This is a genomic window from Stenotrophomonas sp. Ste86, from assembly GCF_024519465.1.
GTDB lineage: Bacteria > Pseudomonadota > Gammaproteobacteria > Xanthomonadales > Xanthomonadaceae > Stenotrophomonas.
Genome location: NZ_JALJRW010000003.1, coordinates 57,158 through 111,424, shown reverse-complemented (window position 1 = coordinate 111,424; position 54,267 = coordinate 57,158). Strand labels below are relative to the sequence as shown.

At 63.6% G+C, this 54,267-nt stretch carries 66 protein-coding genes and 1 tRNA gene (1 of these 67 running past the window's edge); 47 read left to right on the top strand and 20 right to left on the bottom strand.

What is annotated here, in order from left to right; genetic code table 11:
- The 6 genes from tolB to NR101_RS04365 form a co-directional block, all read left to right on the top strand.
- Positions 1-508: the final stretch of a Tol-Pal system beta propeller repeat protein TolB gene (tolB, locus tag NR101_RS04390; RefSeq protein ID WP_256775470.1), read on the top strand. Its footprint begins 812 nt before the window's first position; 508 of the gene's 1,320 nt are visible here — the last part of the coding sequence; the start codon falls outside the window, past its left edge; its stop codon occupies positions 506-508.
- A 65-nt stretch (positions 509-573) separates the two neighbouring features.
- Complete coding sequence (gene pal / locus NR101_RS04385) at positions 574-1,092, top strand: peptidoglycan-associated lipoprotein Pal (RefSeq protein WP_256775469.1); 519 nt, start codon at positions 574-576, stop codon at positions 1,090-1,092.
- A 3-nt stretch (positions 1,093-1,095) separates the two neighbouring features.
- Positions 1,096-1,905, top strand: coding sequence for a tol-pal system protein YbgF (ybgF, locus tag NR101_RS04380; protein WP_256775468.1), 810 nt, complete (start codon positions 1,096-1,098; stop codon positions 1,903-1,905).
- Positions 1,906-2,037: 132 nt separating this feature from the next.
- On the top strand, positions 2,038-2,736 hold the full coding sequence (gene queE / locus NR101_RS04375; RefSeq protein WP_256775467.1) for a 7-carboxy-7-deazaguanine synthase QueE: 699 nt from the start codon (positions 2,038-2,040) through the stop codon (positions 2,734-2,736).
- A gap of 100 nt (positions 2,737-2,836) precedes the next feature.
- Positions 2,837-3,502: a 7-cyano-7-deazaguanine synthase QueC gene (gene queC, locus NR101_RS04370; RefSeq protein WP_256775466.1), complete on the top strand. Its 666-nt coding sequence runs from the start codon at positions 2,837-2,839 to the stop codon at positions 3,500-3,502.
- Between the two features lie 75 nt (positions 3,503-3,577).
- Positions 3,578-3,653: transfer RNA gene (locus tag NR101_RS04365), tRNA-Lys, on the top strand.
- A 26-nt stretch (positions 3,654-3,679) separates the two neighbouring features.
- On the opposite strand, the gene NR101_RS04360 is transcribed toward NR101_RS04365, so the two are convergent.
- Entirely contained in the window at positions 3,680-4,768 is a 1,089-nt protein-coding gene (locus NR101_RS04360; protein WP_345779475.1) for an integrase, read from the bottom strand.
- 104 nt (positions 4,769-4,872) lie between these two features.
- A complete protein-coding gene (locus NR101_RS04355) occupies positions 4,873-5,148 on the bottom strand; it encodes a hypothetical protein (protein ID WP_256775464.1) in 276 nt (91 codons plus the stop codon).
- Between the two features lie 97 nt (positions 5,149-5,245).
- Here NR101_RS04355 and NR101_RS04350 point away from each other — a divergent pair, with 97 nt between their 5' ends.
- Positions 5,246-5,722, top strand: a complete 477-nt coding sequence (locus tag NR101_RS04350; RefSeq protein ID WP_256775463.1) for a hypothetical protein — start codon at positions 5,246-5,248, stop codon at positions 5,720-5,722.
- A gap of 5 nt (positions 5,723-5,727) precedes the next feature.
- On the opposite strand, the gene NR101_RS04345 is transcribed toward NR101_RS04350, so the two are convergent.
- The 13 genes from NR101_RS04345 to NR101_RS04285 form a co-directional block, all read right to left on the bottom strand.
- On the bottom strand, positions 5,728-7,755 hold the full coding sequence (locus tag NR101_RS04345; protein ID WP_256775462.1) for a DNA cytosine methyltransferase: 2,028 nt from the start codon (positions 7,753-7,755) through the stop codon (positions 5,728-5,730).
- A complete protein-coding gene (locus NR101_RS04340) occupies positions 7,748-8,770 on the bottom strand; it encodes a UvrB/UvrC motif-containing protein (RefSeq protein ID WP_256775461.1) in 1,023 nt (340 codons plus the stop codon). Before NR101_RS04340 ends, NR101_RS04345 begins: the two co-directional genes overlap by 8 nt.
- A complete protein-coding gene (locus NR101_RS04335; protein ID WP_256775460.1) occupies positions 8,767-9,474 on the bottom strand; it encodes a hypothetical protein in 708 nt (235 codons plus the stop codon). The genes NR101_RS04340 and NR101_RS04335 overlap by 4 nt, the downstream gene beginning before the upstream one ends.
- The gene (locus NR101_RS04330) at positions 9,464-9,784 is read right to left on the bottom strand and encodes a hypothetical protein (RefSeq protein WP_256775459.1); all 321 of its coding nucleotides are present in this window, start codon (positions 9,782-9,784) and stop codon (positions 9,464-9,466) included. The genes NR101_RS04335 and NR101_RS04330 overlap by 11 nt, the downstream gene beginning before the upstream one ends.
- Positions 9,781-10,404 carry a hypothetical protein gene (locus NR101_RS04325; RefSeq protein WP_256775458.1) on the bottom strand — a complete coding sequence of 208 codons (624 nt, stop codon included), beginning with the start codon at positions 10,402-10,404 and terminating at the stop codon, positions 9,781-9,783. The genes NR101_RS04330 and NR101_RS04325 overlap by 4 nt, the downstream gene beginning before the upstream one ends.
- Before the next feature lie 2 nt (positions 10,405-10,406).
- Positions 10,407-11,309 (bottom strand): recombination-associated protein RdgC, encoded by a 903-nt coding sequence (locus NR101_RS04320; protein WP_256775457.1) that lies wholly within the window; start codon positions 11,307-11,309, stop codon positions 10,407-10,409.
- 3 nt (positions 11,310-11,312) lie between these two features.
- The gene (locus NR101_RS04315) at positions 11,313-11,564 is read right to left on the bottom strand and encodes a hypothetical protein (protein WP_256775456.1); all 252 of its coding nucleotides are present in this window, start codon (positions 11,562-11,564) and stop codon (positions 11,313-11,315) included.
- A complete protein-coding gene (locus tag NR101_RS04310) occupies positions 11,561-11,734 on the bottom strand; it encodes a hypothetical protein (protein WP_256775455.1) in 174 nt (57 codons plus the stop codon). Before NR101_RS04310 ends, NR101_RS04315 begins: the two co-directional genes overlap by 4 nt.
- The gene (locus NR101_RS04305; protein WP_256775454.1) at positions 11,731-11,961 is read right to left on the bottom strand and encodes a hypothetical protein; all 231 of its coding nucleotides are present in this window, start codon (positions 11,959-11,961) and stop codon (positions 11,731-11,733) included. Before NR101_RS04305 ends, NR101_RS04310 begins: the two co-directional genes overlap by 4 nt.
- Before the next feature lie 2 nt (positions 11,962-11,963).
- Positions 11,964-12,302 (bottom strand): winged helix-turn-helix domain-containing protein, encoded by a 339-nt coding sequence (locus NR101_RS04300; RefSeq protein ID WP_256775453.1) that lies wholly within the window; start codon positions 12,300-12,302, stop codon positions 11,964-11,966.
- Positions 12,299-12,622, bottom strand: coding sequence for a hypothetical protein (locus NR101_RS04295; protein ID WP_256775452.1), 324 nt, complete (start codon positions 12,620-12,622; stop codon positions 12,299-12,301). The genes NR101_RS04300 and NR101_RS04295 overlap by 4 nt, the downstream gene beginning before the upstream one ends.
- A 286-nt stretch (positions 12,623-12,908) precedes the next feature.
- Positions 12,909-13,334: a hypothetical protein gene (locus NR101_RS04290; RefSeq protein WP_256775451.1), complete on the bottom strand. Its 426-nt coding sequence runs from the start codon at positions 13,332-13,334 to the stop codon at positions 12,909-12,911.
- A 65-nt stretch (positions 13,335-13,399) separates the two neighbouring features.
- On the bottom strand, positions 13,400-14,071 hold the full coding sequence (locus NR101_RS04285) for a S24 family peptidase (protein ID WP_256775450.1): 672 nt from the start codon (positions 14,069-14,071) through the stop codon (positions 13,400-13,402).
- Positions 14,072-14,156: 85 nt separating this feature from the next.
- On the opposite strand from NR101_RS04285, the gene NR101_RS04280 reads away from it, so the two are divergent.
- From NR101_RS04280 to NR101_RS04225, 12 genes are all read left to right on the top strand, one after another.
- Positions 14,157-14,414 carry a helix-turn-helix domain-containing protein gene (locus NR101_RS04280; protein WP_256775449.1) on the top strand — a complete coding sequence of 86 codons (258 nt, stop codon included), beginning with the start codon at positions 14,157-14,159 and terminating at the stop codon, positions 14,412-14,414.
- Positions 14,415-14,568: 154 nt separating this feature from the next.
- Positions 14,569-15,174 carry a hypothetical protein gene (locus NR101_RS04275; protein WP_256775448.1) on the top strand — a complete coding sequence of 202 codons (606 nt, stop codon included), beginning with the start codon at positions 14,569-14,571 and terminating at the stop codon, positions 15,172-15,174.
- Positions 15,171-15,500: a hypothetical protein gene (locus NR101_RS04270; RefSeq protein ID WP_256775447.1), complete on the top strand. Its 330-nt coding sequence runs from the start codon at positions 15,171-15,173 to the stop codon at positions 15,498-15,500. Before NR101_RS04275 ends, NR101_RS04270 begins: the two co-directional genes overlap by 4 nt.
- Positions 15,497-15,811, top strand: a complete 315-nt coding sequence (locus tag NR101_RS04265; protein ID WP_256775446.1) for a hypothetical protein — start codon at positions 15,497-15,499, stop codon at positions 15,809-15,811. Before NR101_RS04270 ends, NR101_RS04265 begins: the two co-directional genes overlap by 4 nt.
- Positions 15,808-16,674 carry a helix-turn-helix domain-containing protein gene (locus NR101_RS04260; RefSeq protein WP_256775445.1) on the top strand — a complete coding sequence of 289 codons (867 nt, stop codon included), beginning with the start codon at positions 15,808-15,810 and terminating at the stop codon, positions 16,672-16,674. Before NR101_RS04265 ends, NR101_RS04260 begins: the two co-directional genes overlap by 4 nt.
- Entirely contained in the window at positions 16,661-17,266 is a 606-nt protein-coding gene (locus tag NR101_RS04255) for a hypothetical protein (protein ID WP_256775444.1), read from the top strand. The genes NR101_RS04260 and NR101_RS04255 overlap by 14 nt, the downstream gene beginning before the upstream one ends.
- Positions 17,263-17,787, top strand: a complete 525-nt coding sequence (locus tag NR101_RS04250; RefSeq protein WP_256775443.1) for a hypothetical protein — start codon at positions 17,263-17,265, stop codon at positions 17,785-17,787. Before NR101_RS04255 ends, NR101_RS04250 begins: the two co-directional genes overlap by 4 nt.
- A complete protein-coding gene (locus tag NR101_RS04245; RefSeq protein WP_256775442.1) occupies positions 17,784-18,284 on the top strand; it encodes a hypothetical protein in 501 nt (166 codons plus the stop codon). Before NR101_RS04250 ends, NR101_RS04245 begins: the two co-directional genes overlap by 4 nt.
- Positions 18,281-19,069, top strand: coding sequence for a phage antirepressor KilAC domain-containing protein (locus NR101_RS04240; protein WP_256775441.1), 789 nt, complete (start codon positions 18,281-18,283; stop codon positions 19,067-19,069). The genes NR101_RS04245 and NR101_RS04240 overlap by 4 nt, the downstream gene beginning before the upstream one ends.
- Positions 19,066-19,338: a hypothetical protein gene (locus tag NR101_RS04235; protein ID WP_256775440.1), complete on the top strand. Its 273-nt coding sequence runs from the start codon at positions 19,066-19,068 to the stop codon at positions 19,336-19,338. The genes NR101_RS04240 and NR101_RS04235 overlap by 4 nt, the downstream gene beginning before the upstream one ends.
- Positions 19,339-19,560: 222 nt before the next feature.
- Positions 19,561-20,310 carry a hypothetical protein gene (locus NR101_RS04230; protein WP_256775439.1) on the top strand — a complete coding sequence of 250 codons (750 nt, stop codon included), beginning with the start codon at positions 19,561-19,563 and terminating at the stop codon, positions 20,308-20,310.
- Between the two features lie 158 nt (positions 20,311-20,468).
- The gene (locus NR101_RS04225; RefSeq protein ID WP_256775438.1) at positions 20,469-22,157 is read left to right on the top strand and encodes a hypothetical protein; all 1,689 of its coding nucleotides are present in this window, start codon (positions 20,469-20,471) and stop codon (positions 22,155-22,157) included.
- A gap of 267 nt (positions 22,158-22,424) precedes the next feature.
- On the opposite strand, the gene NR101_RS04220 is transcribed toward NR101_RS04225, so the two are convergent.
- Positions 22,425-22,898, bottom strand: a complete 474-nt coding sequence (locus NR101_RS04220; RefSeq protein ID WP_256775437.1) for a DUF2442 domain-containing protein — start codon at positions 22,896-22,898, stop codon at positions 22,425-22,427.
- Positions 22,895-23,311 carry a DUF4160 domain-containing protein gene (locus tag NR101_RS04215; RefSeq protein WP_256775436.1) on the bottom strand — a complete coding sequence of 139 codons (417 nt, stop codon included), beginning with the start codon at positions 23,309-23,311 and terminating at the stop codon, positions 22,895-22,897. The genes NR101_RS04220 and NR101_RS04215 overlap by 4 nt, the downstream gene beginning before the upstream one ends.
- A gap of 25 nt (positions 23,312-23,336) precedes the next feature.
- Between NR101_RS04215 and NR101_RS04210 the strand changes: the two genes are divergently transcribed.
- The 4 genes from NR101_RS04210 (at position 23,337) to NR101_RS04195 (ending at position 25,504) form a co-directional block, all read left to right on the top strand.
- A complete protein-coding gene (locus NR101_RS04210; RefSeq protein ID WP_256775435.1) occupies positions 23,337-24,086 on the top strand; it encodes a DNA adenine methylase in 750 nt (249 codons plus the stop codon).
- 97 nt (positions 24,087-24,183) lie between these two features.
- On the top strand, positions 24,184-24,696 hold the full coding sequence (locus NR101_RS04205; protein WP_256775434.1) for a glycoside hydrolase family 104 protein: 513 nt from the start codon (positions 24,184-24,186) through the stop codon (positions 24,694-24,696).
- Positions 24,693-25,010: a hypothetical protein gene (locus tag NR101_RS04200; protein WP_256775433.1), complete on the top strand. Its 318-nt coding sequence runs from the start codon at positions 24,693-24,695 to the stop codon at positions 25,008-25,010. Before NR101_RS04205 ends, NR101_RS04200 begins: the two co-directional genes overlap by 4 nt.
- Positions 25,010-25,504: a hypothetical protein gene (locus NR101_RS04195; RefSeq protein ID WP_256775432.1), complete on the top strand. Its 495-nt coding sequence runs from the start codon at positions 25,010-25,012 to the stop codon at positions 25,502-25,504. Before NR101_RS04200 ends, NR101_RS04195 begins: the two co-directional genes overlap by 1 nt.
- Positions 25,505-25,586: 82 nt before the next feature.
- On the opposite strand, the gene NR101_RS04190 is transcribed toward NR101_RS04195, so the two are convergent.
- The gene (locus NR101_RS04190; protein WP_256775431.1) at positions 25,587-25,871 is read right to left on the bottom strand and encodes a DUF3892 domain-containing protein; all 285 of its coding nucleotides are present in this window, start codon (positions 25,869-25,871) and stop codon (positions 25,587-25,589) included.
- 297 nt (positions 25,872-26,168) lie between these two features.
- On the opposite strand from NR101_RS04190, the gene NR101_RS04185 reads away from it, so the two are divergent.
- From NR101_RS04185 to NR101_RS04080, 22 genes are all read left to right on the top strand, one after another.
- Positions 26,169-26,669, top strand: coding sequence for a DUF1441 family protein (locus NR101_RS04185; RefSeq protein ID WP_256775430.1), 501 nt, complete (start codon positions 26,169-26,171; stop codon positions 26,667-26,669).
- Between the two features lie 49 nt (positions 26,670-26,718).
- Positions 26,719-28,731 carry a terminase gpA endonuclease subunit gene (locus NR101_RS04180; protein ID WP_256775429.1) on the top strand — a complete coding sequence of 671 codons (2,013 nt, stop codon included), beginning with the start codon at positions 26,719-26,721 and terminating at the stop codon, positions 28,729-28,731.
- A gap of 1 nt (position 28,732) precedes the next feature.
- Entirely contained in the window at positions 28,733-28,948 is a 216-nt protein-coding gene (locus tag NR101_RS04175) for a hypothetical protein (RefSeq protein ID WP_256775428.1), read from the top strand.
- Complete coding sequence (locus tag NR101_RS04170) at positions 28,941-30,431, top strand: phage portal protein (protein WP_256775427.1); 1,491 nt, start codon at positions 28,941-28,943, stop codon at positions 30,429-30,431. The genes NR101_RS04175 and NR101_RS04170 overlap by 8 nt, the downstream gene beginning before the upstream one ends.
- Positions 30,406-31,821 carry a S49 family peptidase gene (locus NR101_RS04165; protein ID WP_256775426.1) on the top strand — a complete coding sequence of 472 codons (1,416 nt, stop codon included), beginning with the start codon at positions 30,406-30,408 and terminating at the stop codon, positions 31,819-31,821. The genes NR101_RS04170 and NR101_RS04165 overlap by 26 nt, the downstream gene beginning before the upstream one ends.
- Complete coding sequence (locus tag NR101_RS04160; RefSeq protein ID WP_256775425.1) at positions 31,821-32,498, top strand: head decoration protein; 678 nt, start codon at positions 31,821-31,823, stop codon at positions 32,496-32,498. The genes NR101_RS04165 and NR101_RS04160 overlap by 1 nt, the downstream gene beginning before the upstream one ends.
- Positions 32,499-32,588: 90 nt before the next feature.
- Positions 32,589-33,623: a major capsid protein gene (locus tag NR101_RS04155; protein WP_256775424.1), complete on the top strand. Its 1,035-nt coding sequence runs from the start codon at positions 32,589-32,591 to the stop codon at positions 33,621-33,623.
- Between the two features lie 46 nt (positions 33,624-33,669).
- Positions 33,670-34,431 (top strand): hypothetical protein, encoded by a 762-nt coding sequence (locus NR101_RS04150; RefSeq protein WP_256775423.1) that lies wholly within the window; start codon positions 33,670-33,672, stop codon positions 34,429-34,431.
- Positions 34,428-34,754, top strand: a complete 327-nt coding sequence (locus tag NR101_RS04145; protein WP_256775422.1) for a hypothetical protein — start codon at positions 34,428-34,430, stop codon at positions 34,752-34,754. Before NR101_RS04150 ends, NR101_RS04145 begins: the two co-directional genes overlap by 4 nt.
- The gene (locus NR101_RS04140) at positions 34,747-35,181 is read left to right on the top strand and encodes a hypothetical protein (RefSeq protein WP_256775421.1); all 435 of its coding nucleotides are present in this window, start codon (positions 34,747-34,749) and stop codon (positions 35,179-35,181) included. The genes NR101_RS04145 and NR101_RS04140 overlap by 8 nt, the downstream gene beginning before the upstream one ends.
- A 40-nt stretch (positions 35,182-35,221) precedes the next feature.
- Positions 35,222-35,983 carry a hypothetical protein gene (locus NR101_RS04135; protein WP_256775420.1) on the top strand — a complete coding sequence of 254 codons (762 nt, stop codon included), beginning with the start codon at positions 35,222-35,224 and terminating at the stop codon, positions 35,981-35,983.
- Positions 35,984-35,988: 5 nt separating this feature from the next.
- Positions 35,989-36,474, top strand: coding sequence for a hypothetical protein (locus NR101_RS04130; RefSeq protein WP_256775419.1), 486 nt, complete (start codon positions 35,989-35,991; stop codon positions 36,472-36,474).
- 148 nt (positions 36,475-36,622) lie between these two features.
- Positions 36,623-39,385: a phage tail tape measure protein gene (locus tag NR101_RS04125; protein ID WP_256775418.1), complete on the top strand. Its 2,763-nt coding sequence runs from the start codon at positions 36,623-36,625 to the stop codon at positions 39,383-39,385.
- The gene (locus NR101_RS04120) at positions 39,385-39,741 is read left to right on the top strand and encodes a hypothetical protein (RefSeq protein ID WP_256775417.1); all 357 of its coding nucleotides are present in this window, start codon (positions 39,385-39,387) and stop codon (positions 39,739-39,741) included. The genes NR101_RS04125 and NR101_RS04120 overlap by 1 nt, the downstream gene beginning before the upstream one ends.
- Positions 39,738-40,199: a DUF1833 family protein gene (locus tag NR101_RS04115; protein ID WP_256775416.1), complete on the top strand. Its 462-nt coding sequence runs from the start codon at positions 39,738-39,740 to the stop codon at positions 40,197-40,199. The genes NR101_RS04120 and NR101_RS04115 overlap by 4 nt, the downstream gene beginning before the upstream one ends.
- Positions 40,199-40,591 (top strand): peptidoglycan endopeptidase, encoded by a 393-nt coding sequence (locus NR101_RS04110; protein WP_256775415.1) that lies wholly within the window; start codon positions 40,199-40,201, stop codon positions 40,589-40,591. The genes NR101_RS04115 and NR101_RS04110 overlap by 1 nt, the downstream gene beginning before the upstream one ends.
- The gene (locus NR101_RS04105; RefSeq protein WP_256775414.1) at positions 40,591-45,303 is read left to right on the top strand and encodes a host specificity factor TipJ family phage tail protein; all 4,713 of its coding nucleotides are present in this window, start codon (positions 40,591-40,593) and stop codon (positions 45,301-45,303) included. The genes NR101_RS04110 and NR101_RS04105 overlap by 1 nt, the downstream gene beginning before the upstream one ends.
- A gap of 12 nt (positions 45,304-45,315) precedes the next feature.
- Positions 45,316-46,587 (top strand): hypothetical protein, encoded by a 1,272-nt coding sequence (locus tag NR101_RS04100; RefSeq protein ID WP_256775413.1) that lies wholly within the window; start codon positions 45,316-45,318, stop codon positions 46,585-46,587.
- Between the two features lies 1 nt (position 46,588).
- Positions 46,589-47,086 (top strand): DUF4376 domain-containing protein, encoded by a 498-nt coding sequence (locus NR101_RS04095; RefSeq protein ID WP_256775412.1) that lies wholly within the window; start codon positions 46,589-46,591, stop codon positions 47,084-47,086.
- 101 nt (positions 47,087-47,187) lie between these two features.
- Positions 47,188-47,802, top strand: a complete 615-nt coding sequence (locus NR101_RS04090) for a hypothetical protein (protein WP_256775411.1) — start codon at positions 47,188-47,190, stop codon at positions 47,800-47,802.
- Positions 47,803-47,985: 183 nt separating this feature from the next.
- Complete coding sequence (locus tag NR101_RS04085) at positions 47,986-48,918, top strand: SOS response-associated peptidase family protein (protein ID WP_256775410.1); 933 nt, start codon at positions 47,986-47,988, stop codon at positions 48,916-48,918.
- Between the two features lie 95 nt (positions 48,919-49,013).
- A complete protein-coding gene (locus NR101_RS04080) occupies positions 49,014-50,186 on the top strand; it encodes an ATP-binding protein (protein ID WP_256775409.1) in 1,173 nt (390 codons plus the stop codon).
- A 14-nt stretch (positions 50,187-50,200) separates the two neighbouring features.
- Here NR101_RS04080 and NR101_RS04075 read toward each other — a convergent pair whose 3' ends face one another.
- Positions 50,201-51,451, bottom strand: a complete 1,251-nt coding sequence (locus NR101_RS04075) for a Y-family DNA polymerase (RefSeq protein ID WP_256775408.1) — start codon at positions 51,449-51,451, stop codon at positions 50,201-50,203.
- A complete protein-coding gene (umuD, locus tag NR101_RS04070) occupies positions 51,435-51,917 on the bottom strand; it encodes a translesion error-prone DNA polymerase V autoproteolytic subunit (RefSeq protein ID WP_256775407.1) in 483 nt (160 codons plus the stop codon). The genes NR101_RS04075 and umuD overlap by 17 nt, the downstream gene beginning before the upstream one ends.
- A gap of 494 nt (positions 51,918-52,411) precedes the next feature.
- Here umuD and NR101_RS04065 point away from each other — a divergent pair, with 494 nt between their 5' ends.
- Positions 52,412-53,035 (top strand): hypothetical protein, encoded by a 624-nt coding sequence (locus NR101_RS04065; protein ID WP_256775406.1) that lies wholly within the window; start codon positions 52,412-52,414, stop codon positions 53,033-53,035.
- On the top strand, positions 52,998-54,068 hold the full coding sequence (locus NR101_RS04060; protein WP_256775405.1) for an ImmA/IrrE family metallo-endopeptidase: 1,071 nt from the start codon (positions 52,998-53,000) through the stop codon (positions 54,066-54,068). Before NR101_RS04065 ends, NR101_RS04060 begins: the two co-directional genes overlap by 38 nt.
- The last annotated feature ends 199 nt before the right edge of the window (positions 54,069-54,267 follow it).

Here is a 54,267-nt window from a genome sequence, read left to right as displayed (position 1 = left end):
CCCGGAAATCTACGTGATGGACCTGGGCAGCAAGCAGCTGACCCAGCTGACCAACCATTTCGCCATCGACACCGAGCCGACCTGGAGTGCCGACGGTTCCAACGTCTACTTCACCTCCGACCGTGGCGGCCGCCCGCAGATCTACCAGGTGTCCTCCAGCGGTGGCAGCGCCTCGCGCGTGACCTTCCAGGGCAACTACAACGCCACCCCGAGCCTGTCCTTCGACGGCAAGAAGCTGGTGGTGGCCCAAGGCAGCGGCAACACCTACAAGATCGCGATGATGGACAGCAGCCTGGGCTCCCCGCGCTGGAGCACGCTGTCCCCGGGTTCGCTGGACGAATCGCCTAGCTTTGCGCCCAATGCAAGCATGGTGTTGTACGCCGCCCGTGAGGGTGGTCGTGGAGTGTTGTATGCCGTCTCGGCCGATGCGCGCGTGCGCCAGCGGCTGGTGCTGGCAGACGGTGATGTTCGTGAGCCTTCTTGGTCGCCTTACCGTACAAAGCGCTAACAGAGTGTTAAGATTTCCACCGTATTCATCCCTCATCCGGCTTTAGGAGCCTCAAAGGTATCGCCATGAACAAGTCCACCCGAGTTCTGCTTGTCTCCCTGTTGTCCGTGGCCGCCCTGGCCGGTTGCTCGAAGAAGGTGAAGGAACAGCCGGCAGCCCCGGTTGACACCGGCTCCTCGACCTCCACCCCGACCGGTCCGTCGACCTCCGGCCTGTACGGCCCGGGCGACCTGGATACCGATTCCTGCCTGCGCCAGCGCGTGGTGTACTTCGACCTGGACAAGGAAGAAGTGAAGCCGGAATTCCAGGCCATCATGGCCTGCCACGCCAAGTACCTGCGTGACCGTCCGTCCTCGCGCATCACCCTGCAGGGCCACACCGACGAGCGCGGTTCGCGCGCGTACAACCAGGCCCTGGGTGAGCGTCGTGGCAATGGCGTCAACTCCGCCCTGCAGGCCAACGGTGGCTCGGCTTCGCAGCTGACCGTCGTGTCCTACGGCGAAGAGCGTCCGGTCTGCACCGAGTCGGGCGAGTCCTGCTGGTCGCAGAACCGTCGCGTCGAGATCGTGTACACGGCTCAGTAATAGATGCGCTTTCGATTTCTATCGATGATCGTTGCGGCAGCCCTCGTGGCTGCCGCTCCGGCCAATGCGCAGCGCCAGAGCCTGGCCGACCGGGTCGGTTCGCTTGAGCAGCAGGTGCAGAACAACCAGTCCAACATGGACATGCTCAACCAGCTCAACCAGCTCCGCACGCAGATGCAGGCGCTGCAGTCGCAGGTAGAGCAGTTGCAACATGACAACGAGCAGCTCAAGCAGTCTGCCAAGGACCAGTACCTGGACCTGGACAGCCGCCTGAACCGTCTCGAAGGCGGCGCCCCCGTGCTGCCCGCCGCACCCGCTGCCGCCGCGCCCAAGCCCGTCGCAGCACCCCCGATACCGGCAACGGCCGCTTCCGAGCGGCCGCCTTCCGTGCATGGGGACGCTGGCAGCCTGTCGGCCAGTGGCGATGAGCGCACTGCGTACAACGTCGCGTTCAATTCGCTCAAGGCTGGCAAGTACGATGATTCGGCGCAGCTGTTCCTGAGCTTCCTCGAGCTGTACCCCAACGGCGTCTACACCCCCAATGCCCTGTATTGGCTGGGTGAGAGTTACTACGCCACCCGAAATTTCCCGCTGGCTGAGGCGCAGTTCCGCGACCTCATCTCGCGCTACCCGACCCACGACAAGGCGTCCGGTGGCCTGCTCAAGATCGGCCTGTCGCAGTATGGCGAAGGCAAGGTCGACCAGGCCCAGGCAACCCTGGAACAGGTGGTGTCCACCTATCCCGGTTCCGACGCCGCGCGCACCGCGCAGGACCGTCTGCAGTCGATCCGGCTGGGTCAGCAGATCCGCTGAACCGCGCCGGGTCGCTCCCTGCGGCCAGGCCGGTATAATCACCGGTTGCACCCCCCCGATATCGGGGCTCCCGTAGAGCCGAGCCATGCTCGGCTATAGCCGTTTCCGCAGCCGTACCCAAGAATCACCGCCATGACCGTCTCCTTGTCCGCCGCCGCCGCGCTCCCCAGCGAGATCGTGCAGTCGCCGTTGCCGCGCCTGAAGATCACCGAGATCTTCACCTCGCTGCAGGGCGAGGCCGACACCGCCGGCTGGCCGACCGTGTTCGTGCGCCTGACCGGCTGCCCGCTGCGCTGCACCTACTGCGACACCGCCTACGCGTTCCATGGCGGCACTTGGTGGGACATCGACGCGATCGTCGCCGAGGTCCTGGCCCAGGGTGTCCACCACGTCTGCGTGACCGGGGGCGAGCCGCTGGCGCAAAAGCGCTGCCTGGTGCTGCTGGAGAAGCTGTGCGATGCCGGCCTGGATGTCTCGCTGGAAACCTCCGGCGCGCTGGATGTCAGCGCGGTCGATCCGCGCGTATCACGCGTGGTGGACCTCAAGACCCCGGGCTCTGGCGAAATGGCCCGCAACCTTCTGCAGAACCTGTCGCTGCTGACCCGCCGCGACCAGATCAAGTTCGTCGTGTGCAGCCGCGAGGACTACGAGTGGGCACGGGCGATGGTGGCCGAACACACGCTCAACGCACGCGCGATGGTGTTGTTCTCGCCGAGCAAGGGCCAGGTCAGCCCGCGCGAGCTGGCCGACTGGATCGTCGCTGATCGCCTGCCGGTGCGCTTCCAGATGCAGCTGCACAAGATCCTCTGGGACGACGAACCCGGCCGTTGATCGTCGGCGAGCGCGCGTCCGCCGCTCGCCACGCCTCTTTTTGAAGTCATTCCGGCGCGGGACAGCGTGCTGGCTCCCGCAACCCACCGGAAACACCCCCATGAAGAAAGCAGTCGTCCTCCTGTCCGGCGGCATGGACTCCGCCGCCGTCATCGCCATTGCCCAGGAACAGGGCTTCGCCGTGCATGCGCTCAGCGTGCGCTATGGCCAGCGGCACACCTCTGAACTCGATGCGGCGGCCGCGGTGTCCAAGGCGCTGGGCGTGGTCGCCCACAAGACCGTCAACGTCGACCTGCGCAGCATCGGCGGCTCGGCGCTGACCGATGACATCGACGTGCCCGAAGCGGGCGGCGAGGGCATCCCGGTCACCTACGTGCCGGCGCGCAACACCATCATGCTGTCCGTCGCGCTGGGCTGGGCCGAAGTGCTGGGCGCCAATGACATCTTCTGCGGCGTCAACGCAGTGGATTACTCCGGCTACCCGGATTGCCGGCCCGAGTTCATCGAGGCCTTCCAGGCCCTTGCCAACCTGGCCACCAAGGCCGGCGTGGAAGGGGCGGGGATCCAGGTCCACGCGCCGCTGCAGTTCCTGAGCAAGGCCGACATCGTGCGTGAAGGCGTACGCCTGGGCGTGGATTTCGGCTTGACCGTGTCCTGCTACAACGCCGACGACAGCGGCGCGGCCTGCGGCCATTGCGACGCCTGCCGCCTGCGCGCGCAGGGCTTCACCGAGGCCGGCGTGGCCGACCCGACCCGCTACGTTTGATCGCCGGGCGGGTACGCCTTGGCGCCAAGATAGGTTAGAATGCGCACCCCCGGCAGCGATGCCGGGGCATGCAATGGGCCGTTAGCTCAGTCGGTAGAGCAGAAGACTTTTAATCTTTTGGTCGATGGTTCGAATCCATCACGGCCCACCAATTGCATCAAAGACTTAAAGGGCGCTCTAGGCGCCCTTTTTGTTGCCTCCTGAAAACACTCCTGAAAACGATGGGAGTTTTGCAGGTTCCACGAGGGGCACTTCGTGGTCGTATCGCTGTCGCATACGTTCGGATTTATGGCCTCCTGACGCCTTGTCTTTGCTGTCGGTGATGCCGCGGTGCTTGATGCCATGGAGGGTGAAGTGCTCGCTCTCCTGCAGCAGGGAAACTCCGTGCTCATCTGGCTTCATCGCCAAGGCCATGAGCCGCTGCCAGGCTGTGTCGAGCGCCGACTTCGACAATGGCGTGCCACGCTGACTGACCACCAGGTAGCGCAGTTCCGGTCGAAGCTGCGCGGGCCTGTCGTGCCGCTTCTCGGCGTCCTTGCGAAGGTTGACCAACGCGTCCCATGCGTCACGCAGCTCCGGTGTCCAGCGCGTCACGTTGTCTCGGCTCCCCTTCCGGCGGTTACTCAGCACACCGTCATCGGTGGCGTTGGCGTCGGTCAGGGTCACAGCTTCAATGCCGCGCAGGCGGCATGCGTAGGCAATGATCATCAGGTGGCCCAGGTAGGGGGCGACGCTCCCCTCGGTGTGAGCCTTGCGCTCTCCCCGGGCGACCGCGAAGTGCGCCACCTTGCTGAACGTCTCGGGCGTGGGCATTTTGAACTGGCCGCGTTCCTTGACCTGCGCGGCCCCACTGGCGGGGTTGTTCTGGCACGCCCCGTGCTGCACGCCCCAAGCGAACACACGGCTCAGGTATCGCAGGAGGTGGTTCGCCTTCGATGGCATGCCGCGCACTTCGCCCCGACCCTTGGCGATCACTTCAACAATGCGCTGAATCGCTGGCACCGACAGCCTCGAGACGGCCAGCTTGTCGAGTGTCAGGCCAAGGCCGGTTTTGTATGTTCGCACTACCTGTCGCTGGTGCTCGTAGCCCTTTCTTGTGCCGGCAGACAGCTCAGCAAACTTGGTGCTCTCGTGGAACCGGTCCATTACGTAGCCCACGGTTCCGCGCGCGGCCGTGCCCGCGCGGGCTTCCATAATCGCGTGCAGGTCGGACAGGAGCGCCTTTGAACTGGCCACGGTCACAGCCTTACGAGGAAACTCGAGCACGTACCACCGTCCGTTGCCGGAGGAATCCCAGTAGACCCCTTTCGGAATCCTGGGTTGGTCGATGTGGGCAGGGATGGTGGGGTTGTGCTTGCGTGGCCGTGGCATTACGCGATGTCCTCGGGTGAATACTGCGCTTCGACGACACCAGGCTTCTTCAAGCCCAAGGCGACGTTGATGGCTTGGTGTGTGGTCCAAATTCCGCCGCAGCCGTCATACCGATAGGCTATACCTTCCCGATCCGCCCATGCCACAACGGTTGCGCGGCGTGGGTTCTTGCCCGGTTGGCACATCTGCTGCAGATCACGGAACGTGTAAATCTCCGGTAGTTTCTCAGCGGCGCCCATGCAACCCCCCAGCGTCTTGGGATGAAACGCAGCCATCTGACACGGGTTCATTCGCCGCCCGCACGGCGCAAAGATCAGAATTCATCGGGCACCTCTATCAACTCTTGAGACGGCGATCCGTACGATCGCCGCGATGAAAAATCAGTTCGCCAGTTCCACTCACGCCGAGCTGCGCGGCACTGCGCTCGGTTACGCCGCAGGCCTCCGGGAGCAGGCCGAAATCCACGACTTGATCGCAAAGAAACTCGCAACTGCTCAGCATCGGCGCCGTGTGGCGCCTGCACCCGGAAAGGACCGGAGCATGGCTGACCTGTTTGAAGCGCTCGCGTACCAAGTGCACCACGGGGGCAGCGCTGGCGATAACGCGGAGAATCTGCTGCAGGAGCCGGGAGCCACACTGCTGTCGGTGTTCGGCCCCAAACTGGCCGAGCATCTCCGAAACGCGCGGCACCTGGTGGTGCTGGAAGCCGCGAACATAGCCTTGCGGAACCGCGCGGATGACTGGCTGCATGCTGTCGATGGCGAGTTGTCCAGGCATGCGCGCGCGCTGGCCAGCAACAGTGGGCTGGCCGACGTGCTGGCCGAGCTGGAATCGCTGCGGAAATCGTAGAGCCTTCATGCAGCGGCAGCCTGTTGCATCGCGACTCGGTCGAGATTGGCCTCGGCCAGGGCGCGCAGCGGCGGCGGGCTGACGCTGTTGCCGACCATGCGTACTGCGGCGCTGGTGGTGAGCGGCGTGCCGTCGGCGGTGCGATCGATGATGTAACCGACCGGGAAGCCCTGTGCGCGGTACAGCTCGTGCGGCTTTAGCATCCGCAGGCCGATATCCACGATGACGTAGGGCGTGCCCTTGATCACCACGGTGACGAGCGCCAGCCGGTCCTTCGTGGTGATGGTATCGGCCGGGTCTGTCAGGCTCGGCACGTTGGCGCCGGTGCCGTAGTACTTCACCAAGAAGGCGGCCACGCGCAGTGCCCCTGCTTCCTGATCCGGCGACAGCTCGGCCAGGCCTGCGCTGACCAGTCGCTGCTGGCTACCGCTGGCAGTGATGGTGCTGACCGGCTCGCGGGCATCGTTGCCTGCGCCTTGGTAGAAGCCGCCATTGGCCTGCTCCACGAATGCGGATACGACGCCAAAGCGCGCTGCCCCGGCAAGTTCGGTCGGGACCGGGTCACGTAGATCATTGCCCACGACGTTCTGTGCCATCGCGGTCAGATGAACGCAGGCCAGCGCATGGTGGCCGCCTTGGGCCGCGATGGTCGACAGAGGCTCCTGTGCATCGGCGCCTGCCATGTTGTTGCGAAGGGTAACGAGGCTCGCAGCCGCCACGGCGTGACCGCCGCTGCCGCTGGCAGTGACAGTTCCGACCGGCTCCCGGGCGTTCTTACTGCCGATGCCCCAGCGCTGCACTCCACCCGGCCGGCCTTCGCCGTGCGCGGCCTGCACGAGCACAGGCGCCACCAGCGCGGTATCCGCCTTCGCGGTCATCGTGTACAGAGGGTCGCCGCCGGAGCGCGGCTCCGACTGGCCTGCGCGCCCTCCGACGCCGGCGAGGATCGGGGTGACCACGGAGAAGTGACCGCCCTTCACCCCGGCGCAAACTGTGCGGAGCGGCTCGTCGCCCGCCATCGTGCGCTGGTTGCTGGCGTTGGCATGCTCGGCAATGAAGGCTGCGGCGGATGCGCTGTTGTCCGCCCAGCTCGCCGGCACCGGCACCGGCACCACGAAGGGATCAGGGGCTTGTAGCACGTGCCGCATCACGCCCTTGGCGACGCGGCGCATGGTGGCGTCCGCGAGGTCACGCTTTCGCCCGAAGATGGACGGGCAGGGGATGCTGAAGTCTAGGCAGTCGGCGGCCGATACGCGCGGCTTCTGGCCGGGCGCGGTGCCGTGGCTTGCCGCAGGCCACACGATCGGCTCGCCGTCGCGGCGGCCCAGCAGGAACAGGCGCTCCCGGCTGGTGCCGGCGCCGTAGTCGCTCGCCACCAGTTTTCGCCATTCGACCGCGTAGCCCAGCGCACGTAGCGCGGCGACGAACTGCCGCCACGTGCGGCCGGCGCGGCTCTTGTCCGGCACCAGCTGCTGATGCTCGACCGGCACTCGCTCGCCGCGCGCTGCGACGGTGCCGTCCATCTTCAGGACGCGACCGGTGGTCTTGCAGCGCTTGGCGATCAGCGGGCCCCAGGTCAGGATTTGCCAAACGTTCTCCATCGAGAAGATGCGCGGCGCGGTGTTGGTGCCGTTAACCAGGTCGGCGCGCAGCAGCATGCCGATCCACTTGAGCACGACCCAAGACAGGGCACGGGTCTTCCGGCTGCGCGGCTGGCCGCCCTTGGCCTGGCTGAAGTGGGTGCAGTCCGGGGAAGCATGGAACCAGCCGATCGCGCGGCCGGCCACGTCTACGCGCGGGTCCGCATGCCAGATGTCCTCACGATGGTGACTGGTGAGCGGGTGGTTCGCCGCGTGCATGCCGATGGCCAGCGCGTCGTGGTTGTAGGCGAGCGCCGGGTCCTGGCCCAGTGCCTGTTTCAGCGCCTCGCTGGCGCCGCCGCCGCCGGCAAAGAGGTCGACCACAATCTCACCGGGCCGCAGGCGGGAGCGCTGCGGCAGGGGGAAGTTGAAGGAGCGGGAGCCATCAGCCATGGGTGCATTCCTTGATTTCTGCGACGGCGGGGACGCGAACGCGCAGGTTGCGCGGCGGCTTGACGGTGGCCAGCGTGGCTGTGGTGGCCGGTGCGGTGCCGGCGGTGATTCCTTCCGGGCAGAGGACTTCCCGCAGCACTGCGGCGCGCTCAAAATTCATTGCGCTCACGGCGCGGGCGAGTTCCGCCTGCAATCTCTTCTTGCGGTGGTGCTCCGGCACCTGCTTTCGAGGCATATCCGGCGCGTAGGTGAAGAAATTGCGTGCGCTCTCGTGTGTGTGGTCACGGGGGCCGGGCCCATATACGAGCATCCACATCCCATTGATCCCGCCATACACCCGGCCCCGACGCAGGCGCCCTTGGCGATCGCGCATCCAACGCACCTCCCCATGGGACAACGGCCTGCCGTCGGCATCCTTCCGATCCCAGCTGCTGATCGCGCGCTCTGACGGCCAGCCATCTGGACCACGCTCAAAGCGATGAGTGCCTCGCCTCTTTTCGTACTCGCCATCCCAGCTGGCATTGAAGTAAGCGAGGGGATCGGGATTGGGGCTGCTGACCCGTTCGGGGGTGAACACGTAGCCATCGAAAACGTTCACCAGGTAGTCGCGCAACCGGCACCTCGTGATCTGCATCTGGAGGCGCAACAGATAGGGCATGCGCTGCTCCTTGTCGAAGTCGTAGCGCCCGCCGTTGCGGTTGGAGACGTTGTGCAGCTCCTGCCACATCGCAAATTCGATGTGACGCCCACCGAGGCGCAATTCTCCATGCAGGTCACCCTTGCGGCATGACCTGTAGTTTCGAGCGAAGGAAAGGCTGTATCGGTTAACCATTTCGGCCGGAACCTCGCAGGTCCATCCCATGCGATTCAGTTGCTGGACGATTCGCGCGAACACGTCCTTTTTGATCGCGCTCTCCCACGCATCGTTATCCATCGCAGCCCTGCCAGGCTCTTCCCAAACAGAGAGGCTCGCGTCGTTGAAGCAGACGCTGCCGTTGCGAGCGAGCGCGCTCACGCCCCCACCCCCGTCCCTGCATTGCGCTGGCCGTCGATCGCTGCATCCAGCTCTTCCGGCGTGTGCCCGGATACGAACGCCAGGTCGCCATCGTCATCTGCTTCTTCCACCGACACGGTGACGCCGCTCTGTTCGCGCACCCAGCGCCAGCGGGCGGCATCCAGTTGCTGCCTCAGGCCGATGCCCTGCGCGGCGGCGTCTGCCCGAGCCATCTGCCAGAAGGGCTCGGCCCAGTGGCCAGCCGGCGGCGGGGTATGACCCTGCGCGCCAACCATCAGCGTGCCGGTGATTACGTCGGCGACGCGAGCACGGATGCCGGCCGGGTCCGTGTCGATTGAGTAGGGCTGCGCCGCCGGCTGGCGGGCGGCGAGGTGCTGGGCCAGCGTGCAGGCGAAGTCGGCGGCCAGGTCCGTGGTGATGTAGAGCGCCGGCGCCACTTCGGTGAACTTGCCGACCAAGCCCTGCCAGAAAATTGCGAAGCGCTCGCCGTACACGTCGCGCACTTCATCGAAATTGAAGCCGATGATGTACTCGGCGACGTGCGGCGCTACGGCGGCCGCGGAGAGCGGGAACAGTACGAAGCCGAGCGGCTCGTGATGCAGGTTGATCGCCGGCACTGCGCCATGGGCCGGGCAGGGCCAGCGCAGCGAACCGCCGCCCGACGGGCAGGTGCAGGTAGGTGCGGGGGTCTTTTCAACGTCCATGCTGCTCTCCTTTCAGTGCGGCCGCGAGCGCGTCTACGCGAGCCTGCCAGTGGTTGATCGTTCGATCGCTGCTGCTGCGCAGCGTCTTGTGGTGGCCGAGAGCGGCCGCGGCGTGCACCAGGTCGGCAACGAGCCGGGTGCGTTCATCCGGGTGGAGCTGCTCGGCGCGTAGGTCACTCACTTCGGTCTGCAGTTGTGCTGCCCGGGCCTCCGCGCTTCTGAGCCAGGCGCGGATCGTGTCCTTGGTCGGCTGCTTCATCCGGCGCGGCGGCCGCTCAGCTACAGCGTCGAGTACGAGGCACTCGTTCATGCCGGCGCCGCCTGCAGCGCGCGCAGTGCAGCGTCCAGCACCGCGCGCGGGTCGTCCTCGCCGGTCTCGGCGACGATGCGCCGCTCAGGTGCTGCGCAGTGGAAGTCGATGACGCGCCAGCCGATGTCGGCGTCGTCGCCGCCGGCCACCGGCAGGGCCAGGGGTTCCAGCGCCCAGCAGTGCTTTTGAAGCGCGCTGATCCGCGCGCTGTCCTGGCGCAGCCCCAGCTGCTCTGCACGCCGCGCGGCCAGGTCGCCGGAACCCTGTACGCCGCCTTCCAGCACTACCGCAAGGAAAGCTGGGTCCAGCTTCCAACCGGCCTCGCTCGCACCGAGCAGCCGCAGCTCGTTGGCGTCGAACTCGTCTAGGCCCAGCCATCCGATCGCGGCTTCAACGTGCTGCGGCGACAAAGGGCGGCCGTCGTGGAAGATGTCGTAGACCGTCTGGCGTTTGCAGTGCCAGGGCACCATAAGGTCCTGCATGCGGCAGTGTTCTTCCCGGATGTGCCGGCGCAAGACCGCGCGGACGGTCGATACCCCCAGCGGAACGCGCACAGAGCGGCCGCCGGCGCCGCGCGCGTTGTTCGGACCCTTCCGCGGCATGGGATTGGTGGCAGGCATGCTCAGGCCACCTTCGAGAATTCGAAGGTGTCGGCCAGCAGGTCATACAGCTGCCCCAGCTCGCCCGACTGCAAGACAAAGCGCGCATCCAGTTCGGCACGGCGACCGTCATCGTCTTTGTCTTCCAGCTGGTCCAGCGCGCCATCCAGAAAGCGCAGCTTCCGCACGACCAGGTCGTCGCCGAGGACGAAGGACAGGTGGTCATTGAGCACCAGAGCCAGCCGGGTAACCAGCTTTCCCGACTGCAGGTGCAGATCGACCTCTTCGCAGCGCAGTTCCTGATGCTGGCACTTCACGATTGCGCCGCCCTCGGCCACGTCGCGCAGCTCGCACTCTTCGCCCAGGCTCAGACCGTCCGGCAGCTCCCCACCGGCAATCCAACCGGTGAGGATCGCCATGGGGGATACCTCGGGGTTCACGTGCAGGGCAGGGAAGCTGCCGACCGCGCTGCGCAGCTGGCTGATCATGTTCTCGCCCGTCTTGCGGCTGCTGGTGTCGACGAAAACGATGCCGCGCTGGTGATCGAGGATCAGGTCGGTGCGAGAGGTGCGGACGAAGGCGCGGGGCAGCAGCTCATGGAACAGGTCGTCCTTGAGGCGTTTGCGCTCACGTCCACCGGGCTTGCGTCCCTCCTTCTCTTCGATTTCCTCCAGCTTGTGCGCCAGCAAGTTGCTGACCACCGCGCCGGGCAGAATCTTCTCTTCCGCGCCTACAGACAGCCACATGGCATCGCCGATGCTGTGCGACAGCAGGTCCTTCTCTTCGCGGCCGAAGGGGGAAATGAAGCCGGCCGACACCAGTTCCAGCGGGCCAACCGGCTTCAACGCAGCATGCTTGAGGCCATCCTGCCAATCGAACATCGGCAGCTGGGGATAGCTGAACATCATCAAGTTGCGGAAGAACATGGCTCAGGGCTCTCGGAGGACGCTGAAGATCAGCGGATGGTCAACATGCAGATGGGACAGGCGGGGCTTGGCGCCGCGCTTCCACGCAGACTGGAAGCACTCGCCCAGCTGGATGCGCAGGCCGCGCATCGCGCCTGGGTGCGCCAAGACGGCGCGGTAGTAGCGTTCAAGGCGCTGGTCGGCGGTGATTGGGGCGGTGTCCGGCAGCAGCACTGCGTCGAGTCCCCGGCCCAGGAGGCGAAGGTGGCTGCTCATCCGCGCACCAGCCGTTCGCGCCGCGGCACGACCTTCTCCGATTCCTCAACCAGCGCGCGGGCGACGTCCGCCGGCGCATGCCACACCCGATAGGGGTGATAGGTCGGCTTCTTCGCGCGCTGCATGGCGGCCACTTGGTCGGGGGTAGGGTCGGGGACGGGGCGGCTCATGGCGTTGCCCTGTTGTGGACGATCCACAGGAGGTCGGAGAACTCCCGCGGCGGATTCGGCATGGCACGCACTGCGGCGTGCGCTGCGTCAATCACCTGGTCGAACGAGCGTCCGCAGGCGCTTCGCTCGCTTGTCGAATCACGTAACAGGCTGAGCAGGTGAGCCTTGCCGCTGGCACCAAGGCTCTCGACCAGTTCCTCAAGGTCGATGTCGACCTCGACGTTCATGCTTACCTGGTGCACGCGTCACCTCCGACGTGCTGCACGAAGCGGTAACCGATGCCCCGGACAGTCTTGATCGTGCTCACCACGCCTGCCGCAGCCAGCTTGTCGCGGGCGCGGGAAATCAGGACCTCGACCACGTTGGATGCGGGTTCGCTGCTGCGTCCGGCATAGAGGGCGGTGTGCAGGGCTTCGCGGGTCACCACGGCGCCAGCCGTGTTCACCAGCATGCCCACCAGCACCAGTTCGCCGGCTGTGAGGGGGATCAGCTTTCCGTCGACGATCAGCGCGCGCCCATCCGGCTTCACCGTCAGCCCGGGGTCGGTGGAAACGGTGGCCTCGGTCACGGGCGCACCTCGACGAAGGCCAGACCATAGATGACGCACTGCGCCCGGGCCGCCACTGGGGAGGTGGCTTCCGCCGACAGGGGGACGACGGTATTGGCCCGGGCGCAGGCGTCGGGGGAAACGGCGTAGGAGCCGCTGGACACTGCATCCACCGCGTCCAGGGCGAGCTGCCACCGGGCGGGTTCGAAGTCTGTCGTGAGGGCGACGCCGACGCCGGCGGCGCAGTCCGGTACGCGCCCTTCCAAGGTGAAGCCGTTGAGGGTGGCCTGGGCAACGATGGCGCGCAGGCCCCAGTCGTTTTCCTGGGCGAGTTCGTACACCGAGAGAGCGGCGCAGATTCGCGGGCTGGTGACGACTAGGTTGCCGGGGGGAGCAGCGTCCCGCGTACTCACGGCGATTGCGGTTGTAGTGAGGCGCGCGGCAATGGCTAACACCATGCACAAGGTGCATAGCAATAGTCCCCGCCAAGCGAACTTATTAAATTTGGGCCTGACCTGCATAGCTCTCTCCGGAGCCCGAACCGTCGGGCACGGAGAGAGTGTTACCTATGGGTATCCTTAACGTCAATACCCATGGGTAATTAATTTACAGCCGCTACAGGCTCTATCAATCCGTAAGCTCCACTTCCGTTCGATAGGAAGCAAGATCCTGCTTGAAGGTCTGGACCATGGGAGACCGCTCCACATCTCTGGAGCCCACACCCCGCAGCAGAAATTCGCTGTAAGGTCCCCAAGACGTGTAGACCTTCTTTGCAGCGTCGCGCAGCGCGGCGTGACTTTGATCTGAAGGGATGTCTTTGAGGGCCGCAAGCAACTTCTCGCGACCATCCGAAAGGCAACTGGATAGCTCCTGTCCGTAGCCGCTAGCTTTGGGAGAGTTGTACTCATTGGCAACGCTGAGCGTCCCGGACGTCAGCTCGCAATGGAAGCTTGACGACTGAGCCGCACGATAGAACGCATCGTCTTTTGGTGCTCGAGCTTCAGCCCCAATTCCTACGGACAACACTGCAAAAAAGATGATGGATCGCTTCATAAACGTCACTCGCAGTTGGCCATTCCTGGCATGAACACGTGTCGACAAGAGCCTGGCCTTAGATGCTAGAAGCGTCTAAAGCCGGCATGCACAAGCGCCTTTCCTCGAATCTTGAGATCCTCAACATCGCAGCGCCACTCCTTGAATTCGGGGTTTGCGCTGACGACATACATCCCGTCGATGCGCTTCTGCAGCATCTTGATCTGTGTTTCACCGTTGTAGCTGATCAGGTAGTAGTCATCTCCGTCGAAGTAGTCACATGCTGTGTCGATCCAGACGATGTCGCCATCTTCGATCTTTGGTCGCATTGAAGGGCCTCGCCCAGTGATGATCTGGATACGACCTTCTCGAGGCAAGAAGCCAAGCTTGCGCCTGACTTCCCATTCGGCGACCTCCATCACCTGCATGACCTCCGGATAGTCCTGGTTGACCACCCCAATCCCCATACCAGCAGCACCTTCCAATAGTTGAAAGCGAACATAACCGGGAGGCGTCGCATTCGATGAGAAGGACGAAGCAACAAGGAGCTCACTAAAGTGATCGGGAAACGCATCACCTAGTTGCGCAAGGACGTCTTCGCCAATTCGCTTTCGGCCCGCCTTCTCGGGCCCGTACAACATTCGAGAAACGTAGCTCGCATCTTTGCCAATGCGGCCTGCCACGGCGGCTATGCCACCGCGACCAAGGCCATCCACTAGTTCTTTTAGGGCAGCGCGCCGCGCTTCGTACTTATCCATACCCATATTCGACGATTCCGTTACCTGCAAGTAAATTGCCTACAGGTATTGAAATGAACGTTACCTGCGGGTATTGTTCCTGCCCATGGACACTCTTCGAACCTACTTGGGCACTTTGACCCCGGATGAACAGGCTGCTTACGCAGTCCGGGCCGGCACCACCATCGGCTACCTGCGCAAGGCATTGAGCAAGAAGCAGCGCTTCGACGGGGCGCTGGCCCGGCGTCTGGACGAAAGCAGCTCCGGCGTCGTGTCGCGGAACGAGTTGCGGCCGGACATTTTTGGGGACCCGGTAGAGCCCGACCCTGATTCGGACCGGATTGTCCCGGTCGAGACCTGCTGATGAAACCGCTGCTCGCGCGGCCTTCCCGCGCCGGCCACGAGGCCAGCGCGCGGCGCCGCCCGGGCAGCGCCACTGCCTTGAGTTCCTCTGACATCCCAGTCACCTGTCTTCCTATCCATGGCCGACAGCTTGCATCGCCTCCCGAGGTGCGTAAATGAAGCCGGAACCTCAGTTCCAAGAACCGCGGTCGTCGGTGGTGTTCCGATACACCACCGAGAGCATCCGAAACAGCCACCACACCGATGCCAGCTTCGCCCAGGCGGTGGCAGATCAGTACATGGCCACCGTTGCCCCGAATGAGCGCGTTATCGCGTTTCACGCGGGCACCTGCGTCGACTCCATCGAGAAGGCCCAGAAGGCGAACGCGCAGCTGATCGCGCGGTTCCGCACCGGCACGGTGAAACTGCCTGTCGACCTGGAAGAAGCATGGATTCAGGCGCTGCCGCAGCCGTGGAGCGACGACTGCGCCCGTGAGCTGGCCCAGCGGTATGGGTTCCTAGGCGCACGTGCGCCGCAGATGGAAGCGCAGGCCGGTGTGCTCGGCGTGGCCCGGATGTCCGTCGAATTCGGGCATACCCTCCAGGCGCTGTCCAACGTCCTCGAGGATGGGAAGGTGTGCCCGCAGGACATCCCGGAGTTGCGCAAGGCGAGGCGGGAACTGGCCGATCTTCTGGCCGAGGTGCAGACCATGGCCTGCTACGTCGATGGCCACCTGCAGCAAATGCAGCCGATGCGGGTCGTCTCCGGGAGCGCACGATGAGCGCGCACGCGATCGAGCAGACGCTTCAGGTCATGCGCGCGCTGGAGCGAGACGGAATCGCACTGAGCGAGGCTCGCAACGTGCTGCAGGTGCTGCCCTATGCCGATGTGGTGATCTGGGCGAGGTCGCATGCCGGCCCGATCACTGTCGAGGCGCTGCGCAAGCGCTTTCCGGTGTCCAAGGCGACTGGCTACCGCTGGTATCGAATGCTGGTGGCCGAGCATCAGGAAGCTGCGCCCAGGCCGGGCGATCGACCGCTCCAGTTCGATTTGCCGGCCGTTGGCCGTGCGAGGGCAGGGGACGTGGCGGGAGGCGTTGAGCCGTGAGCCTGATGTCTTCCTTGGGGACGCGCCTCACTGATGCGTGCCCCGCATCCTTCAGTGAGAGCGATGTGGTCGGCGTCGCCGCGGCACCGCCGCGCGCGCACCGCCCACAGCATGCGCTGGTCGGGTATACGCAGACCCGGATCGTGATGATATTCACCCGGTGGGCGGTGGAGCTGGATCAGTTCCCGTCCGTTGAACAGATCATCAGCCGTTTCCGAGTGAGCCGAGCTACGGCCTTTCGCTGGCGGAGTGCGCTCGCCGAGACATATGGGCTCGACCTGGCGGCGTTGTCGAGCGAGCAGCGCGCATGAGTTTTGATGCTTTCGCATGGGCGGCGCGCCAGCGCGTATCCAGCACCCAGAAGCTCGTCCTGCTCATGCTGGCCGAGCGGCACAACAAGGACACAGGGCAGTGCAGGCCAAGCCACGACAAACTGGCAGAAGACTGTGGGCTGACACGTCGGTCGGTGATCGACCAAATCAGCCGCCTGGCTGAAGCTGGATACATCACCGTTCTATCGCGGGCGAACGGGAACGTGCGACTGCCGAATCAGTACCTGCTGAACTTCCACGTTGGCATCCAAGCCGAGCCGAAGGCACCTGCGGATGACCCGTATTTGGTGGTGAATCAGGTTCACCAGGGTGGTGAACCAAATGCACGGGGGGTAGTGAACGACGTTCCGAAGGTAGTGAACGACGTTCACGGGGGTAGTGAATCAGGTGCACAGGAACCAGGAATACAACCAGTAATAGAACCAAAGAAGCAAAGGAAACGCGCGAGCGCGCCCAGCGCGCAGCCGCCCGATCTCGATTTCTCGTCCTGGCCTAACCCGCCGTCCTCCCAGGTGCTGGCCGATTGGCTGCAGCTGCGACGCCAGCGCCGCGCACCGGTTACACCGACGGTGCTCGAGAGTTTCGGCGCTGAACTCCACCAAGCCAAGGCGATGGGCTTCTCCGTCGACGACTGCCTCAAGAAATGCTGCAACCGCAACTGGCAAGGCTTCGAAGCCGCGTGGCTCGAGCGTGATGCACCCAACCAATCTCGTACCCACGGAGGAACCCATGCAGCCGATCACAACCTCTCTCCCGGCGAAAAGGTCCGAGCTTCGATCGCAAGGCGCCGCGATGCACGCAGCGCCGGCGCAGCCGGGCCCCTGTTCGATGGAGCTGATTGAAGGGCTGTGGGTGGCGCTCGCAGACGTGTATGGCGCGCGGTTCACCCGTGACTTCGGCGTTGATCCATCGAAGGGCGCCGGCACCACCTGGGCTCGCGGCCTCGCCGGGTTGAACCAGGAGCAGATCGTTGCCGGCATCGAGGCATGCGTTGCCGGTGCTGATGGCTGGCCGCCGTCGCTGCCGACGTTCCGCGCGCGCTGCCTGGGCATCCCGTCACTGGCACAGGTAAAGCTCGAGCTGAGGTTGAATGGCGAGCGTAGCGGATTCACCGTGCTGGTCTGGCAGTACATCGACACCCACCGCCTGGAGACGAGCAGCGCCGAGCAGGGCGATCACTTGCTGCGCGAAACCTACGAGTTCGTGCGTCAGGGCGTGATGGCTGGCCAGCTGACCGTGCCGCCTCCTGCGTTGAGGCTGGCGGCCGAGAAGACCGACCCGCTGCCGCCGAAGGAAAAGCTGGCAAAGCCGGAGACCGTCGCCGAAGCCGCCAGCGCAATCGACGCAATGTTCGGTCGCCACCGTCCTGCCGCCCCCGATACCGACAGCAGGCCGGCGACCGGCAAGATGGCCGCCGCAGGGAGCGACGCATGATCACTCCCGACGCGCTTCGCCAGTACCACCGCGCCTTGGCACGCTACTGCCTCGCTGTTGCCGGCGAATGCACGGCGCCGGAGCTGCTGGAGCAGATGGGCATGGTGGCGCTCGATGCCGGCCATCCGCGCGAGGCCTTGATCGCATCCACAGCGGCCGTTGCCGGGCTGCTGCGCGAACTGGATGGTCTGGGCCACGTTGAACGGCGGAACAATAAGCACAGCCCTCGGGACGGCCGTGGTGTACCGGTGTGGGCAGCGCGCGGCGAGCTCGTCGTGATGGTGCCCCGGTCGCCGGCTGCGCACCTCGCCAACAGCGGCACGACCGATCAGGCCGCGCCATCGCCGTTCAAGACCCTATCCCTGGACCAGCGCCTGGCTTTCATGCAGATCGAGCTGGAGACGTGGATCAGTGAGCGAGAGCGCGAGCACGCTGCGGCGATGGAGAAGGCGCGGCAAGAGTGGGACGCCCTCCGGGACCGCATGAAGCGGGTGCTGCAGGTAGTGGAGCCGCGCCCATGAAGAAGGGAGCGCGTGCGCTGCGCTACTCCAGCACCGCCGACATGCCCGAGGGCATGCGCAAGCTTCTGGGCAAGGGGGGAAGTGCCGCCGGCGCGGATTCGACTACGGCAGCGCGCGCCTACCGGCCTGTGGGCGGCGCCGCGGGTGATGCAGGCGCTGCTGGCGGCAAGGTCGCGCGTGGCCGGCCACGCCACGTAGCGGGCGAAATGAACAAAACCGAGGCGGCCTACGGCCAAGAGCTGGATCGCCGCCTGCACGCTGGTGAGATTCAGTGGTATCGGTTCGAGTCGGTGAAGCTGAAATTGGCGAGCAACACGCACCTGACCATCGACTTCTTCGTAATGACCGCCGCCGGCGAGCTGGAGGCCCACGAGGTAAAGGGCTACTGGGAGGAAGACGCTCGGGTCAAGGTAAAGGTCGCTGCGGCGATGTACCCGTTCCGATTCTTGGCAGTCCAGAAGGACGGCAGCGGCTGGAAAGTGGAGCACTTCGCATGAATCTGAATGTCGCAAACACCGCGGTACGCCGCGACGCCGACGGGCGATTTTCCCTCAACGATCTGCACCAGGCGGCAGGCGGTCTGAAGAAGCACGGTCCCAGCTACTGGCTGGCGACGCAGTCGGCCGGTGAACTGGTGGCGGAACTTCGATCTACCGGGATTCCGGTAGTTACCTTGGAGGGGCGCGGCGGCGGGACCTTCGTTGCCCGCGAGCTGGTGTACGCGTACGCGATGTGGATCAGCCCGGCCTTTCACCTGAAGGTCATCCGAGCATACGACCAACTGGTGATGGCGCCGCCGGTGACCTCGATGGCTGCCCTCGCTGACCCCGCGACGCTGCGCGGCCTGCTGCTGGACTATGCGGGACGTGTTGAGGCGCTCGAGGCGGAAGTGCTGATTCAGCAGCCCAAGGTGCATGCGCTGGAGCGGCTGGCGGACGCGGAAGGGACCTTCAACGTCACCGAGGCCGCCAAGCTGCTGCAGGTGCCACCCCGACGCCTGTTCGACTGGATGCAACAGCACGCGTGGGTCTATCGCCGGGCAGGTGGGCGCGCCTGGCTGGCATACCAGCCGCGCATCCAGTCTGGCGTGCTCAAGCACAAGGCCACGGTGATCCGGCTCGAGGATGGCACCGAGCGAATCAGCGACCAGGTGCTGGTGACCGCAAAAGGCCTGGCACGGCTGGCGGACCTGTTGAGCCGGCACCATCTCGCATGGGGAAACCGTGATCACCTCCAGGCCATGGCCAGCAGCAGCGCGCGCTCGGTGGAGGTGGTGCGTTGAGTCCGATCGATCTTTCCGGCGTCTCAACCGACGACCTGCTGGACGAAGTGGCGCGACGCTGTGGCACGGCTCGTCGCGGGCCGCCTGCTACCGGCGGTGCGCGCGGCGCGACGAAGAAGCGGACCAAGCAGGAATGGGCCCTCGCCATGGCGGAAGAAGCGCGTCAGCGCTACCACGACACCAGCGATCCGTCGGTGCGCGCGCGCGAGATTCAGGAAATCGGCAAGTTCGAGAAGCTGGCTACGCGCTACAAGGCAAGGGGCGAATGACGGCGAAGCACTGCACAGCAGCTACGGCCCCGGCACCGGTAACAAACAACGACAGCAACTTGGAGAACTCCCGATGATTCCAACCTTCGCCAGCCTGGACGAGGCATCCCATCACCTATACCTGGCCGACGAGGCCGGCCCAATCCTTTGCGTGGTCGACGGCTCGACTTGGAAGGTTTGGCGCGACGGCTCTTCGCTGCTGGTACCCGAGACGGTGGCAGCGTGACCGCGCCCCCCGCCCCTGAACCCTCGACTGTCCCTGGCTGTGCCAACTGCGGCGGCATCGCCAAGCTGCAGGCCAACCGCGCCCGCACGCGCATCTGGATCGGCTGTACGGCATGCCCGGCAAACACCGGCTGGTTCGATGGTGACGACGCCCCACAGCGCGCGCTGTCCGCATGGGTACGGTTGCCCCCATTGGTTCCGGCACTGCCATCGACCGTGCGGCCGGCAGCGCCCGGGGTTGCGGCCGCTCGCGATAGTGTGGATGGCCGCGATGCGCTGGAACTACTGGCGCGCATGCTGGTGTCGGGTGGATACCGGGTCCCCACCGAGGGGCGCAGCACGCTCCCCACGTTGAGCAGCGCCGACATCGCCGCTGCTGTTGGGCTGATGCGGGACAGGGTAGCGAAGGACACCGTTGTGGCCGTGGCCACCCGTGCGGACGGTGCAGCGCTGGCGCGCCTGTCGTGGCCGGTCTACCGGCGGGTCGCTCGCGCGCTGCGCCAAGATCCGATGATGACGCTCAGGCACGACGAGCCCGCTGACCGCTGGCGCGTGCGCCTTGTGATCCACGACGCAGTGCGAGACCTCGTGTGGCCGGAACGGAGGGTAGCTGCGAGCTCGGCCGCGAAGGCGGCGCGCATGCGTAAAGTCGACTACCTGCGTGTGCATCGACTGGCTTACAGCACGCTGTTAGAAGCATTGGAGAAGGGGCGTAGAGAATTCCGCAATAAGCTCTTCTCCAGGTAGCCAACCACACTCTTAGGACTCTGCGTTCATCCCAGTTGTCAGTGAAAGGTCGCCCCATTAAGATCAAGCTGAATGCAGTAAAGCTGAAAATACTGGGCGCGCATTCAGTCTAGTGCGAGTTATGGACGCGACTCAATTCACTCTGGGGTATTACAGCTATGGTCGACGAGGGCGAGAAAGAGGATCAAGACCGAGCATACAATGAGAGGCTACAGCGTCGACTGCAAATTCTGAAGAAGCAGTTGGATGGTGGCAAGGTCCAGATCGCTGAAGGGCTCGATGTCATCGAGAGCATAAAGCGTGTTCGCTTCAATGCTGACGGGACTGCTGATCTATCGACAGTCGATTCGATGGTGCGATCAATGGCTATCGCAGTCGAGGCCATGCATGATCGGGAAGAGGCGAAGAGCTCCGCGTCGCTCTCAGAAATTCAGAATCAATATTTCGATTTTTTAGATAGGAACTTTGGCCACTTCTTCAAAATAATGGTAGATCGTGGTCTGACGCCGTACGAGGCTGGGAGTGCTATTTCTAGAAACCCATCCGCAGTCGCCGAATTGCTTCCTAGTATTGAACCGTTTTTGGCGGCGATTGATGAATTTTGGAGTTCTGTAGGTTCGGTTGCAATTGCCCATGTTGAAGACATGCATGAGGTGCTGAAAGGTGTTTATGGAGGCGATCTTTTTCCTTCCTCAGAGGAAAACATTGCTTCCAAATGCTCTCTCTATACCGATACTCTTGTGCTGCCTGATCCATTCTTGCGTACGAGGCATATGTTTGCGCGGTTGGGGGAGGAGAGAAAGACATATTACTTAGTTAAGCATGCGCTTAATTTGCTCCAGTATCGGGAGCTTGCATGTGCTGACGTGAATCCTCCTATTGTTGTGGTTTTGCCTGATATTACGGAATTGGAGGAGCAGGAGAAGCAGTTCTTCTATCAGTTGGGTCAGGAGGACGCGATCGTCCACGGCGCACGAGTTTTTGGAAGAAGATTCTCGAGCTTTGATGAGCTTTTTGAGTTCTGTCAGGAATTGGACACCATCGAGCGCGCGGTTGCCGCCGTAAAAGAACCTGGGCGTGTGCTCTTTGACACTGAGTGGGAAGGAACACTTTCGCAACAGTTGGAGCGTGCGTCGACGACTGAGCCATTCACAACCTTCCTTGATGCAGCCAAGCCTGGAGTAATTTTAGCGTCTCAAGCGCTTGGTCGTATGAGTACCAGCAATGAGTTGTTGGTTAAGGCTCGTCGATTGCGCGGCACCCCAATTATGGATGCGCCTACCTCTTGGCAATATTTAGTTTGGAAGCTCGAGTACGACGCCGGGCACTATGAGGATTCTTCAGGGCTGCGTGACCTACACACAGTACGTGGTTTGCAGACGCTTGCGGCCAATGAGATGCGTTGGCTGGGTAAGGTGCCTCCGCGCGCACTAATTGAGGTGCGCAAGGCGGGTGCACTAGGTGAGGTTCGCTCAATACTAAGCCGTGGGGTTGAGGAACTTGCAGCTGTGAATCCCTCTAACTTCCATAGAACAAGCGATCACGTTTTCGACAACATTCATTCCGCTTTCGCTGAGCACCAAAAGAATGTGAGTGCTTTGACAGCCAAGAATTGGAAATTCGCTGGCAGCGATATTGGCTCCTGGATCGTAGTCGGGTCGTTGGCTGCGACGGCGGCCGCGACTGGCACCGCAGCATGGGGACTTGCGGCGTTTGCGGCTGATCAGCTGCTCAAGGCACCCAAGTTGTTTGAGTTGCCAGCAACATTCAAGAAGTTGGTGAAGGAGAATCAGGAGATCAAGCGCTCACCAGTTGGGCTGCTCTTCAAGTACAGCAAGAATGACTAGTGCGTCTTGGAGAAGATCAGCCATTCATAGACGCCGACAAGGGCTCTGTAGCCACCACCCGACTCCTTTCCGCACATGTTCCGCATGCGGATGATTTTTCCGCATGCGGAACCGCAGTTGCCGCGGGAACCAGGATCGTGCCCTAATCCCTATCGTGGGCGGTCCTGCGGGTTCCGCACAGCATGAAGGCCGTGGGTCGGCGGCACTCGGGAGGTCCACCGGCCTGCGGCCTTCGATTTTTCCTGCGCCCCCCGAGCACGCCCCTGATTACGCGACCTTGTCGTATGCGTCCAGGTGATGCCCGCTCTCCTGAGCCTCCCAGCCCAGCATCGCCAACCCAACCGTCTTCGGAATGGGCCTCTCGCCGCTGCGGTAGTACGCCAGCATGCGGCGGCTGATTCCAAGCGCGTCGGCGGCGGTGTCCAGCGACAGGCCGTGGTGGTGCATCCATGCAACGACCTGTTGATGCGAGTACTCGCCGGTCTGCTCGATTGCCATAGCCCGCAGGTTGTCGCTGGCCAAGGTCAGATCGTCGTCATCGGCGAAGATGACGCCGCGATTCCATTCATCTGGAGCGACGGCGCGGAAGACGCCCGGGTCGGCAAGCCTCGCAAGCGAGGGATGCTTGGCGATCACCTCGCTGAGGTCGACAACGGCATCAAGGCCGTCACCGAACTGCAGGCCGAGGCGACCCGGTGCCAGGGCCGCGACGTTTCGGATCAAAAATTGCGGCTGGTTCATGGGTTCAACTCCTGCCACTTGGCGGTGAGGGTTGGAATGTTCGCCCCGGCCCATGCGAGGGCTTCGGCCAGCTCGCGGGGCTTGATCGAACCGGACAGCACTGAGAGGGTCTCGATGACGATCAAGGCTTCACGGCCATCGCGCATCCTTACGTGGAAGTGCGGCGGCTGGTGATCAGCGGCGTACATCGTGATGGTGCAGTTCTGGAGGCGGCTGATCGTCGGCATGGGCACAGTATAGTGCAACCATTGCACCAGTGCAACCATTGCACTTGATAGAAAGAAAGACAGGGGGCGACCCGATGCTGGCAGGCATCGGGCCGCCACCGCAGACGCGCGTATGAACCGCGTGCCATTGGCCAGGCCCTGCTGCTCTCCGGAGAGCGCGGCAAGTGTGGCCGAACGCAGTTTCATAGGCTGAGAATTGAAGACGAGAACCATGTTTCCATGGCCTGGTGGAAAGACCAGGCTTGCGGCGCACTTATTGCCGCTGATCCACGCCCAACCCCATACCTGCTATGTCGAGGCCTTCGCGGGCAGCGCGGCCATCCTGTTCCAGCGCGAGCCGGCCAAGGTGGAGGTGCTCAACGACACCCACGGCGAGCTGGTACGGCTGTACCGCGTAGTGGCCAACCACCTTGACGAGTTCGTGCGGCACTTCCGATGGTCGCTGACCAGCCGGGAGATGTTCCGGTGGGCACAGCTGCAGAACGTGGAGATACTGACCGACATCCAGCGCGCCGCGCGGTTCTACTACCTGCAGAAGCTGAGCTTCGGCGGTAGGGTGCAGGGGCAGACGCTTGGGGTAGGGCCGACATCCACAAAGCGGATCAATCTGCTTCGGCTGGAGCAAGACCTGAGTGACGCCCACCTGCGGTTGCAGGGTGTGGTGGTCGAGCAGCTGCCATGGCAGCGGTGCATCGAAAAATACGACCGGGCCGAGACCGTGTTCCTTTTGGACCCGCCGTACTGGGACACCATGGGTTACGGAGACGACTTCCCCATAGACCAGTACCAGCAGCTGGCCGAGGTGATGGCGGGCCTGAAGGGCAGGGCGATCCTTACCATCAACGACCACCCGGCGATGCGCGCGCTGTTCGATCGCTTTCAGTGCATCAGCGTGCCCATCCGCTACACGGTCGGCGGCGGCGCCGGTTCGGCACGCACCGAACTGATCTACACCACCTGACCGGGCTACGTGCCCGGCATACCTTTTGCCCGCCTCCAGACCGGATCAACCATCGCGCCCAGCCGGCCGCGAGGCGGGCACCTATCCCGGGATCACCATGGCACGCATCACCTCCCAACACGCAGGCGGCACAAACGTCGTCGCATTCCTGGACATGCTGGCCTGGTCCGAGGGGACCAGCACCAGCCCGGCGACGAAGGACGATGGCTACGATGTGATCGTGACCGGTTCGGACCGAAATCCGGAAATTTTCACCGACTACTCCGTGCACCCGTTCTCGCGCGGCCGCAAGTCCAAGGTGATCAACGGCAAGGGCCTGACGTCGAATGCGTCCGGGCGCTACCAGTTCATGCTGAAGGACTATGCGCACTACCGGGCGCAGCTGCAGCTCCCAGATTTCGGTCCTATTTCGCAGGACCGTTGGGCAATCCAGTTGATCCGGGAGCGCCGCGCGCTGCCCCTGATCCAAGCTGGACGAATTCCCGAGGCGATTGCCGCCGTCCGCAATATCTGGGCCAGCCTGCCCGGCGCCGGGTATGGCCAGTTTGAGCACAAGCTCGACAGCCTGCTGGCGGCATACTGCAAGGCCGGCGGCAGGGTTTCGTCATGAATGAGGAATCTATGCCGTGGTGGATGGCCGGGAGCGTAGCGGCGTTCTGGATAGCGAGGGAAACCTGGGGAGCATTGCTGTCCAGGCGCAAGGAGCGGACCGAGACAGATGCAAACGTTGATCTGCTGAACGGGCTGGTGCAGCGGGTGAAGTCGTTGGAAGAATCACAGGCGGCTACTACGCTGCAGCTCGCCGAAGAAATCAAGTTGCGCATGACTGCACAAGAAGAGGCCCACAGGCTGCGGTTGCGAGTCATGTCGTTGGAATCGGCAATGCGCCAAGTCGGTGCAGTTATCCCGCCGGAGGTGACCTAATGGTTCGCCTTTACGCTTTATTTGCAGTGGCTGCATTAGCGCTTTCCTTCTGGGCCGGTTGGGCTTGGCGGGGCGATCAAGCAGCCATTATTGCCGGCACAGCGGAGGTCGCCGACTGGCGGAAAGCCTTGGTCGGAGAGCAGTTAGCGCGATCTGTCGATCATGAGCAAGTTAGAGATGTGCAGCAGGCGGAAGATAGCGCCGACAAGCGAGAGGAAAGGCTCAATGGGGAGTATCAAGAGAGGGTCGCTGCTGCTGTCGCTGGCCGCGATAGCGAGCTTGGCCGGTTGCGTAGCCACTGGGCCAGTTGCGAAACCAACCGCCTGGCCGACGGTGCCGCCGCTTCCGCAGAGGCTGCAGAACAAGACCGACTACGCCGGGTCGGTGCGGCGGGAATTGTACGGTCCTGCGAACTCGCCCAGTCCGAAAGAGATGAAGCCGTAGACCGATACCGGGCGGTCGAAACTGCGATCAACGGCGCGCCGCACCCCTGATCTCCAAGTTGAACATCACTGACGAGCGGGCGCAGAGCTCTCCCTTAGAAGGGTGCCGGTGTCGCCGGCACCCAATGCCGAATCAAGGGCACTCGGCGAGGCTAAGAAGGTTATCAGGCGTGTCTTGATCGGCCGTAGTGCGCAAGTACTTTCTGCCGTTAGACATCTTGACTACAACGATATCCCTTTCGTGGCCATTAACTCGTGTGAAAAACGAATACTCACCCGACTCTATCTCCTTGATCGCCCTATCAAGTGGCCATTTCCAGCGGGTGCCGTCTGGATTGAGACCACCGATGTGGGTTATCCGGTTGTACTTGTCCTGCCTATCATCCTTATTGATACAACTGACTTGGTGACGACTCATGCAACCTCTCCCTGGTGCGCCGGGGACCGTTCCCCAGTCGAATTCACTTTAACTCCACATCTCCACGCCTTCGTTGTGCGGTGCCGCAGCATCTAGCATTGATATCCACAGGATATCCACAGAAGGCTGAGCGGGTGGGGCCCCTGGGTGCTCCCCGGTCGACCGGGGGGAATTCGGACCCCGGTAATTGAGCGTTTTTCGGCCTCTAGGGTGCTCCACCACAGGCCGATGATTTCCGCCGCTTTTCAGGGGAAAAGAGGGCTTTTAGCGACAGACGAGCTGCGCATCGGGTAGGACATGGCCGACATTCGAGACTTCACCCAAGGCTGGTCAGTCGCCCGCCTCGCGGACGAGTTCGGCATGGATCGGCGCACCGCTGCCAAGCGGCTGCGCGAAGCCGGAGTGCCGCCCGCAGCGAAGCGGAATGGCAACGATGTGTACCGTCTGGCTGACGCGGCGCCGGCGCTGGTGCAGGTGCAGGCCGGGGCTGTCGGTGCTGACGGCGTGGTCGACCCGCGCGATCTGCCGCCGATGGAGCGCCGCGCCTTCTACCAATCGGAGAACGAGCGCCTGAAGGTCGAGACGACGACCGGCCAGCTGGTGCCAGCGGCGGAGGTCGAGGCGGATTACGCCGCGCTGGTGAAGAAGGTCGTGCAGTTCTTCGACACGCTGCCGGACGTGCTGGAGCGCAAAGCCGGCCTCAGGCCTGAGCAGGTGGTGAAGGTGCAGGACGAATGCGATCGCGTCCGTCAGTCGATGTTCGAGGCAATCACTGATGACGTACGCGACAGCGCGTGAGGTTCGGTTGGGCGTAGCGGAGATGATCCGGCCGCCCAGGCGCATCAACGTGAGCGAAGGCGCCAAGGCGCTGCACGTCGCCAACGCCAGCGGCGCGGCAGGTGCATGGGACCCGACCGTGTCGCCGTACATGGTCGAGCCGTTGAACATGACCGGCAGCCGTCAGTACGAGGCGGTGGTGTTCGTGGGCCCGGCTCGATCCGGCAAGACGATATCGCTGATCGACGCACGGCTGGCGTACCTGATCACCTGCAACCCGGCCGATACCATGGTCGTGCAGATGTCCAAGGACGCGGCCGAGGACTACAGCAAGACGCGCATCGCCCGCGGCATTGCCGCCAGTCCTGAACTGCGGAAGCGGCTCAGTCCTCGCGCCCACGACGACAACATTCTGCTGAAGTTCTTTCGGTCGGGCATGTCGCTGCGGATGGGGTGGCCCTCGATATCGGTGCTGTCGGGCAAGGACATCCACGACGTCCTGATGACGGACGTGGACAACTACACCGGTGACCTGGGCATTGACGAGTGCTTCGGCCTGGCGCTGAAACGAACGCAGACGTTTATGTCGGCCGGCATGGTGGTCGCTGAGTCCAGCCCGGCCACGGATTACACCGACGGGGCCTGGAAGCCGGCGCACGCTCACCAGGGCCCGCCGGCGGCCGGCATCGCCGCCTTGTACGCACGCGGCGACCGGCGCCGATGGTACTGGCCGTGCCCGGAATGCGGTGAGCGATTCATCGCCGCGCCGGGGTACGAGGGCTTCGCGCTTCCGCCGATGGAAGAGCTGCTCGAGCGGGTTCAGGTCGACGACATCCAGCAGATGGCGCGCCGGTACTCGCTGCTGCACTGCCCGCGGTGCGGTGTTGGTCTGGAACATCGCTGGAAAGACGATATGAACCAGGCCGGCGTGTGGGCAGCCGAAGGCCAGATCGTCTACCCAGACGGCACAGTGGTAGGAGAGGCGCTGGAGACACGCATCGCGAGCTACTGGCTTGGAGGTGTGGCGGCTGCCTACCAGTCGTGGGAATCGCTGATAGAGCGCTACCTGCAGGCGTTGCGCACGTTCGCGACGACAGGCGAGGAGCGCCCGCTCAAGACCACGCACAACGTCGATGGTGCAATCAACTACGTCCCGATGGCGGCGCGCTCTTCCAGCGATCCCAACGAGATGAGCGATCGCGCGGAGGGTTGGCCCGCCAACACCGTACCGGCCGGTGTTCGCTTCCTGATCGCGACGGTCGACGTGCAGGCAAACCGGTTCGTGGTGCTCGTCTTGGGCTACGGCGTAGGCGAGAACGGAGACCTTGAGCGCTGGGTGGTTGACTCCTTCACGCTGCGTACGTCCAAGCGTGAGGACGGATCGGGTGGCTTCTTGCCACTGGACCCGCCCAAGTACCTGGAGGACTGGGAGCGGCTGGTAGAGAAGGTGATCGGCCGCCGATACCCGCTGAACGATGAAACGGGCCGCACCATGCCGGTGCGTGCGGTCGGCATCGACTGGGGCGGCAAATCAGGGACGTCGATTCGCGCGCTGGAATTCTGGCGTTCGTTGAAGGCGCGGCAGCTGCATGCACGGGTCCGGTTGGTGAAGGGCGACGCCAACCGCAGCGGTGCACTGTTCCGCGAAACCTACCCCGATAGCCGCAAACGCAAGGACCGCAAATCCGGGTCTGCCGGTGACGTTCCACAGTTGTTGCTCAACGTCGATCGGCTGAAGGACACCGTTGACGCCAACATCAAGCGGGCAGAACCCGGTCCGGGCTACTACCACTTCCCCGATTGGCTGCCCGAAGCATTCTTCGCGGAACTGACCGCCGAGACGCGGACGCCAAACGGCTGGAAGAACCTGGCTGGACGCCGCAACGAAGCATTCGACCTCACCGGCTACGCCGAAGGTCTTGCCCTTTGGCTCAAGGTCCCGGCCATCCGGTGGGACGCGCCGCCGCTATGGGCGGCGGATTGGGACAACAACCCTGATGTGGTCGTCGGCGATGCCGGCGCGGCCTTTGCGCCGCGCGCGCGCCCGCGTCGCGTCATCCGCAGTAAGTACCTGGGACGCTGATATGGCATTCACGAAAGAGCAGGTGGCAACCCTGGAGGCGGCGATCGCATCCGGTGTGCTGACTGTGCGATACGCCGACCGCACGGTCACCTACCAGAGCCTCGATGCCATGAGGCGCGTGCTCCGGCAGATGCGTGGCGAGGTGTCGGCCGTCACCGGAGCAAAGCCCCGTCGACGCACCATCCGTCTCTTCCAATCGGGGACCGGCAATGTCTGACGCTGCCGAGGGAACTTACCGTGCAGCCGGCAACGGCCGTCGCCTGCGCATGTTCCGCCCCATGTCCTTGGGCCCGAATGCGGCGCTTCTCGGCCTCCCAACCCTGCTGGCGCGTGCACGGCACCTGGCCCGCAACGACCCATGGATGGTCAGTGCCCTCAACAAGAGCGTGTCCAACGGCATTGCCACGGGAATTCAGGCAAAGGCGATCTGGGGCACTCCGGAATTCAAGGCACGAGCGGCGAGCCTGTGGAAGCGCTGGAGCAAGTACAGCGATGCCGACGGCGTGCTGGACTGGGGCGGTTTGCAGGCGTTGGCCTGGAGGGAATGGAAGGAGGCGGGCGAGGTCTTCGCACGCATCCGCTACCGTCGGGCAGAGGATGGCCTGCCCGTTCCCATGCAGGTCCAGTTGATCGAGTCGGAACAATGCCCGCAGTACTTCAACAGCGTGGCGAGCAACGGCAACGCCATCCGCCACGGAATCGAGTTTGACCGCATCGGTCGCCGAGTTGCCTACTGGATGTTCCGAGAACACCCGGGTGATGCACAGGTAGCGGTGGATGGAAACGAACTTGTCCGCGTGCCAGCCGAGCAGGTGATTCACCTCTACCGGCCAAGCCGCGCCGGCGCCATGCGAGGCGTGCCCAGTTCGGCCGCCACCCTGCTACGGATGTTCAACCTGGACAGGTTGGACGATGCGGTACTCGAGCGGCAGGCCATCGCCAACCTGTTCGCCGGCTTCTACACGGTCCCCGAGTCCCCCGACGGGGACGGTGACACGCATATGGTCGGCGACCTGCAGAGCGGCGAGGATGCCGACGGCACGCCGTTGGGCGGCCTGGAACCGGCGACCATGCAGGAATTGCCGCCAGGCTACGACGTGAAGTTCGCCGAGCCGCCGAGCGCTGGGGCGGACTACGCAGAATTCCTGCGCGGCCACCTGATGGCGATCGCGGCTGGTCAGGACGTGCCGTATGAGGTGCTGACCGGGGACCTGAGAGGGGTCTCCGACCGCGCGCTGCGCCTGATCCTCAACGAGTTCCGGCGGGTCATCGAGCAGGACCAGTGGTTGTTCATGATCCCGATGTTCTGCCAGCGCATTCGCGATGCCTGGTTTGATCAGGCAGTGCTGGTGGGCGCGCTGAACGTACCCGGCTACGCCGAGCTGCGTGATGACGTCACCGAGACCCTGTGGGTGCCCGAGGGCTGGCCCTGGAGCCACCCCGTGCAGGACGTCGGCGCCGAATCCAAGGCCGTTCGTGCCGGCTTCAAGTCCCGTACGAAGGTGGTCCTGGGCGCTGGCGAAGACCCCGAGCAAGTTGATGCTGAGATCGCTGCCGACAACGATCGTGCCGACAGCTTGGGCCTGACGTTCGACAGCGATCCACGGCGCACCAACTCCAGCGGTACTGGCCAGTCCAGCAACAAGTCTCCCGGCGCCCGAAACGACGCCACCGATGAAGGAAATGATGATGACCAATAAGCCTGGGCTGTTGAGTCGGCTGTTCGGCCGCAGCAAGCACCCCGTCGTGGCCTCGCTCGCCACCGCCGCGCTCAACCAGCCCCTGCTGGTACATCCGGCGATGGGTGAGGCGTTGATTGGCGCCTACCTGGAAGGGGCCGTGACCAGCGCAGACACCGAGCTGCGCACCGACGTGATCGCCGCTGAGAACATCGCAGTGCTGAACATCACGGGTGGCCTGGTCAACCGGCCGATGCCCGGTCCCAGTGGTGGTGGTCCGGTGAGCTACGCAGCGGTGCGCGAGAAGCTGGACGAGCTGCTCGAGGACGACAGTGTCGGCGCCATCGTGCTGCGCATCGAGTCGCCGGGCGGCATGGCGTCTGGCTGCTTTGACCTGGTGGATCGCATCTACCAGGCACGTGGCCGCAAACCCCTGCATGCGCTCATCGACGATTACGCGTACTCGGCGGCATATGCCATCGCCAGCGCCTGCGATGTGATCTGGGTGAGCCGTACCGGCGGCGCCGGGTCCGTCGGCGTGGTCGCGTACCACCACGATTGGAGCAAGGGGAACGAGCAAATCGGGGTCAAGGTCACCCCCATCTACGCGGGTGCCAGGAAGGTCGACTTCAACCCGAATTTTGCGCTGACGGATGAAGCGAAGGCGGAGGCCCAGGCAGACGTGGAGCTGCTCCACGACCTGTTTGTCAAGACGGTAGCGCGCAACCTCGGCCTGGGCGAAGAAGCTGTGCGAGCGACCGAAGCCGCCACCTACCGCGGGCAGTTGGCGGTCGATGCAGGCTTTGCAAGCCGCCTCGGCACCTGGGACGAGCTGGTGGCCGAGCTTGGCCATCGCGATGTGCCGGCGCCCGTAGAGCACGCCAAAGCAGCCGACGATGCTGCAGCAGAGCCGGAAGCCACGGCCCAGGTCATGGTGACCGCCGACGGGTTCAAGGTGGTCGCCGGCAATGGGCAGACCCTTCTGGAGCAGCTCGCGCATGAGCCGTCGCCGACGCCGGATGCTTCCCACGCGGATGCCCCGCCGGCGGCGACCGCCGAAACGCTAGCAACTGCTGTTGCCGCCAGCGCGCTGCCTGCGGGGATCGGCCTGGCACTGATCCAGCGCGGCCCGCAGCAAGGTGAGGACGTGGCTGCGGCCTTGGAATATGCCACTGCGGTGCGCGACGCATGCGCCGCGGCGATGACCGGCGGCGAAAGCCTGGCGGGCAACTACATCAAATCGAACACCGATCTGGCTGCGGTGCGTGCCCAGCTGATAGCCCTGAAAGCGGAAGAAGGGCGCACCACGCAGATCGTGACCACTCTCCCGGCGCCGGACGCCGAGAAACGCGCCGCCGCTGTGAAGGCGTCGCTCAATCCCACCACCATCTACAAAATGCGAGGCAACTGATGGAAATCAACCGCGATGGCGTCCGCAACGCCCAATTCCTGCTTTCCGAGGCTGCCGGCGAACGCAGCCGGGAGCTGATCCACATTCCCGCCGGCCAGGGCATTCTCGCCGCGGGCACCCTGCTGAAAGCCGACAACACGAAGGCTGGTAGCGGCGCTGATGCCGTCAAGGTGCTGTATGGCCAGGTCGACACCGGGAGCGATCCGGACAGGCTGGCCGTCAAGGGCGCGGCGGTCGCTCGCGACGCCGAGGTGCACGGCGAGCTGCTGGGTTGGGCCCCGGGCACCGGCAGTGATCAGCGCCTGCTGGCTGCTGCCAGCCTGGCCGAGTCGGGCATCATTGTGCGCTGGACCTCGCGTCCGATCAGCTCGAACAGCGCCCACCACCTGGTGTTCGTCGATGTGCCGCTGAATGCCGCGGCAGGTGAGCCCGCCGGTGAAGTTGTTGCCCACATCACCGATGTCTTCGGTGCATTGGTGACCGGCAGCTCGGCAAGCGTGAGCCTGGCCAAGGCGACGGGCGCAGGCGCCCTGAGCGGCGGCGGCGCCAAGGCCGCAGTCAACGGCGTGGTCACCTGGGATGCCGTCGAGTTCATCGCGGCCGGAACGTACACCCTGACCGCTACTTCCGCCGGCCTGGTCGCCGCGACCAGCGGCGAGATCGTCATCACCGCCTGACCGCCTGACCGCCTAACCGCCTCCGGCCTTCGTTACACCTCCAGCCCCGCCAAGTGCGGGGCTTTCTATTTCCGCATGAGGAAGACACACATGGATCTGCAGACCCTTCTGGCCCTGGGCGTGCTGAGCTTCGATTCGCTCAACGCCCACATCAACAACCTGCCGCGCGTTCCGACCCGTATCGCCGAACTCGGCCTGTTCAAGGAACAGGGCCTGGTCGGTACCGATATCGTCAAGATCGGCATCAACGGCACCAAACTGGTTCTGGTGCCCAACGTGCCGCGGGGCGCGCCGGCTCAGCCCAAGTCGCTGGAGCGCGGCAAGGTCAAGCTCTTCCAGACCGCCCACCTCCCCCAGCGCTCGACCATCATGGCCGACACCCTGCTCAACGTGTTCTCTCCGGAAACGGACCCGGAAGGGCAGAACGTGGCCAGCGTGATCAACGCGCACCAGCTCACCCACCGCCGTGACCTGGATTACACCATCGAGTATCACCGCATGGGCGCGCTCAGCGGCAAGGTCCTGGACGCCGATGGCTCGGTCATGTGGGACCTGTACAAGGAGTTCAACGTTCAGCAGATCGTGCTGGGTATGTCCCTGACCACGGCGAGCACCAAGGTCCGCGGCAAGGTTCTGACCATCAAGCGGGCGATCGAGAAGGAACTCGGCCAGGTGCCCCACAACGGCATCCACGTCTTCTGCAGCCCCGAGTTCTTCGAGGCGCTGATCGACCACGACAACGTGGTCGCCGCCTACGCACGTTGGCAGGATGGCGAAGCGCTGCGCGACGACCCCCGCCGTGGCTTCACCTTCGGTGGCGTCACCTTCGAAGAGGTGGTCGGCGGCCAGGTGGCCACCGAGGAAGAAGACCGTCCCTTCATCCCGGCTGGTGAGGCACTGGCCTTCCCGCTGGACGTGCCGGACATGTTCATCACCCGCTTTGCGCCGGCGGATTACATGGAGACGGTGAAGGGTGTCGGCCTGCCGTACTACAGCAAGACCGAGCCGCTGCGGATGAACAAGGGCCTCGACCTGGAAAGCCAGTCCAACCCGCTGAACATCAACACGCGACCGCGCGCCGTCATCCGGCTGAAGGCCACCGGCGGCGGCAACGCCGGCGGGTGATTAACCGGCCCGGTCTGCATCTGCAGGCCGGGCTCCCGGGGAAGCCATGAGCCAGCTCAAGATCGAGGTCGACGCCGACAAGGCGCTCGACCGCCAGTTGACGGACCTCGAGAAAAGCCAGCTGCCCTACGCGGCGATGCAGGCCGCCAACGCTGTGGCGTTCGAGGTCCGGGAGCGGTGGAAACGCACCGCGCCCAAGGTATTCGACCGGCCGGCGCCGCTGACGGTGAACGCGGCGATGTACCGCAAGGCGACCAAGAAGGACCCCTTTGCGGAGGTCTACATCCGCGACGAGGCCTTCAAGGGCACGCCGCCGGCGAAGTACCTGCTGCCTGAAGTCGAAGGTGGCCAGCGCCGCAAAAAGGGTTTCGAGCGGCTGTTGCAGTCGCGAGGCCTGATATCGGCGAAGCAATATGCAGTCATGGGGAGAGGGGCGACGCCAGACGTCTACGGGAACGTGCCCGCCGGCCAGGTCAACCGCATCCTGTCCCAGCTGGGGGCCCAGCGGGACCACTACCAGAATCAATCCGAAGCCAGCACCAAGCGCCGACGCTCCAAGAAGCGCCGCGGTGGCGAGTATTTCGTCATCACCAAGCGCCGCGGAAAGCTGCGCCCGGGCATCTACGAGCGACTGAACACGGGCTTCGGCTCCGGTGTCCGGTCGATCTTCATTTTCACCGATGCGCCCCAGTACAAGCCGCGCTACGACATCTTCGGTATGGCCAGCGACACCTGGCAGAAGCTGATGCCGTTCTTCCTGCAGCGCGAGCTGGAAAAGGCCATGCAAACGGCCAGACCCCTGCCATGAGCCAGAAGTCGACACTGCAAAACATGGACGCGCTGATGTTCGCCGCGTTCGCCGGCGCCGGCATTGCCGACGCCGCCACCTACCAAAACCCGGCGGGCCAGCCGGTGCCTTGCACCGCGCTGCTCGATGAGGGCGTGCAGGACTACGGCGACGACGATGCTCCGGTGTCGGCCCCCTATGATCGCGTGACGCTGCAGCTGCGCGAGGTAGAGCCCCGTATCGGCGGCATCGTGCGCATCACCGGCACCGGCGCGCGCCTGAAGCTGGAGAAGCGGCTGCGCGGCGACGCGTCGTCACAACAGTGGGTGGTGCTGCATGTCTAGCCCGCGCGCGAGGCTCCTGGCTGCCTTTGGCGATTGCTTGGGCCGCATCAGCACGACCAACGGATATCTCACTGACGCCGGCACCAGCTGGACCACCGAGCCGCAGCAGGTCGACGCAGCTGCCACGGCAGTGCTGACGGCAGTGATCGACAAGCAGCAGCGCGCCACCGACGCGGCGCTGGTGCGCACCCACCGGCTGACGACCGTTGCGGTGATCGGCAAGGTGCCGGCGAGCCTGGAGAACTACCAACAGCGGCTCGACGATCTGGTCACCGACATCGAAGCGGCGATGGACGAGCAGCAGCAGACCTTTCCGAGTGGCCTCCAGTACCCCGTGTACGTCGCCATGGAACCGCTGAGCCCTGACCCGGGCGCCGGCTGGATGGGCGTTGCGGTCACCTACCAGTCCCACATCCCGAAAAAGTAATCCCGCCGCCCACGCGGCATCACCGACGAGGAACGCCAACATGGCAGAAGATTTCAGCTACTTGGGCAGCGGCATCATCCTGATCCGCGAATGGAACACCGGCGCGCCGTTCGACGAGGTCGGCAACTGCTCCGCATTCAGCGTGTCGCCCAAGACCAACACGATCGAACTGGCCGACAACCAGAATCCGGGCGGCGGTATCGCCAACCGCGTGGACCGGGTGACCGGCTACGACGTTGCCTACACCTTCCACGACTTCAACAAAGACAACTTCGCCCGCACCACGCGCGGCGTGGCGACGACGGTAGCCGCCGGCGCTGTGCCTGACGAGGCGGTCCGCACCAGTAAGGGGCGTTTCGTTCCGTTGAAGTTCCCGGCCACCGAAATCACCAGCGTGAAGCTGGCGTCCGCCCCCGCCACTACCTATGAAAAGGACAAGGACTACGTGTTGCGTCGGGGCATGCTGTTCATCCCGGCTGATTCCACGATCGCCGATCCGGGCAACGGCTCTGCCGCCCCCAACGTCGTCGTCGCGTACAAGCACGGTGAGCTGGGTCAGGTTGAAGCCGGCGTCCGCCCGCAACGCTTCTATGAAATGCAGTTCATCGGGACCAACGAAGCGCGCGGTGGCAAGCAAGTGCGCCTGGTCGCCCACAAGGTCAGCGGCGGCATGATCGAGCAGTTGGGGCTGCTGGGCGACCAGTTCGGCGCGGGCTCTGTCACCGGTGCGCTGGTGAAGGACGCCGACAAGGCCACCACCGACGACAAGTCGGCCTACTTCTTCTGGCAGCAGGAGAACTGACCGTCATGGATGAACTGCAGACGATCGCTCCCCCGCGGCGCAGCGTCCCGTTCCGCGGCGAGGTGCTCGTGGTGGGGCCGTTGCGCCTGGAGCAGCTCGCGCCCTTCATCACCGCCTCTCGCCCGATCATCGGGCGGGTGGTGCTCGCCTCCGGCCTGATGGGCCAGGCAGCGCCGGTCGAGGTGGGCGCGATGATCCTTGACCTGTTCGAGCAGGACGCCTTGGCGTTCGCGCAGGCCCTGGCAGTGGTCACCGGCAAAGAGCCGGACTGGCTGGCCGCCGGCGAACTGGACGAGGTGGCCACGCTGGTTGAGGCCGTGGTGGCGCTGAACAAGGATTTTTTCGTCCGCCGCCTGCCCGCGCTGCTGGCGGCGGCCAGGCCGGCGACCGCGGCACCCACGTCGCCGCCGGAAGCCGAAGCGCAACAGCAGGATGGGACGACCTCGTCCAGTACCTCGTCGCCCGAGGCCACAGCCGACGCGACGTCCTGACGTACACGCTGGCCCAGCTCCGGGCCTACACCGCCGCCGCTGCTCGGGATGACCGGCAGCGGCAGGTGGACCTGGCAATCGCCGTACGGATGGCAATGGGCGCCGATGCTGGCGCCTGGGCCACCTTCCTGAAACAGGAACCTGCCTGATGGCCGAACCAACTGCCAATCTGCGCGTCCGAATTGGCGCCGACTTCAACGACATCAAGCAGAGCTTGGTGCTGCTGCGCAGAGACCTCAACGAGGTCCGCAACACCGCCGGCCGGCCGCTGCCGACCAACAACGCGATCAACCAGCTGGGCGTGTCGGCGGGCCAGACCGCGCAGGCCATGCGGCAGCTGCCGGCGCAGTTCACCGACGTATTCACCAGCCTGCAGGGCGGCATGCCCTGGTTCACGGTGCTGGTCCAGCAGGGGGGCCAGATCAAGGACAGCTTCGGTGGCGTTGGTCCGGCGCTGCGCGGTGTGGGTCAGGGGATCGCGGGGCTGATGACGCCCACCGCGGCGTACGCAGCCATCGTCGGTGTGCTGGCCTACGCCTGGTACGACGCCGCGCGCAGCTCGGAGGCATATGCCCGTTCCCTGGTGCTCTCTCGGAACGAAGCGGCCGCGACCAGCGCCGTGCTGGCTGACCTCTCGGCACGGACGTCCAGCTCGCAGGATGTGAGCGTAGGCAAAGCCCAGGCGGCCGCAGTGGCCATCGGGCAAAGCGGACAGGTCGCCCGCGAGAACTTCGAAGCTGTGGCGCGGGCCGCTGTAGCTATGGAGGAAATCAACGGCGCTGCCATCGACGACACAGTTGCAGCGTTCGCCAAGCTGGCGGGCGACCCTGTGAAGTACTCGCAGGAGCTGAACAAGCAGGTCAACTTCCTGACGGTCGAAATTTATGACCAAATCCGCGCGCTGCAGGAGCAGGGCCGCAACCAGGAGGCAGCGACGGTAGCTACGCGGGCCGCGGCGGATGCGACCACCGAGGCGCTGGAAAAGGTTCGCGGGAGCCAGAACTGGGTCGGGCGTGGGTGGGATGAGCTGTGGGTTAAGGCAAGCAGGGCCTGGGGCGCATTCCAAGGTGCGATTGGCCTGGGCTCGACTGCCCAGGAGATGCAGAAGCTGCTGCAGGACAACCAGCGCGACGTTGCCATTATGAACAAGGGCGTAGCCGATGGCATGAGCTACGCCTGGGTGTACCAGTTCGAGAGCGCCATCAAGTCGCGGTCGGCCCGAATCAAGGAAATCGCCGCCCAGCAGCAGAAGGAAGCGAAAGACGCCCAGCTCACCGCGGCGCAGTCCACGTCGCAGGAAGTTGCGCAGGAGCTGGACGCCATCATCGACGCCCAGGCGTCCAAGGAAGAGAAGAAGCGCCGCGAGGTCGCCCGGGTGCAGGTGGCCGCGCAAGAGGCCATCGAGAAGGCGAAGGCCGCTGGCCTGACCGACGTGGTCACTGAGCTGGAAGAGCGGCGGCAGAAGGCCATCGCCGCGATTCAGGAAAAGTACGCCAAGAAGAATACGGGCGGGACTGGATCGGCGACGCGAGGGGCCGGCCTGCAGGCGTTCAAGGATGACCTGGTGGAAGAGCAGGCCGAGATTGCCGCCAGCACCCAGACCCTGCGCGCGCAGTACGCGGCCCGCGAAATCACCGCCGACCAGTACTACGGGAAGATGCGGGAGCTGCTCACCCGCGGTGCTACCACGGAGGCTGCGGCGCTGCAGAGCCAGATCGACTATCTCCAGAAGCAGACCGTAGCAGGCAAGGATGCGATTGGGGTCGGGCGCCAGATCGGCGAGCTGGAGGCGCGCCTGGCCAAGGTCCGAACCGAAGGCGCAGCGAAGCTTGAAGTCCTGGCTAGCGAGGAACGCGGCGCCGCCGCGGCGCGGGCGAACGCCATCGCTTCCTACGCCAACGCCTTGGACGCCAGCAACAATGCGCTGGAGCGCCAGATGCGCGCGATGGTCGCCAAGGTGGGCATGGGCGACCGCGAGTACGAAGTCCAGCAGCGCATCAACGACGCGTACGCCGACCAGGCCGACAAGCTGCGCGAGCTGCAGCTGCAGCTCAACGCCAAGCAGATCGACCAGGGCATGTTCGACTCCGAGAAGGCGGTGCTGCTGGAGAAAACGGGCGACCGCATCGAGGCTATCCGGGCCGGCTACGCCGACCTGGCCACTGCCGAAGGCAACTGGCTGTCTGGTGCCACCTCTGCATGGTCGAACTACGCGCAGCAGGCCGGGGACGTCGCCGGCCAGATGCGGGATGTTGTCGGCAACGTCTTCTCTGGCTGGGAGGACAAGTTCGTCCAGTTCTCAACCAGCAGCAAGGTGAGCTTCAGCGACTTGGCTGATTCGATCATCAAGGACCTGGCCCGCATCGCCGCAAAGCAAACAGTGACGGGCTTGGCAAACGTTGTCGCGGGTGCCTTCGGCTCGTACTTCGGTGGCGTGAACACCGCCGGCAATGCAGCCGTCACCAACGGTACCCAGGGCATCAACCAGGACCTGTTCAACAAGCTGATGGCCGGCGGGAAGTCCGAAGGTGGCTACACGGGCCCGGGCGGGAAGTATGAGCCCAAGGGCATTGTGCACGCCGGTGAAGTGGTGTGGTCCCAGGCGGACGTGGCGCGCGCTGGTGGTGTGGGCATTGTAGAAGCCATGCGGCAGGGGTTCCGCGGCTACGCCGACGGCGGTGTCGTCGGTGGCCTTTCCGCTCCGGCACCCGCTGGCGGCGGGGTCAACATCACCGTGCGCAACGCTCCCGCCGGAACCACCGCGAGCGCTTCGAAGAACGACAAGGGCGGCGTCGACATCGATGTGCTGCTGGGACAGGTCGACAGCTACATCGGCGGCCAGGTCGCCAGTGGTCAGGGTTCCACGTACGCAGCAATGGGCAGCCGTTTTGGCTTAAAGGAATCTGTGTGATGGCAGCACTACCCTCTGTGGCACGTGTCATGTTCGACGGGCAGAAGCGGACCTTCGACCCCTCGGTTGTGAGAACCGAGATGGAACGAGGCGTACCCAAGCAGCGCCTGGAGAACAGCCAAGTGCTGATCAAGCAGGCGATGACACTCTATTTCGCGAACATCGCGGACGTGCGGACGTTCGACGACTGGTACTTCAGTGGGATCAAGCGAATTGGATGGTTCACCCTTGTGCATCCCTTTACCGGGGAGACGGTCACTGCTCGCTTCGAGAACGGCGCCTTGGGTGACCTGGTGCCCGAGGAAAAGCTACCCGAGGACTACAGGATGGATGTGGTCATGGAGTACTTGCGATGAGCAGTTTTACCGAGCGAAAGCAACGCGTGACAGATACAAGCGGCACGCTGATGTTCCTGTCCATCACTTCGCCATCGCTCCCAGCGCCGCTGCGTATCGTCAACGACACCCAGGACTGGGTGAGTCAGGGCATTGCCTACATGGGTGTGCCATTCGCCTTCAAGCTTCCGGATGACACGCGCGGGCAGTCACCACGTGCCCAGCTGGTGCTCGACAACGTTGGGCGGGGAATTTCTGAGGACCTGGAGTCGTTGGGTCCGAACGAGCTGCTGATGGCTCGGTTGATGGTGTCCGATCGGGCGAATCCGAACCAATACGAGCGGGACTACTACCTGCCCATTACCAGCGTTTCCTTGGCTGGTGCCACTGCAACCGCTCAGTGCGGGGTGGACTACCTGATGCGTCAGCAGGCCGTGCGCCTGCGCGCCAATCCTTTCACATTGCCGGGGATTTTTTGATGCGACTGGCCGACGTGGAGGCCTTTGTGGGCGTGCCGTACTGCGAGCACACATGTGATTGCGCCGATTTCGTGGTGCTGGTTCAGCAGCAGCTATTCGGTCGGGATGTGCAACTCCCTAACGGCCGCCCGCGAGGGCTGGTAGGCCAGGCCGCTATTGGAGAGCTGTCGCGGCCGTACGGCGCCGCGGTGTCGGCGCCGGTCGATGGTGACTTGGTGCTGATGGTCGAACACGGACAAAAGCGCGCCGGCCACGCCGGCGTCTTCTTCCACCTGGCTCATGAGGGCTGGGTGCTGCATTCCAACGAAAAAAACGCCTGCAGCGTGCTGCACCGCGTTCGGGACCTGCCGGAGTTCGGCTTGAGGATTGAGGGCTACTACAGATGGGCCTGATGAAAGACACCGCACCGCTGATCATTACCCCGCATCCAGTGACGCTAGAAGGGCAGCGCACGCTGGCCGCGCAGTTGCATGATGGGGAGCGGCTGGGCGGCCTCTTGGCACGCGTGGTGCCTGATTACAACAGCGACCTGTGGGAAGTACGCATCAATGGCGTGGTCGTGCCGCACGAGGTCATGGATCGCGTGCGCCCAAAGGATGGGGCGGTCATCGAGGTTCGCGGCGTGGTCAAGAAGACCGCGCTGATGATCGTAGCGCTGGTCGCTCTGACCGTCTTTACCATGGGCGTGGGCACCGCCATCGTGGCCGCAGGCTACAGCACTGCCGTCGCCGGTTTGGCGCAGGCTGCGATCTACACGGCCGGCTCGCTGCTGATCCAGAAGGTGCTGGGTCCGAAGCGCCCCAAGCCCAGCGCCAGCGACGCCAGCCAGGTTTACACCATCGGCGCTGCGCGGAACCAGCCGCGCCCTTACCAGCCCCTGCCACTTCTGCTTGGCGGGCCGTTGCGCATTGCGCCAGACGTGGCCAGCAACCCGTACTCTTGGTACGAGGCCGACGACCAGTACCTCGCCATGACCCTCACGACGGGTATCAACGTGGGACGCGTGGAGGCGCTGTACAACGGCGATGCGCTGCTGTCGTCCTTCGAGGGGGTAACCGTCTGGCACAACGGCTTCTCCGGGATGCCCAGCGAGGCGATCCCGCTCTACAGCAACGCCGATACGATCAATGGTGGCGCACTGGAGGCAGAAAAGGGCCAGCCCAGTCCGTGGGTGCAGCGCACCAGCAGCCCGAACACGATCCGCCTCAAGGTGGACGTAGACTTCATGCTGTTCGACACAACCAGCAAGGGCAAGCCGAAGGACAACCAGGAAACGATCGAGGTCCAGTACCGCGCCGTTGGTATTGCCAACTGGAGCTTCTTCGGCTCCTACTCGATCATCAGCCGGTCCCAAAAGCAGCAGCGGCGCAGCTATTCCCGGGATGTACCGGAGGCTCAGTACGAAGTGCGGGTGCGCATTGCCGGGCGCAATACCGACGGAAGCGGCGCCACCAGTGACTTCACGTGGTCCACGTTGACCAGCATCCAGAAGGACGCCGCCGATTACGCCGGCTTGTCCCGGATCGGCATCCGGATCAAGGCGACCGGCCAGCTCAACGGCCAGCCCGATGAGGTCCGCTGCGTTGCCTACGCAAACCCGGCGCCGGTCTGGAGTGGAGCAGGGTGGGTGACGCAGGAGACGAACAATCCCGGCGCACTGATTCTGGCCTACGCCCGTGGTTTCAGGGACGAGAACGACAAGCTGATCGCGGGCATCGGCCTGGATGATGTCCAGATCGATATCGAGGCGCTTAAAGCGTTCATGCTGTTCTGCCACGCCAATGGCTACGGCTATTCGAACTACATAAAGGACGTGCGTAACCACGACGACGTGCTCAATACCGTCGCGTTGGCAGGTTTTGGCCAGATCACCTGGGCGGGTGGCCGGCTGTCGGTGGTGTGGGCCGGTTCGGAGCAACCGCTGTCCGGCGTGGTCAACATGGCCACCATCAAGAAGGGGCAGTTCCAAGTTGACTACACCTTGGCCAATGCCGCCGATGGCATCGAGTACAGCTACTTCGACGCGACCGACTGGACGACCAAGACGCTGCGGGTGGCCGCGCCGGGCGTGACCACCATGCTCAACCCGGCCACGGTTGAGGGCGAGGGCATCACCAATGAGGCGCACGCAGCGCGGATGGCGCGCTACCACTTGGCGCAGTCCCTCTACCAGTACAAGGACATCACCTACAGCACCGACATCGAGCACCTGAGCTATCGCCGTCTGTCCTTGCTGGCCCTCCAGCACGACCTCACGCAGTGGGGCGCCGGCGGTCGAATCGTATCGGCGACCGCGGCAAATGGCATTGTCACGCTGCTGCTGGACGAACCAGTCCAGGCACCGATCAATGGCAATGCTTGGATCGGCCTGCGCATCCCTGGCGAGCGGATATACCGAGTGTTCGGCGTGCAGGCGTTCACAGGAACCAGCGACATCATACGCTTGACTGGTCCTTGGCCCGGCGATGCGCCTCTGCCGGGCGACACGCCGGAAAATCCCGCTCACGACACCATCTGGATCTACGACTTCAAACAGACGCCGGGCTACAGGGTGCGTGTGGTTGGCATCGAGCCCGAGAGCGACCTGAAGGGCGCCAAGGTGTCAGTGGTTCCCGAGCCGCCGGAGTTCTGGAACTACGTGCTCACGGGTCAGTACGTGCCGCCGGTCAATACCAATCCGATCACCAGCCGCCCGATTGCCAGCGGCCTGGCAATTACTGAGCAGCAGGTGGTGCAGGGCGACACGCTGTTCACCGAGCTGACCGTCACGTTCGAGATCAGCGGCTCGGTCGGCAACATCGTGGTGCTTGCCGCCGGCAGCGACGGTGTGCTGTCCGAGGTGGCCCAGACCACCACCCGGACCGCCACATGGCGGATCAGCCATGCGGACCAGTACACCGTAGTGGTCCGCCCGTTTAGCCCTGACGGCCGGGCCGGCGTCGCGGCGTCGGTGACGTACATCACCGCGGGTGCGGATGTACCGCCGCGCCTGGTGGACTTCTTCGACGTGGACGAGCTGTCCGGCGGCGTTCGCATGTACACCTGGGGCTTTCTCGCCAACAGCATTCAGTCCCCGGACTTTGCCGGCGTGGAGATTCGCTACACGCAGGGTGCGGTGCTGCGGCCGGAATGGGAGCAGATGACCCCCATCGGGGGCAGCGGCTACCACGCAGTGCCCTTCGAAGCCGTAGTGCCGGAGTCGGGCGAATGGACCTTTGCATGCCGCAGCGTGAACACGTCTGGTGAGCTCTCCACCGAAGCCCATGTCCTCACGAAGAAGCTTGGCGCCAACCTGGGGCAGGTGATCGACAAGACGATTCAGGAGCTGATCGAAGCGCAGCGGCGCATCGATCAGGAGAAGGTCGATAGGTTCAAAGAGGACGCGCGCGTCTCGAGCGAAGCGGCGGCCGATGCCACGAATAAGGCCAAGGAGGCCATGGAAGCCGCCATTGCACACGCCGATGCAATTGGGGCGATCGTTTCTGATCTGATCGAGGCCGATGAATGGGAGGCCGGGAAGACGTACCCGGTGGGCGACTTCGTCCGGCGCGACGGAAAGCTGTACCGAGCGCTGCAGGAGAACACCGATGCGGAGCCCGGTGTCACCCCCGAGGACTGGCAACTGGTGGGCAATTTCTCTGGCGTGGGTGAGGCCCTGGCAGCGTCGATCGACATGGCCTACCAGAACGCGTCGGACCTGGCCGCCGAGGCTGGCCGCATCAACGCCATCGTCGCGCGTATGCCAGCTGGCGACGGCAAGGTGGCGTCGGTCGAGGCCTTGGACAGCGTGACGGCCAAGGTCGAACAGACCGAGCAGGGGCTGGTCTCCATGGGCGAGCGGGTGACATCGTTGAATGCCCAGTTCGACGGCGAGCATGCCGGCGACGACGATTGGAACGCCGGTGAGAGCGATTGGAGCGCGGGCACCGTAACCATCTACACGGTCATCGCTGATGGCGACCATACCCAAGCCAAGAAGACAGACGCGGTTACGGTCGAATTTGGCGAGTTCAAGTCGGGGGTGACTGATCAGATCGACGCGATCGCGGACGATGTATCGGCTCAAGCGCAGCAGCTTGTAGGCGTACACGCGGAACTCGAGGGAAAGGCATCCACGGACGCAGTCAACCAGCTCCGGTCGAGGGTGGACCAAAACGCCGACGGCATTACCGCGGTGTCCGAGCAGCTGGGGTCGGTCAAAGCAGAGGTTGCGGACAAGGCGAGCGCGCAGGTGGTACAGGGTATGCAGGCGCAGGTCCAGCAGACCGCCGACGGCCTTACACGGGTCTTGGCCAAGGCCTTCCTGCACCTGATCGCTGACGGCGGCAATGGACCCGTTGTCGGCGGCATGGAGATCGATAACAACGGGCGTGTGGTGAACACGCGGTTCCTGAGCGACACGTTCGAGATCATCGCTCCCGGCGCCGATCGCGGCATGGAATGGCGTGACGGTTACCTACGCGTCTGGAACGGTTCCGCGCAGCGAATCATTGGCACCGACTTCGGCAATGGAAGCGAGGGGCTGATGGACTACTTCGGCCCCAATGTCGGCGCCCGCGCGGCGACGAAGGCGAATGCCGTGATGTGGATGGACAACGGTGGCAATGCCTACTGGGGTGGCGCCCTGGCAGCTGGCGTCCTGCGTAACGCGGTGCAGACCACCACCACGGTCATGGCGGGAACGCAGTTGGTCTGCGGCCCGTTCTCCAGCAACGGGCGCAACAAGAGCGTGGTCGTCAGCTTCAGCCGTACGGTACGTCGCACCAAATCGGCGTATGGGTCGCAGGGATTCGTGGCCGGCGCGGGTGAAAACACCTGCACGATCAACATCTATCGAAAGGTGGAAGACGATCCGGAGACGTTCTGGACGCAGCTGGTAGCCCGAGGCGGGGTGAGCATCAACAACGAGGTCGACGGACCCGATGTCGCCATATCGGGGTGGGGCGGTGCGGTGACCCTCAACGATGGCGCCGACGGCAGCCGCCAGCGGCAGTACCGCGCAGAGATCGTCGGTGCCAGCGAACAGCAAGTGACGCACCAATCAGGCAGCTTCAATGCGCAGGCCATTGAACAAAGCATGTCGATTGTGTCCGTAGAAACCTAAGCCGGAGAGAACATGGCGCTTAAACACATTGATCAGGATGGTATCTATCCTGGCGGGAAGCGGGGGCTGCCCGGTCGGGCGGCGATGGCAATCGTCAACGAGAATTCAGCCGAAACCGAAGAGCGCTTGAGCACACTCGAAAGCGGCACCGGTGGCGTGGATGGTGCGATCGAGACGTTGCAAAGCGGATTGGCGACCGAAGCTCAGAACCGATCCCAGATGGATGCGGTGCTAGGGGCCCGAATTGACTCGGAGCGTGAGTCCTTGGTGGCACTTGGCGCTCGCATTCTTGGCAAGAATCGATTGATCAACGGTAACTTTGACTTCACCCGGCGCGGGGTGGCGGGTTCCCGCACCAGCGCAGAGTACGTCGAGTTCTACACGGTGGACCGCTGGGTGTGCGGCTTCGTGGGCATCAACGGCAACTGGGGTGTGGGAGGCACGCCGCTGGGTGCAATTGCCGGCTCTCGCCGCTTCCTCGGGTACAACATCGTGTCCGTCGCAAACAACAACTCTGCAGCCTATGTCGGGCAGAAGATTGAAAACTGCGACACCTTTGCAGGTAAGACTGTCACCCTTTCCATATGGGCGCGCAGTAATGTAGCCGGGAAGAAAATTGGCGTGCGCATCTTGCAGCTGATGGGCACTGGCGGAAGCCCCTCGGCCAATACCTCGACGGAATGCCCTGCCGTTGCGATCCTAACAACCTCCTTCAAGCGCCATTCCTTCACTGTCACACTGCCCTCAATGGCCGGCAAGACGCGCGGTAACAATGGCAACGACAGCCTGTTCGTCGTTTTGGACTACTGCGCCGACTCGACCTTTTACGCAGGTCAGATCGTGGCGCAGACGGGTCTCTTCGAGATTGCGCAGGCTCAGCTGGAAGAGGGTGGCGTGGCTACCGACTTTGACTTCCGCCCGCTGGCGTTGGAACTCACCCTGTGTCAGCGCTACTACGAGAATAGTTATAGCGAGGATATCTATCCAGGAAGCGCCGCCGCTGTCGGCTACGCCTCCGCACTGGTAGCCACCAGCGGTTACTTCTTGTCGGCATCACCAGTATTCAAGGTTCCTAAACGTTCCGTGCCTGCCGTGACGACCTACCGGTACGACAACGGCGCAACCGGGCAGATGAGCGAATATGGCACTACCGGGTCGCTGCAGGCTGGCCGCCCAACCTCAATCACCAACATCAGCACCAACGGGTTTGAGATCCGGAGCGACAGCTCTCCGGGTGCAGGCAACGCGGTTCGTTACCACTGGGCAGCAGACTCGGAGCTTTGATATGTACAAACTGACCAACGACCCTGATGTGGTCCTCGGCACTGAAACCGGAACATTCATCCCTCGCGGCCATCGGTTGTGGGAGGAATACGAATCATGGCTTGCAGCCGGCAACACCATTCCCCTACCGGAAGACACGCGCACGCTCTCCGACATCAAAGAGCAGCTGGTCGCTGCGGCTACAGCGTTGCGCTGGGAAAAGGAAACAGGTGGTATCGAGCTTGGCGGCGTGCGCGTGGGCACGACACTAGACGATCAGAACCGGATCAGCGGTGTACTCTCCGCCATCGCCCTGGGCGGTTTGGCGGAGGTGGACTTCAAGGCCCAGAACGGATGGGTGAAGCTGACCGCTGCGGAGATACAGGGCATTGCCCAGTACATCTCGGCACACGTGCAGGCGTGCTTCAGTGCCGAGCGGGTGCACCACGAAGCCATCGAGCGGCTCGTGAGTACAGAAGAGCTCGCGACCTATGACTTGACGCAGTACTGGCCAAGCTAGGCTAGCAGGGGCTTGGCCTGGCCTGCATACGGTTGAACATGCCGGCCTAGACAGCGCTCAGCGGCCCCACCATAGTTGGGGTTGGCCGCCGGGACCACGACATGAGCATCCTGAACGTACTGATGACACCCGAACGCGCGGTCGTGGCGGTCGACACCCTCGCTCAAGATGCCGTCACTGGCGAAATGTCCGAGGGGGCCAAGCTGCTGCTGATCCCCCAGCACAACATTGTCGTTGCCGCGCGTGGGTCCGGGCAGTTCTTCCTTCGGGTGTATCAGCTGTGCCTTGAGGCCAGCTTCAGAAAGGCGTTCAGCATCGAGCAGATCATGGGGGAGGTCGGGCCCGTCATGGACCAGATGTGGCCCAACTATGTCCAGGCGATCCGGGATGCCAACATGGACTTGGGTCAGTTGCAGTCGGAGATTGTCGTGGTGGGCTGGTCCAAGGCCCAAAGCCGGATCGTCGGGGCCGCCTACGCGAAGTCAGTTGTCGAGCAACCCACCCGTGTGGCCCCGCTGATCGGCGGGATAGCTGCGCCAGGCCAGCCGCTAAGGGATGTTCCCGACAGCTTCCATCCCCATGCGATCCTTGCCGCCGGGCGCCGGCAGGCCGAGTATGTGAACGCTGAAGAAGGGCGGCACGTAGCCGGCGGCAGGCTTATCGCAGCGTTTCTGGAGCGCGGTGAGGCGACAGTGCGCGATCTGGGTGACATCTAGACAGATAAGCCACGGGCCGCTGCAGCGCGCTCTCCTCCCTCGCCTTGGGCAACATGGCAGAGGCGGGCTTCAAAGCCTGGAACAGATAGGGGCTGACTGGTTCGCGGGTTCAGGCATCGCCCAGTAGATCTCGGCGCACGCCCATCACACCGGCACAACAACGCTTGGGGCCAGATTGCGCCCATGTGCTATTCCGCGCAAATCGAAGCCGCCTACCAGAAGCTGGTCCGCATGACCGGCGCCTCCGTGTCGCTGCAGGAGTTCGCCGCCCTCTACGCCCACGACCCGGGTAAGAAGCGGCCGAAGACGCCGAAGGCAATGGACGATGCGTTCGCCGCGGGCAAGACCCCTGCCGAGCGTTCGGTGTGGGCGGCGATCCAGGACTGGAACGCCGGGGACGCCACTGCCTTCGAGCAGGAGCTTTTCACGCAGAAGACCCGCCTGGTCAACGCCGAGCGCGCGCTGCAGACCAAGATCACGAAGAAGGCCGAGAACGACGTCCGTGTGGCCACCAACAAGATCGCCCGGGCCCAAGGCAAACTGGCCGACCTCCGGCGCACTGACCACGTGGCAAGGGACTCACGCATCTTCCCGGGCGTGTACGGCACGGTAATCGTGTCTGAGGGCGGGAAGCGAGTCGTGAAGCCGATGCGCTACCAGTGCCGGCTCGCTGGGAAGCCGGCCAGCTACGACCAGCGTTACCCAGGCACCTACAACGCCAGGCGCGACAGCCTGGAGGGCTTCTGGCGGCCGGCGTTCGGGCACACGCACGCGCTCATGGTGGTGGACACCTTCTACGAGAACGTGGAAGGGCCTGACGGCGGCAACCAAGTCGTGCAGTTCACGCCTCGTACGGGCGACCCCATGCTGGTGGCCTGCCTGTGGTCGCATTGGGTCGATCCCGCCGGCATAGAGCCTGATCTACTTTCCTTCGCCGCGATTACCGATGACCCCGAGCCAGAGGTCGCCGCGGCCGGCCACGATCGGACAATCATCAACATCAAGCCTGAGCACGTGGACGCCTGGCTAAATCCGGACCCCGCCAACCTTGGCGCGCTGTACGCCATCTTCGACGACAAGAGGCATCCGTTCTACGAGCACCGGCTGGCGGCGTGATCTGCGAGGCGACTTCGTCGCTGGTTGCTGGCGAAGGCCTGGGGCTCTAAGCTCTGGGAAAGGAGACTGGGAGGCAGCGCATGGATCAGAGCTGGGTGAATACGCTGCTCAACGATCGAGAGAGCGAAAGCGCGATTCTTGACTACAAGCGAGCCATTCCCTCAAAGGATGATGCCAGCATAAAGTCATTTCTGAAGGATGTGGCTGCATTCGCCAACGCGCGCGGAGGACGCATCGTGTACGGCATCGCAGAGGACGGGAAAGGGCGCGCCGCCACCCTCGTTCCCATTGCGCTTAACGTCGATCAGACCGCGCTTTGGATGCAAAATAAAATCCTTCGTGGAATTTTTCCCAGGATAAATGGAGTGGCCGTTCAGCCAATCCACGTAGGCGCGGGCCCGGTAATCGTAGTGGACGTGCCCGTCCAGTATGGTGGGCCTTATCAGGTGGAGGTGGGGGACTGGCGTGTTTTTCCAATCCGGGCCGGGGTCGGGAACATTGAAATGACTTACCAGCAGCTGTTCGATGCTTTCTCGCTACGCGATTCGACCGAGTCGCGCATAGACAGTTGGATCGCTAAACGCACCGCTGAAGTATTAGGTGAAATCCGGTCGATTGGCAGGCGCGTCGCGGTTGTTCATATGGTCCCCCTGTCGGCATTTCATGCTGGCAATTTGCCCGACTTGGCGGTGCTTAAGGACCGTCACCTTCGAGTATCTGGCTCGCTGCTTATAAACCGATTTAACTACCGTGGCATGATGGCCACGAAAAATAGTTCGGGTACCAAGCCGGAGCCGCCTTATATTCAGTTTTACCGAAATGGGATTGTCGAAATTTCGTGGTCGGTGTCAGTCAACGATGGGCAAGACGCTTCACTCCAGTCCGTCCAGACGGCGATCCATCTCATGGACCTTATTCCGCAGGCTGCCAGAGCTATCCAGCTTGCAGGTGTAGAGGGGCCAGGTGTGCTGGCCATGAGCTACGCGAATGTAGCCGGGCAATCGCTCTTCATATCTCAAAATGACGGGCAGCAATACAAATCGCAACAAAACGATGAATCTGTCCTCAGCTTTGGCCCTGTGATCTATGAGCAGCTGGATCTCTCGCTCGAACAGCTCGGCCCTACCGTACGAAATCTAATGACAGACCTGTTCCGGTCTTTCGCGATGGATGATTGCTTCTACTTCGAATCAGACGGGACCATCAAATCGAAGGTCCTTCGAGAGCACGTAGCTGCGTACAGGTCGACGTGGGATGTGGGTCAATAGCAAACTCGAGCGCTTCAACATCTTGCCCGGGGGAGCTCGTGGACTGAGGTGGTGTAGTTGGGAGACAGCATGTGCTGCCTCATCCCCCAAGCCGGTTTGTCCTGCCAGCCCGATGCACCTAGTCCGGCCATGCCCCGTCCGAACTTCCGGTTGATCTGATCCAGGGTGGCCATCAACGCATCGTTTCCAACAACGGCCGGGGCGAACAGGTCTGGCTGAAGGTCGTGAGGCTTGGCCAGGTCCAGCAATGCGACTCCGGCCTTCTTGTAGCCGATGCCGTCTCTCAGCAGGCCGCGGAGCAGTTGTCTCACGGTCCCCAGCACGAGCGTGGTGTCCGAGGTGGCCGTCGGCAGCACGACCGATCGCGTCGCGTTGTGCTGCGGCAGTTCGGGCCGGAAGGTGTCGGAATGCGCGAACACCCAGAGGCCCGAGGCCACCAGCCCACGCGCGCGCAGCTTCTCGCAGGCCCGGACCGCAAAGGTGGCCAGCGCTTGGGCAACGGCGTCGTGGTCGGCCACCCGATCCGCGAACGAGCGGCTCACCATGATCTGCTGTCGGTCGGGTTCCACCTCCTCCAGCTCCATGCACGCATGCCCCTGCAGTTCCCGCTGGGTCCGCGCGAGGGTCACCCCGAAGGTGGCAAGGATGTCATCGGGGGGCGCGTCACGCAGGGCGGCGGCGGTCCTGATGCCCATGTTCATCAGCTTGGGCGCCAAGCGCCGCCCAACGCCCCACAGGTCCTCTACTGGAAACCGGCGCAGCAGCTCTTCCCGCTTCAGCGGGTCGCTCAGGTCGACAACGCCATCGGCCGACTTCGCCGCCTTGTTCGCCAGCTTGGCCAACGTCTTCGTCGGGCCGATACCGATGCAATTCGGAATGCCGGTCCACCGATGAACCCGTGCGCGCAGCTCCCGCGCAAAACGCTCCCTGTTCCGAACGCGATGCAGGTCGATGAAGCTCTCGTCGATGCTGTAAACCTCGACGCGGGGCGCCGCATCGCGCAGCACAGATACCACGCGGCCGCTCAGGTCCCCATACAGTCCGAAGTTGGCGGAGCGCAGCTGCAGGCCGTGGTGCCGCACCAAGTGCTTCAGCTCGTGCGCGGGCTGTCCCATCTTGATGCCCAGGACTTTGGCTTCTGCTGATCGGGCGATCGCGCACCCGTCGTTGTTGCTCAGCACCACCAACGGTTTGCCGCGCAGAGCGGGTTGGAAGACCCGCTCGCAGCTGGCATAGAAATTGTTGCCGTCAACGAGCCCGAACATGGCCGCGCCTCCGCTGAATCTGGCGCGCGACACCGACTACGGCAAACACCTCCACCTCGGTGCCTTGCTCGAGCACGATGGGCGGGAATTCGGGGTTGGCAGAATGCAGCTCCAGATGGTGCTCGAACAGCTGAAGCACCTTGCACGTAGGCTGGTTGCCATCCCAGATGGCGATGACCAGGTCGCCGGGCTGCGGTTGCACGGACCGGTCGACGACCAGGATATCGCCATCGCTGATACCGACTCCCAGCATGGACCAGCCGTCGGCACGGTACAGGAAGGTGGCGGCCGGGTTCCGGACCAGCAGGCGGTGCAGGTCAACCGCATCGTCCATGAAGTCGTCGGCCGGGGAGGGGAAGCCCAGGCGGGCTCGCGCGCCGGCCAAAGGAACGAAGTTCGCCGGACCGTCTATGGCCGCGGCGCCGATCAACGTAGCGATCGTGGTGGGAAGGGGAAGGGACTGCATGGCGGGAACTCTGGCTGGGCGGTGTCTCATGACGAGAGACGGGCCGAATGTTAGTACAATTACTAACTGGGCGGATGACCGGTTCACGCCGGAGCCTGTTCAGCGGTCGGCCGGGGACGTATCAGGCCGTGCGACGAAGCGCATTCAGAATTGAGCCCATGGGAAAGACTGTCGAGGAAAAAGCCCGTTGGGCCCGTGGCAAGGCGGCCGGGCTCTGGGACCGCGTGAACGCCATAGAGGCGATGAGGGGGGGGGACTGGCAGGTCCAGGCGCGCCGTCGGCGGGCCGCCGGCCGACTGGTTGAGGAGGCCGGGCGGTACGAGCGGATGGCCGCGTGCTTCGAACCACCAGACACAGATGAATTGCCGTTCTAGCTTCAGCTAAGCCATTGAAACAAATGAAGAAAAAATCACTATGAATTGAATCTGCATAAAGTGATTGACAAGGGTAGTTGCTGGAGGTCTACTTGCCTCGACCTCAGCGGCGAGCCCGGCATGGAAATCAATCAGTCTGAAGTTCACCTCGTCCTGGAGGGCTATTTGCCCTCCCTGCGGGAAATGGTTGGACAAGCCGTGTCGGACTACAAAGAGATGTACAGCCCTTTCCTGCGGAACTTGCATACAGGGCGCAGCAAGGCGTCAGTGATTCATGATCACTTCTTTCACCACGCAAGGGCGTACGCCGAAAAGACTCCCGGGGTCCGTTTCGAGCAGGTGAAAAAGCTCTGCATGCTCCAGTTCTCGGAAGGCTTCATCATCCGTTTCAAGAAGGTGGATCGCGATCTCTTGCCCTCTGGTCATCTGACTCAACAGGTCGTAAAGTTCCGCACCCATCAAGCATTGGACGGCTTGCCTCAGTCGGTTCATCTGGACCTGGGATATGAGGAAGACATCCTTGGCAATTTGCAGAGTGTGTTCCTGATCTGCCCTTCCGGACCGCGTTCCAACATGTGGGTCTCGGAGCTCAACGACGAGGCGCCCGCTACGACTACGGTTGTCAGCCTGTTCGGGGCCAGCAACACCACTATCGAAGAGCCCGCCGGCGCGACCATCGCGACGAAGGCAAAGCAGGACAAGTCCAATGAAACCCAATCCGGAAATGGTGATCCTGGCGCGTGAGTACCGAGAACTGACCCAGTCAGACTTGGCGGCCGCGGCCGGCATCACCCAACCGCGCGTTGCAAGAATCGAAGCGGGCACCGGTGCTGATCTGAGCGACGCGGAGATGCGGGCGGTCGCCGACGCGTTGGGTTTTCCCCTCGGGTTCTTCAGCTTGGCTGAACAGCGCTTCTCTTACGGCAGTAGCTCGGTTTTCACGCGGAGTCGGCAGCTTAAAGCTGGTGAGCGGCGCAAGATATCTGGGCTTATCAACGTGCTGCGTATCCACGTAAAGCGGATGCTTGACCACGTAGACGTGCAACAAGTGCGGTCTCTGCCGCGGTTGAGCATCGATGACTATGGGACAGCCAGTGCGTGCGCGCGGGCCCTCCGCGTCGCGTGGAATTTGCCCAGCGGGCCTGTTCGAAACCTCACTCGACTCCTTGAGGGCGCCGGGGTTGTGGTCATCGAGTGTGACTTCGGTGGGGTGCCGATGGACGCTACCTGCATCCAGTTTGCTGACCTTCCGCCGATCGTGTTTATCGACAAGTCCGTGCCTGGGGATCGCTGGCGGTTCACCTTGGCACATGAACTAGCGCACCTTGTAATGCATGACCTGCCACATCCTTCGATGGAAGATGAGGCAGACGACTTCGCATCTGAATTTTTGGTGCCTGGTGACGAGATTTCTCCAAATCTCTCACGTCAGAACGCTTCTAAATTGGCGACCTACATGCCATTGAAGGAATACTGGCAGGTCTCAATTGCAATGCTGGTGCGCAAGAGCCTGACGCTCGGGAAGATCGATGACAACCAACGGAAATGGCTCATCATTCAGATGAACAAGCTCGGGATTCGCAAGGTTGAACCACTGCCGATTCCCAAGGAGCAGCCTTCGTTGTTCCCATCCCTCATCAAACATTTCCGTGAACAGCTGGGATTTACCGACGAGGAGCTCGGGGCCGCGCTTATGTACGCGCCGGACCGTCTAGGTGAGCTGTACGGCGACATCGGGCAGGAAAGGGTCAGGCCCCAGTTGCGAATTGTTCGGTAGCAGGGGGGCGACTTAGCAGTCCAGCTGCCTGACTCCCCTCCTGAAATCAGCGAGGTCGGCCCAGCTGGGTCAAGCGTTCCACGCGGCGTACTCCTGAAATCGAATGCGTCCGAAACCCGCGCCACGACTGCTGAGCGCACGAGACTTTTAATCTTTTGGTCGATGGTTCGAATCCATCACGGCCCACCAATTGCATCAA

Coding starts and splice junctions, on each gene's coding strand:
- pal (WP_256775469.1), top strand. CDS start 574: ATGAACAAGTCCACCCGAGTTCTGCTTGTCTCCCTGTTGTCCGTGGCC.
- ybgF (WP_256775468.1), top strand. CDS start 1,096: ATGCGCTTTCGATTTCTATCGATGATCGTTGCGGCAGCCCTCGTGGCT.
- queE (WP_256775467.1), top strand. CDS start 2,038: ATGACCGTCTCCTTGTCCGCCGCCGCCGCGCTCCCCAGCGAGATCGTG.
- queC (WP_256775466.1), top strand. CDS start 2,837: ATGAAGAAAGCAGTCGTCCTCCTGTCCGGCGGCATGGACTCCGCCGCC.
- NR101_RS04355 (WP_256775464.1), bottom strand. CDS start 5,148: ATGGCTGCGTTTCATCCCAAGACGCTGGGGGGTTGCATGGGCGCCGCT.
- NR101_RS04350 (WP_256775463.1), top strand. CDS start 5,246: ATGAAAAATCAGTTCGCCAGTTCCACTCACGCCGAGCTGCGCGGCACT.
- NR101_RS04345 (WP_256775462.1), bottom strand. CDS start 7,755: ATGGCTGATGGCTCCCGCTCCTTCAACTTCCCCCTGCCGCAGCGCTCC.
- NR101_RS04335 (WP_256775460.1), bottom strand. CDS start 9,474: ATGGACGTTGAAAAGACCCCCGCACCTACCTGCACCTGCCCGTCGGGC.
- NR101_RS04330 (WP_256775459.1), bottom strand. CDS start 9,784: ATGAACGAGTGCCTCGTACTCGACGCTGTAGCTGAGCGGCCGCCGCGC.
- NR101_RS04325 (WP_256775458.1), bottom strand. CDS start 10,404: ATGCCTGCCACCAATCCCATGCCGCGGAAGGGTCCGAACAACGCGCGC.
- NR101_RS04320 (WP_256775457.1), bottom strand. CDS start 11,309: ATGTTCTTCCGCAACTTGATGATGTTCAGCTATCCCCAGCTGCCGATG.
- NR101_RS04315 (WP_256775456.1), bottom strand. CDS start 11,564: ATGAGCAGCCACCTTCGCCTCCTGGGCCGGGGACTCGACGCAGTGCTG.
- NR101_RS04310 (WP_256775455.1), bottom strand. CDS start 11,734: ATGAGCCGCCCCGTCCCCGACCCTACCCCCGACCAAGTGGCCGCCATG.
- NR101_RS04305 (WP_256775454.1), bottom strand. CDS start 11,961: ATGAACGTCGAGGTCGACATCGACCTTGAGGAACTGGTCGAGAGCCTT.
- NR101_RS04290 (WP_256775451.1), bottom strand. CDS start 13,334: ATGAAGCGATCCATCATCTTTTTTGCAGTGTTGTCCGTAGGAATTGGG.
- NR101_RS04285 (WP_256775450.1), bottom strand. CDS start 14,071: ATGGATAAGTACGAAGCGCGGCGCGCTGCCCTAAAAGAACTAGTGGAT.
- NR101_RS04280 (WP_256775449.1), top strand. CDS start 14,157: ATGGACACTCTTCGAACCTACTTGGGCACTTTGACCCCGGATGAACAG.
- NR101_RS04275 (WP_256775448.1), top strand. CDS start 14,569: ATGAAGCCGGAACCTCAGTTCCAAGAACCGCGGTCGTCGGTGGTGTTC.
- NR101_RS04270 (WP_256775447.1), top strand. CDS start 15,171: ATGAGCGCGCACGCGATCGAGCAGACGCTTCAGGTCATGCGCGCGCTG.
- NR101_RS04260 (WP_256775445.1), top strand. CDS start 15,808: ATGAGTTTTGATGCTTTCGCATGGGCGGCGCGCCAGCGCGTATCCAGC.
- NR101_RS04255 (WP_256775444.1), top strand. CDS start 16,661: ATGGAGCTGATTGAAGGGCTGTGGGTGGCGCTCGCAGACGTGTATGGC.
- NR101_RS04250 (WP_256775443.1), top strand. CDS start 17,263: ATGATCACTCCCGACGCGCTTCGCCAGTACCACCGCGCCTTGGCACGC.
- NR101_RS04245 (WP_256775442.1), top strand. CDS start 17,784: ATGAAGAAGGGAGCGCGTGCGCTGCGCTACTCCAGCACCGCCGACATG.
- NR101_RS04240 (WP_256775441.1), top strand. CDS start 18,281: ATGAATCTGAATGTCGCAAACACCGCGGTACGCCGCGACGCCGACGGG.
- NR101_RS04225 (WP_256775438.1), top strand. CDS start 20,469: ATGGTCGACGAGGGCGAGAAAGAGGATCAAGACCGAGCATACAATGAG.
- NR101_RS04220 (WP_256775437.1), bottom strand. CDS start 22,898: ATGAACCAGCCGCAATTTTTGATCCGAAACGTCGCGGCCCTGGCACCG.
- NR101_RS04215 (WP_256775436.1), bottom strand. CDS start 23,311: ATGAAACTGCGTTCGGCCACACTTGCCGCGCTCTCCGGAGAGCAGCAG.
- NR101_RS04210 (WP_256775435.1), top strand. CDS start 23,337: ATGTTTCCATGGCCTGGTGGAAAGACCAGGCTTGCGGCGCACTTATTG.
- NR101_RS04205 (WP_256775434.1), top strand. CDS start 24,184: ATGGCACGCATCACCTCCCAACACGCAGGCGGCACAAACGTCGTCGCA.
- NR101_RS04200 (WP_256775433.1), top strand. CDS start 24,693: ATGAATGAGGAATCTATGCCGTGGTGGATGGCCGGGAGCGTAGCGGCG.
- NR101_RS04195 (WP_256775432.1), top strand. CDS start 25,010: ATGGTTCGCCTTTACGCTTTATTTGCAGTGGCTGCATTAGCGCTTTCC.
- NR101_RS04190 (WP_256775431.1), bottom strand. CDS start 25,871: ATGAGTCGTCACCAAGTCAGTTGTATCAATAAGGATGATAGGCAGGAC.
- NR101_RS04185 (WP_256775430.1), top strand. CDS start 26,169: ATGGCCGACATTCGAGACTTCACCCAAGGCTGGTCAGTCGCCCGCCTC.
- NR101_RS04175 (WP_256775428.1), top strand. CDS start 28,733: ATGGCATTCACGAAAGAGCAGGTGGCAACCCTGGAGGCGGCGATCGCA.
- NR101_RS04170 (WP_256775427.1), top strand. CDS start 28,941: ATGTCTGACGCTGCCGAGGGAACTTACCGTGCAGCCGGCAACGGCCGT.
- NR101_RS04165 (WP_256775426.1), top strand. CDS start 30,406: ATGAAGGAAATGATGATGACCAATAAGCCTGGGCTGTTGAGTCGGCTG.
- NR101_RS04160 (WP_256775425.1), top strand. CDS start 31,821: ATGGAAATCAACCGCGATGGCGTCCGCAACGCCCAATTCCTGCTTTCC.
- NR101_RS04155 (WP_256775424.1), top strand. CDS start 32,589: ATGGATCTGCAGACCCTTCTGGCCCTGGGCGTGCTGAGCTTCGATTCG.
- NR101_RS04150 (WP_256775423.1), top strand. CDS start 33,670: ATGAGCCAGCTCAAGATCGAGGTCGACGCCGACAAGGCGCTCGACCGC.
- NR101_RS04145 (WP_256775422.1), top strand. CDS start 34,428: ATGAGCCAGAAGTCGACACTGCAAAACATGGACGCGCTGATGTTCGCC.
- NR101_RS04140 (WP_256775421.1), top strand. CDS start 34,747: ATGTCTAGCCCGCGCGCGAGGCTCCTGGCTGCCTTTGGCGATTGCTTG.
- NR101_RS04135 (WP_256775420.1), top strand. CDS start 35,222: ATGGCAGAAGATTTCAGCTACTTGGGCAGCGGCATCATCCTGATCCGC.
- NR101_RS04130 (WP_256775419.1), top strand. CDS start 35,989: ATGGATGAACTGCAGACGATCGCTCCCCCGCGGCGCAGCGTCCCGTTC.
- NR101_RS04125 (WP_256775418.1), top strand. CDS start 36,623: ATGGCCGAACCAACTGCCAATCTGCGCGTCCGAATTGGCGCCGACTTC.
- NR101_RS04120 (WP_256775417.1), top strand. CDS start 39,385: ATGGCAGCACTACCCTCTGTGGCACGTGTCATGTTCGACGGGCAGAAG.
- NR101_RS04115 (WP_256775416.1), top strand. CDS start 39,738: ATGAGCAGTTTTACCGAGCGAAAGCAACGCGTGACAGATACAAGCGGC.
- NR101_RS04110 (WP_256775415.1), top strand. CDS start 40,199: ATGCGACTGGCCGACGTGGAGGCCTTTGTGGGCGTGCCGTACTGCGAG.
- NR101_RS04105 (WP_256775414.1), top strand. CDS start 40,591: ATGAAAGACACCGCACCGCTGATCATTACCCCGCATCCAGTGACGCTA.
- NR101_RS04100 (WP_256775413.1), top strand. CDS start 45,316: ATGGCGCTTAAACACATTGATCAGGATGGTATCTATCCTGGCGGGAAG.
- NR101_RS04095 (WP_256775412.1), top strand. CDS start 46,589: ATGTACAAACTGACCAACGACCCTGATGTGGTCCTCGGCACTGAAACC.
- NR101_RS04090 (WP_256775411.1), top strand. CDS start 47,188: ATGAGCATCCTGAACGTACTGATGACACCCGAACGCGCGGTCGTGGCG.
- NR101_RS04085 (WP_256775410.1), top strand. CDS start 47,986: ATGTGCTATTCCGCGCAAATCGAAGCCGCCTACCAGAAGCTGGTCCGC.
- NR101_RS04075 (WP_256775408.1), bottom strand. CDS start 51,451: ATGTTCGGGCTCGTTGACGGCAACAATTTCTATGCCAGCTGCGAGCGG.
- umuD (WP_256775407.1), bottom strand. CDS start 51,917: ATGCAGTCCCTTCCCCTTCCCACCACGATCGCTACGTTGATCGGCGCC.
- NR101_RS04065 (WP_256775406.1), top strand. CDS start 52,412: ATGGAAATCAATCAGTCTGAAGTTCACCTCGTCCTGGAGGGCTATTTG.
- NR101_RS04060 (WP_256775405.1), top strand. CDS start 52,998: ATGAAACCCAATCCGGAAATGGTGATCCTGGCGCGTGAGTACCGAGAA.